The 53,006-nt window shown below is 44.2% G+C and carries 41 protein-coding genes and 1 pseudogene (1 of these 42 only partly in view); 18 read left to right on the top strand and 24 right to left on the bottom strand.

The window, feature by feature from the left end; all coding sequences use genetic code 11:
* A protein-coding gene (gene sstT, locus AB4307_RS09805; RefSeq protein WP_017068938.1) for a serine/threonine transporter SstT crosses the window boundary here: on the bottom strand, positions 1-735 show its 5' portion. It extends 480 nt beyond the left edge of the window; only the first 735 of its 1,215 coding nucleotides appear in the window; the start codon lies at positions 733-735; its stop codon lies beyond the left edge, outside the window.
* Positions 736-1,362: 627 nt separating this feature from the next.
* Between sstT and AB4307_RS09810 the strand changes: the two genes are divergently transcribed.
* From AB4307_RS09810 to AB4307_RS09820, 3 genes are all read left to right on the top strand, one after another.
* Positions 1,363-1,683 carry a hypothetical protein gene (locus AB4307_RS09810; RefSeq protein WP_017072398.1) on the top strand — a complete coding sequence of 107 codons (321 nt, stop codon included), beginning with the start codon at positions 1,363-1,365 and terminating at the stop codon, positions 1,681-1,683.
* On the top strand, positions 1,684-2,907 hold the full coding sequence (locus AB4307_RS09815; protein WP_372131746.1) for an HlyD family secretion protein: 1,224 nt from the start codon (positions 1,684-1,686) through the stop codon (positions 2,905-2,907).
* 188 nt (positions 2,908-3,095) lie between these two features.
* Positions 3,096-3,758 carry a YiaD family glycine zipper/OmpA-like lipoprotein gene (locus AB4307_RS09820; RefSeq protein WP_029224309.1) on the top strand — a complete coding sequence of 221 codons (663 nt, stop codon included), beginning with the start codon at positions 3,096-3,098 and terminating at the stop codon, positions 3,756-3,758.
* A 56-nt stretch (positions 3,759-3,814) separates the two neighbouring features.
* On the opposite strand, the gene AB4307_RS09825 is transcribed toward AB4307_RS09820, so the two are convergent.
* Complete coding sequence (locus AB4307_RS09825) at positions 3,815-4,822, bottom strand: AraC family transcriptional regulator (protein WP_017081817.1); 1,008 nt, start codon at positions 4,820-4,822, stop codon at positions 3,815-3,817.
* 285 nt (positions 4,823-5,107) lie between these two features.
* Here AB4307_RS09825 and AB4307_RS09830 point away from each other — a divergent pair, with 285 nt between their 5' ends.
* Both AB4307_RS09830 and AB4307_RS09835 read left to right on the top strand, forming a co-directional pair.
* Entirely contained in the window at positions 5,108-6,076 is a 969-nt protein-coding gene (locus AB4307_RS09830) for an alpha/beta fold hydrolase (RefSeq protein WP_372131748.1), read from the top strand.
* Between the two features lie 148 nt (positions 6,077-6,224).
* Complete coding sequence (locus AB4307_RS09835) at positions 6,225-6,416, top strand: hypothetical protein (RefSeq protein WP_102394268.1); 192 nt, start codon at positions 6,225-6,227, stop codon at positions 6,414-6,416.
* 310 nt (positions 6,417-6,726) lie between these two features.
* On the opposite strand, the gene AB4307_RS09840 is transcribed toward AB4307_RS09835, so the two are convergent.
* The 7 genes from AB4307_RS09840 to malT form a co-directional block, all read right to left on the bottom strand.
* Positions 6,727-7,260: a DUF4136 domain-containing protein gene (locus tag AB4307_RS09840; protein WP_372131750.1), complete on the bottom strand. Its 534-nt coding sequence runs from the start codon at positions 7,258-7,260 to the stop codon at positions 6,727-6,729.
* A gap of 387 nt (positions 7,261-7,647) precedes the next feature.
* The gene (rsgA, locus tag AB4307_RS09845; protein WP_017072405.1) at positions 7,648-8,712 is read right to left on the bottom strand and encodes a ribosome small subunit-dependent GTPase A; all 1,065 of its coding nucleotides are present in this window, start codon (positions 8,710-8,712) and stop codon (positions 7,648-7,650) included.
* A gap of 507 nt (positions 8,713-9,219) precedes the next feature.
* Positions 9,220-9,678 carry a copper chaperone PCu(A)C gene (locus AB4307_RS09850; RefSeq protein ID WP_017064234.1) on the bottom strand — a complete coding sequence of 153 codons (459 nt, stop codon included), beginning with the start codon at positions 9,676-9,678 and terminating at the stop codon, positions 9,220-9,222.
* Positions 9,679-9,763: 85 nt separating this feature from the next.
* Complete coding sequence (locus AB4307_RS09855) at positions 9,764-10,360, bottom strand: SCO family protein (protein ID WP_004732104.1); 597 nt, start codon at positions 10,358-10,360, stop codon at positions 9,764-9,766.
* Positions 10,357-10,797, bottom strand: coding sequence for a hypothetical protein (locus tag AB4307_RS09860; protein WP_372131752.1), 441 nt, complete (start codon positions 10,795-10,797; stop codon positions 10,357-10,359). Before AB4307_RS09860 ends, AB4307_RS09855 begins: the two co-directional genes overlap by 4 nt.
* 203 nt (positions 10,798-11,000) lie before the next feature.
* Entirely contained in the window at positions 11,001-11,921 is a 921-nt protein-coding gene (locus AB4307_RS09865; RefSeq protein WP_017064236.1) for a polyprenyl-phosphate transporter, read from the bottom strand.
* A 598-nt stretch (positions 11,922-12,519) separates the two neighbouring features.
* Positions 12,520-15,228, bottom strand: a complete 2,709-nt coding sequence (malT, locus tag AB4307_RS09870) for an HTH-type transcriptional regulator MalT (protein WP_017061867.1) — start codon at positions 15,226-15,228, stop codon at positions 12,520-12,522.
* Between the two features lie 567 nt (positions 15,229-15,795).
* On the opposite strand from malT, the gene AB4307_RS09875 reads away from it, so the two are divergent.
* The 3 genes from AB4307_RS09875 to glgB all read left to right on the top strand — a co-directional run bounded on the left by AB4307_RS09875 (position 15,796) and on the right by glgB (position 22,970).
* Entirely contained in the window at positions 15,796-18,249 is a 2,454-nt protein-coding gene (locus AB4307_RS09875; protein WP_069597239.1) for a glycogen/starch/alpha-glucan phosphorylase, read from the top strand.
* A gap of 185 nt (positions 18,250-18,434) precedes the next feature.
* Complete coding sequence (gene malQ / locus AB4307_RS09880; protein WP_372131754.1) at positions 18,435-20,615, top strand: 4-alpha-glucanotransferase; 2,181 nt, start codon at positions 18,435-18,437, stop codon at positions 20,613-20,615.
* A gap of 174 nt (positions 20,616-20,789) precedes the next feature.
* Entirely contained in the window at positions 20,790-22,970 is a 2,181-nt protein-coding gene (gene glgB / locus AB4307_RS09885) for a 1,4-alpha-glucan branching protein GlgB (protein ID WP_017064240.1), read from the top strand.
* A gap of 98 nt (positions 22,971-23,068) precedes the next feature.
* Here glgB and AB4307_RS09890 read toward each other — a convergent pair whose 3' ends face one another.
* From AB4307_RS09890 to AB4307_RS09915, 6 genes are all read right to left on the bottom strand, one after another.
* The gene (locus AB4307_RS09890) at positions 23,069-23,533 is read right to left on the bottom strand and encodes a TetR/AcrR family transcriptional regulator (RefSeq protein WP_017061871.1); all 465 of its coding nucleotides are present in this window, start codon (positions 23,531-23,533) and stop codon (positions 23,069-23,071) included.
* A 223-nt stretch (positions 23,534-23,756) separates the two neighbouring features.
* Positions 23,757-24,596 carry an energy-coupling factor transporter transmembrane component T family protein gene (locus AB4307_RS09895; RefSeq protein WP_017066577.1) on the bottom strand — a complete coding sequence of 280 codons (840 nt, stop codon included), beginning with the start codon at positions 24,594-24,596 and terminating at the stop codon, positions 23,757-23,759.
* Entirely contained in the window at positions 24,593-26,287 is a 1,695-nt protein-coding gene (locus AB4307_RS09900; protein WP_372110166.1) for an ABC transporter ATP-binding protein, read from the bottom strand. Before AB4307_RS09900 ends, AB4307_RS09895 begins: the two co-directional genes overlap by 4 nt.
* 6 nt (positions 26,288-26,293) lie before the next feature.
* On the bottom strand, positions 26,294-26,842 hold the full coding sequence (locus AB4307_RS09905) for an ECF-type riboflavin transporter substrate-binding protein (RefSeq protein ID WP_017072411.1): 549 nt from the start codon (positions 26,840-26,842) through the stop codon (positions 26,294-26,296).
* Positions 26,843-27,144: 302 nt separating this feature from the next.
* On the bottom strand, positions 27,145-28,275 hold the full coding sequence (locus AB4307_RS09910) for an HlyD family secretion protein (RefSeq protein ID WP_017061874.1): 1,131 nt from the start codon (positions 28,273-28,275) through the stop codon (positions 27,145-27,147).
* Positions 28,275-28,670: a DUF3302 domain-containing protein gene (locus AB4307_RS09915; protein ID WP_017061875.1), complete on the bottom strand. Its 396-nt coding sequence runs from the start codon at positions 28,668-28,670 to the stop codon at positions 28,275-28,277. The genes AB4307_RS09910 and AB4307_RS09915 overlap by 1 nt, the downstream gene beginning before the upstream one ends.
* A 250-nt stretch (positions 28,671-28,920) precedes the next feature.
* Between AB4307_RS09915 and AB4307_RS09920 the strand changes: the two genes are divergently transcribed.
* Positions 28,921-29,823, top strand: coding sequence for a DMT family transporter (locus AB4307_RS09920; RefSeq protein WP_372131756.1), 903 nt, complete (start codon positions 28,921-28,923; stop codon positions 29,821-29,823).
* A gap of 32 nt (positions 29,824-29,855) precedes the next feature.
* Here the strand turns inward: AB4307_RS09920 and AB4307_RS09925 are convergent, their stop codons facing one another.
* The 4 genes from AB4307_RS09925 to deoD form a co-directional block, all read right to left on the bottom strand.
* Positions 29,856-31,436 (bottom strand): GGDEF domain-containing protein, encoded by a 1,581-nt coding sequence (locus AB4307_RS09925; protein WP_017061877.1) that lies wholly within the window; start codon positions 31,434-31,436, stop codon positions 29,856-29,858.
* Entirely contained in the window at positions 31,436-32,905 is a 1,470-nt protein-coding gene (locus AB4307_RS09930; RefSeq protein ID WP_017061878.1) for a hypothetical protein, read from the bottom strand. Before AB4307_RS09930 ends, AB4307_RS09925 begins: the two co-directional genes overlap by 1 nt.
* Before the next feature lie 186 nt (positions 32,906-33,091).
* Positions 33,092-34,561, bottom strand: a complete 1,470-nt coding sequence (locus AB4307_RS09935; protein WP_017061879.1) for a lactate dehydrogenase — start codon at positions 34,559-34,561, stop codon at positions 33,092-33,094.
* 82 nt (positions 34,562-34,643) lie between these two features.
* On the bottom strand, positions 34,644-35,354 hold the full coding sequence (deoD, locus tag AB4307_RS09940; RefSeq protein WP_017061880.1) for a purine-nucleoside phosphorylase: 711 nt from the start codon (positions 35,352-35,354) through the stop codon (positions 34,644-34,646).
* Positions 35,355-35,700: 346 nt separating this feature from the next.
* On the opposite strand from deoD, the gene AB4307_RS09945 reads away from it, so the two are divergent.
* A complete protein-coding gene (locus tag AB4307_RS09945; RefSeq protein ID WP_029235199.1) occupies positions 35,701-36,675 on the top strand; it encodes a L,D-transpeptidase family protein in 975 nt (324 codons plus the stop codon).
* A gap of 157 nt (positions 36,676-36,832) precedes the next feature.
* Here the strand turns inward: AB4307_RS09945 and AB4307_RS09950 are convergent, their stop codons facing one another.
* A complete protein-coding gene (locus tag AB4307_RS09950; RefSeq protein ID WP_017061882.1) occupies positions 36,833-37,099 on the bottom strand; it encodes an Lpp/OprI family alanine-zipper lipoprotein in 267 nt (88 codons plus the stop codon).
* A gap of 361 nt (positions 37,100-37,460) precedes the next feature.
* Between AB4307_RS09950 and AB4307_RS09955 the strand changes: the two genes are divergently transcribed.
* Positions 37,461-38,792, top strand: a complete 1,332-nt coding sequence (locus tag AB4307_RS09955; protein ID WP_017061883.1) for a DEAD/DEAH box helicase — start codon at positions 37,461-37,463, stop codon at positions 38,790-38,792.
* A gap of 115 nt (positions 38,793-38,907) precedes the next feature.
* Here the strand turns inward: AB4307_RS09955 and AB4307_RS09960 are convergent, their stop codons facing one another.
* Positions 38,908-40,155: an SGNH/GDSL hydrolase family protein gene (locus tag AB4307_RS09960; RefSeq protein WP_372074510.1), complete on the bottom strand. Its 1,248-nt coding sequence runs from the start codon at positions 40,153-40,155 to the stop codon at positions 38,908-38,910.
* 481 nt (positions 40,156-40,636) lie between these two features.
* On the opposite strand from AB4307_RS09960, the gene AB4307_RS09965 reads away from it, so the two are divergent.
* Together AB4307_RS09965 and AB4307_RS09970 are read left to right on the top strand one after the other, a co-directional pair.
* Positions 40,637-41,578: a lipase family alpha/beta hydrolase gene (locus AB4307_RS09965; RefSeq protein WP_050547032.1), complete on the top strand. Its 942-nt coding sequence runs from the start codon at positions 40,637-40,639 to the stop codon at positions 41,576-41,578.
* Positions 41,579-41,616: 38 nt separating this feature from the next.
* The gene (locus AB4307_RS09970; protein WP_372131758.1) at positions 41,617-42,504 is read left to right on the top strand and encodes a lipase secretion chaperone; all 888 of its coding nucleotides are present in this window, start codon (positions 41,617-41,619) and stop codon (positions 42,502-42,504) included.
* Between the two features lie 107 nt (positions 42,505-42,611).
* Here AB4307_RS09970 and AB4307_RS09975 read toward each other — a convergent pair whose 3' ends face one another.
* Positions 42,612-44,255: a methyl-accepting chemotaxis protein gene (locus tag AB4307_RS09975; protein WP_372131760.1), complete on the bottom strand. Its 1,644-nt coding sequence runs from the start codon at positions 44,253-44,255 to the stop codon at positions 42,612-42,614.
* 473 nt (positions 44,256-44,728) lie between these two features.
* Between AB4307_RS09975 and AB4307_RS09980 the strand changes: the two genes are divergently transcribed.
* The 5 genes from AB4307_RS09980 to AB4307_RS10000 all read left to right on the top strand — a co-directional run bounded on the left by AB4307_RS09980 (position 44,729) and on the right by AB4307_RS10000 (position 50,791).
* Positions 44,729-45,550 (top strand): phosphate ABC transporter substrate-binding protein, encoded by an 822-nt coding sequence (locus tag AB4307_RS09980; RefSeq protein WP_048609800.1) that lies wholly within the window; start codon positions 44,729-44,731, stop codon positions 45,548-45,550.
* A gap of 111 nt (positions 45,551-45,661) precedes the next feature.
* Complete coding sequence (gene pstC, locus AB4307_RS09985; RefSeq protein WP_017064255.1) at positions 45,662-46,591, top strand: phosphate ABC transporter permease subunit PstC; 930 nt, start codon at positions 45,662-45,664, stop codon at positions 46,589-46,591.
* A 15-nt stretch (positions 46,592-46,606) separates the two neighbouring features.
* Positions 46,607-47,470 (top strand): phosphate ABC transporter permease PstA, encoded by an 864-nt coding sequence (gene pstA / locus AB4307_RS09990; RefSeq protein ID WP_017064256.1) that lies wholly within the window; start codon positions 46,607-46,609, stop codon positions 47,468-47,470.
* Between the two features lie 90 nt (positions 47,471-47,560).
* Entirely contained in the window at positions 47,561-48,310 is a 750-nt protein-coding gene (pstB, locus tag AB4307_RS09995) for a phosphate ABC transporter ATP-binding protein PstB (protein ID WP_229648260.1), read from the top strand.
* 336 nt (positions 48,311-48,646) lie between these two features.
* Complete coding sequence (locus AB4307_RS10000) at positions 48,647-50,791, top strand: sensor domain-containing diguanylate cyclase (protein ID WP_017064257.1); 2,145 nt, start codon at positions 48,647-48,649, stop codon at positions 50,789-50,791.
* A gap of 69 nt (positions 50,792-50,860) precedes the next feature.
* On the opposite strand, the gene AB4307_RS10005 is transcribed toward AB4307_RS10000, so the two are convergent.
* Positions 50,861-52,540, bottom strand: coding sequence for a BatD family protein (locus AB4307_RS10005; protein WP_372131762.1), 1,680 nt, complete (start codon positions 52,538-52,540; stop codon positions 50,861-50,863).
* Between the two features lie 2 nt (positions 52,541-52,542).
* Positions 52,543-53,006 (bottom strand): annotated as a pseudogene (locus AB4307_RS10010) (hypothetical protein); the annotation flags it as partial.

Here is a 53,006-nt window from a genome sequence, read left to right on the forward strand (position 1 = left end):
TGGGTATGGGTTCTGTTTTGTCTTTACAAAGACAAGCAGTGGGTTAACGACAAGAGCAATGATCAGCATTGAGCTTAGTAGAACCGCTAGCAGTTGACCGTAGCTTGCTAGTGCATCGAAGCCCGTTGTTGCGAATGTAGCCGAAACAAGGCCGAAGATACCGAATGGCGCAAGACGAATAATGAAGCGAACAATGTGTGAAACACTGTGGCTAAGGTCTTCGAATACCGCTTTGGTTGTTGCAGATGCGTGGTGCAGTGCAAGACCAAGACCGATTGCCCAAGCAAGAATACCGATGTAGTTCGCGTTCATTAGTGCGCTAACTGGGTTATCTACAAGCTTGAATAGAAGCGTATGAAGAACTTCTGCAATACCTTGAGGAGGGTTAGCACCTTCAGCGCCAGCAACCAGTGTCAAAGTGGTTGGGAACATGAAGCTCAGTACTACAGCAGTCAGTGCTGCAGAGAACGTACCAATCAGGTAAAGCACAATGATTGGACGCATATGAGTATGCTGACCTTTCTTTTGGTTTGCGATAGAAGCTGCAACAAGAATGAATACTAAAATTGGGGCAACAGCTTTCAGAGCACCAACAAACAGACTACCTAATAGGCCTGCATCTTGAGCTGCTGAAGGAGAAACCATGGCGAGAACGACACCGAAAACAATACCAGCAAGGATCTGTAGAACGAGATTTCCACGAGCGATGCGGGCGAGCATGTTGTGATTTTGCATAAAATACCTGCAATTGTTAATTTATTATAGTGATGTATTTTTTTATAAAGTTGTACCAAATCCAACTATACACTAGTGGAATGGGCGGTCATATTAGCGGGATCTAAGAGGGTGTCTAGGAATAGTTTACTTTTAGGGTGATTGTTTGCGCCATGTGGTGCTTTTGGAGCTAAATGTTAAATCTTTGTGCTTTTGTTGAGGTATAAGCCTGCTGAATAATGTTCCATTGGCTTAATGTTCTAGTATTTATGGTGTGTAAACCATTACTGATAAAAACATTGTGTTCGGAAATAGCTGCCTAAACTTGTATAGGTAAAAAAGCCACTTCAACAGACATCACCTGCTTTGCTTAATCTACGTTGGTGCATGACTTGCCATGTTTTGTCGTCATCTAATCTTTCTATCGGCATTCCCACCTACTTAAGCAGCGTTAGCTGTGAATCTCATCAGCTCTCCTTAATAGCGTCAGGCTACTGAACTTAATACCTTGCTACTTTGATATACCGCACACATTATCTGATGATTTATATCAACATGTTATTTTATATGACGTAATTTATCTAAAATTGCCGTTGTAAGTGGGTGGCATATATCCTGTGTTGGTCTTAATTTACAAGAGTATGAGCAATGAGTTTAATCAGTATCCCTTATGTAGAGACCTCTGCAGATACCGTTTTACATATAGCAGCCGCTATCGTGCTGATCAGCACCATAGCGGCTGGCCTGTTCGGTTTTTGGAAGCTTCACGAGATCCCTATTCAAAAGGCTCATAAGACTGACCACCATCAGATAGGGTTGATTACCGCGCTCACTTGGATTGGCTTCATTTGGCACTGGGTGTGGGTGCTCGCCATTATCATTGCTTTTGTAGATTTTGAAAAAGCCATTATCCGACTGCGTGATTTATGGAATTCTCCGGCTCAAGTTAATCAATCAGAGGATGTCTAAATGTTAGAAGGTTTAGCGGTTTGGTGTTTGTTCATCTATTTATTAAGACTTGTTGGCATGCCTTGGAACACAGGGACTAAAGCATTCGCTTATCTAGGAGGCAGTGGTTGGTTGTTATTTGTGTGGGTAGGATTAATTAACTATACACCAATGGATTTGTCGGGAGGCTCTGTGGTGCAGTCTCCTCACATTCAGCTTCGCCCAACCTCAACCAATGTCTCGGGCAAGGTCGACCAGATTTATATCACCCCGAACCAACGCATTGAGAAAGGGCAGTTAATCTATGAGATTGAAAACGAGCCTTATCAAATTGCTTATGAACAAGCGAAGATTTCGCGCGACTCGGCAAACGTAGCGGTTAGCACTGCGGCTGAAGAAGTAAAAATCGCTGAATCCAGCTATCAGGCAGCGTTACATGATTTTGAAATGACACAAAGTGAGCTTTCAGCTGCTCAGTCAAATAGAGACTTACAGAAAAGAACGTTGAAGCGTTATCTTGAACAAAACCGAGTCGTGCGTAATACGATCACTGAAAGCATGATTGATAACCAGCAAACGGTCGCCGATTCTGCTGTGTACACTGTGGCCAAGCATGAGTCACAGCTGAGCAAAAAGAAATCTGATGTAGAGAAAGCCAAGCTACAAATAACCAAAGCGGAACTCTCGGTTGAATCCCGTCAGTCAGACTTTAACGAAACAATTCAGAAGGTGAATAAAGCGAAATGGGATCTTGATAGCACCAAGATTTATGCACCCGCTGATGGCTTTGTGACTAACTTTATTCTTCGTGAAGGTCAGCTTGTTTCTAGAGTTCCACGATTGCAGATGTACACCAACGAGAAATACGTATTGATGAGAGTGAATCATCAAGCGATTAGAAATGTTAAACCGGGTCAATTGGCTGAATTTACAACGCCAGTTTATCCAGGGAAAGTATTCACGGCAGAGGTTGAAGGTATTATTGAAGCAACCGGCGAAGCGCAAAGTAACTTGCTTGGCTTTGACCAGAATGTTCGCTCTACGACAGGCAAGAACCTACAAAACAAACATCACTTTGTTAGGTTGAAAGTCTTTGAACCTGAAGGCTATAGCGTACCAGTCGGCTCGGTTGGTTTAGCTTGGATTAGCGGAGAAAAGCCAACAGAGCTTATGGCGTTTCTTGATGTAATACGTGGAATCATTTTACGTATGAAGTCGCAGCTTTACTACTTCTACTCTTTCTAGATCTAGAACCAGAGTTAATTCGGTTATTTAATTCCGAATTATTAAAAATAAGATTATTAATGAAATTACGGGCCACAGTCGTGGTCTGTAATTTTAATATGTTTGCTATTCAGTGAATATTTAATCGAAAGTCTAAATTTAACTGGAATATATTTATGCTATTCATATCTTCTGAAATAAAAAGAGGCATTAAACCTATTATCTCTCTGTTGCTATTAACGAGCTTGGTGGGCTGTCAGGCGACTCAACGTCAGGACGCAACGACTGGTGAGATGGAAACGAATTCCACAACAAAAGGGGCTGCGATTGGTTCTTTGTCTGGTGCTGCGATTGGTCTCCTGTCTGGAGATAATTCAAAAGAACGGAAAAAGAGAGCGTTAATTGGGGCAACGGCTGGCGGTCTCATCGGTGGAGGAGTCGGCTACTCACTGGATAAACAAGAGGAAGCTTTGCGTCAGGAGTTGCTAGATTCAGGCGTTCAAGTAAAGCGTGTTGGTGAAAATGAGTTAGTGTTGGTGATGGAAAACGGCATCGGTTTTCGCTCTGGTGAATACCTACTTGAAGCGACGGTATACAATTCATTGAATGGTGTTGCGAGAATATTGGTCGAGTACCCAGATTCGTATTTGCAGATCAAAGGCTATACCGACAGTACTGGCAATGATGCTTCTAATCAGCAGTTGTCTGAGAAACGTGCTGATTCAGTAAAAGCTTACTTAGTGAATCAAAAAGTGAAAGGTGGACGAATCAGTACCAGCGGCCTTGGTGAACGTTACCCTATTTGTGACAATGCAACCGAAGACGGAAGAGCCTGCAATCGCCGTGTCGAGATCAGTATCCAAGCCATCTAGCGAGGTGATGCAATCTTTCTCATCCGCAAGTAGAGACATTTTGCGGATGTTCTATTTTATTCTAATGACTTGAGGTATTGCTTTGGTGTCATGCCTCGATGTTTCTTAAACATATGTGTAAAACTGTCTAGGTGGCTATATCCCAATTTGTGGGCAACTTCGTCGACAGGCATTGATTGGCTTAGCATCTTGACGGCTTTATTACTCAAGACAAAACCACACATTTCGGTGAAGTTATGGCCATACTTGTGGAATCTGCGTTGAAATGTTTGTGTAGATAGACCAAATAATTTCGATACTCTTTCGAGCGTCGGTAATCCAAAGTGACATGAGTAATTGATGGCCTCATAAACCAATTTAGTATCATCGCTTGGATCGGGCATATCTAAGCATCGATCCAAGTCCTCAAAATTTAAAGAAAAGGTTTGTTTGGTATCTTGATTTTCAGCCAGATTTGCCAAGCGTAAGTTGGAATGAAACCAGATCTCTGTTTGATGATGATTCCATGTTACGTCACAGCCAAAATAGTCTCGATATAGGTTCTCATCCGCACGCTCCCCAGAAAGTAATACGCGCATCGGAGCGAAATCTACCCCAAGGTATTTCTTCAATATCTTTAACATCAAAACAGCGACTCTAATACTGTCATGAACGTCTAAGTGTTCTGCGTCATACTGATTGTTGTAAGTCCACTTGATGATAGACCCCGCAGGTGCAGCAACCCAAAAAGCACCGGATTGAATACACCCCATGCCGTAATTTACCTTTCTTATCGTCGACATTAAGTCATGACCAGAGAACATCCATTGGCCTAATCCGCCCAAGTCTTCGACCCGGAAATGGCGTACAGCCTCGAGCATAAAGTTTGGATTTTTTGTATAGCATTCGAGTTCTTCATAAAGCTGAAATACCTCAGAAATGGGCAACAGGTTCATTGTGTGATTAAACGCGGATTGGGGAATTGTCTGTGGGGAGATTGGATCTGAATAATATTGATTACATACGTTGTAATACAAATTCATCAGGCTATTTACCCTTATAAAGTAAGTTGTGTTGATAGTCATTGATCCATCCAAACCTCTGTGAATTAGGTCATAAACATAGCATAAATGACGTAATTTAACGAGTTTTAACAGACCCCAACGATGTTAGTTAACATCAAATATATCGGTAAAGTAGTGGCGATAATATTAGTAACAATGGTGTTAACTACAATTGTTGATAGCTGTAAATACTGAGTTGAGTAAACCCCAATACTATTTTTTGAGAACCATAAATAAATTGGATGGAAATTTTTAATCATGGTTTCAGCGTCTTTTAACTTCAGAGAATTAAATAGAGATTAATTAATGACACATACTCCTAAGATAGAAAAAATTAGCGTGTTTGATCGTATTAACGCATCGGCACTGATGTTATTGACTTCTGAATATAAAAGCTTGGAGCAGTTGCGAAGAAAAAACGACTATCCAATGTTCCCAACATTTGAAACGACACCATCCATGCCAATAAAGCGAACCAAGATAAATGGTGCCGATATTCGATACGCACATTCTGAAGCGATTGGTAAACCGACTCTTGTGATGCTTTCCCCTTTTCCTCAAAGCATTCTTGCGTATGCCCCTATTTGGACAGGGTTGGCTGAACACTACAACCTATATGCTTACGATATGCCTGGGTTCGGCGGCAGTGCGGGCGGGATTGAATACATGTCTTTCAAGGCTCAAGGCGACTTTTTAAAAGAATTCTTAAATCATTTGGATATTCAAGAACCACATTTATTGGGGCCTGACGTTGGTATGCCCGCGATCGTTTACTACGTGGGCACATATGACAATGATGTCAAAAGTTTATTGATAGGCGATGGTCCAGCAATTAATCCTTCGTCAAATGCAAGCGCCATCCGAAAAATGGTCGACTCATCGTTTTGGCGCACTGTTTTTAAAGTGACAGGGGCTGGCTCTTTAGTTCAAGGCTGTATCAAGGTTTGCTATACGAACTATCGCCCCAATCAAGAAGAGATTTCCGACTATATTGCTTCTTATCGCAATCGAATTCCTGCCGTCATGCAATGGTTTAAAGACTACCCAAAAAGTCTAGCAACGGTTGATCCATTGCTCGATAAAATAGAGTTACCCACTCAGATATTTTGGGGAGAAAACGATGCAATTCTTTACGTCGATAATGGAGAACGTTTAGCTAAACGTATGTCGAATGCTGAGTTAACAGTATTCAAAGGCAGTGGTCATTTTTGTTATCAAGATAGGTATCAAGAGTTTTCGGTAATGGTGAAATATTGGATTGATAAGACGCAATAACAGTTAAATGACTGAGTAAATATGATTGAAATGGAACTACGAGAAGGTTCATGCTCAATAAAAGTGAATGTCGATTTATTGAGCGCCTTTCGAGCTTTTTACCACTTCTATCCTCATCCCTTATCTAAAACTAATCAAGGCATGGTAAATGCAGAAGCTAACCCTTTTAGCGCTAAGTTGTATTCTATTATTAGGTTGTTCTATCAATAAGGTAGCCGAAGAAAAAGACCACTTCGTTGATGATTATATCGAAATTAATAAACACAATATTAAAGACTTACCTCAGTTGTTAAATGCTATCGCGTTTGAATATTCTAGGTTTGCCAATCAAGCTGAATAGCCGCTTTTTGCCCTCGCTAACAATTATGTTTCACGATCCTGTTTTAGAGTCGAGCCTGGTACATAAAGAGCATTTGAGTACGTTAGGCATGCCCTTAAACGTCTCGCTATATATAGACGAAAATGGAGATCCTAACGTGATTGGAGTGAAACTCGTCACTCGGACGTGAGTTACAGCGTTAGCTTTAAGGTTGAGGGTATATAACAATATGATGCAGCTTTGGTGCCTTCTTCCTTGAATGCCTAGGCTTCCTCTATCTGTACACTCAATGGCCAATATTTGAAGAAGTTATCACCTAGAAGTTTTAAAATCATTTGTACGAAGGGTACTGTTGAAACATTTCAGCGATCTCCTCGTAAATCAGCTCTTCACGTTCCTTAGAACTCATTGAGCGAGTCAATTTCCGGCTTGAATTCGCGGTCCATACAACGATGTTGGTTTTATCATCGATCAGTTCTACAACCAATTGTCCGTACGTCTGTTGGTGATAATTTTGTGGAGTGGACATTCCCCCACGGAAATTGTTCCAACCATAGCCAATACCAAATGACGAGCCGGAAGACACAAGTTCAGATGCTTGCTGAAGTTGGTAGCGGACGTATAGGTCGCCTCCGTCCTCTACAAATGAAACCCCTGTGCGCCTCATTTCTTTAATGATCGCACTTTCAATCCTGATTGAGTCGATACTAATCGGTATTTTGTTCTTCTCTTCTTTCGCAGTCCCGGGCGAGCTGAAATCATAGGTTTTATACATTGAGAAGTCGGTTTGCTTTTCGAAGTCAGTATTTATTGTAGAGCAGGCAGCTAGAGGAAGCGTTAATAATATGGTGGTTAGACGAAGCATTTTCTATCTCCTTGGAAGGTGGTTTGAAATGAAATTTTCTTCTGAAGGTGATTATACTTGTCCGGTAATCGATACTTTATGTTCGTTATATTCAGTCAATCTGGTAGTAAAAGTGACGCGATTAATCGTATTTTAACTTTATTGTTCAAGGGGGAATTATATTGAACTTGATAAAGAGAAACATTAACGTGATGATTAACTCGCTAAGAAAAATTCCAACTATTATAAATGGTGAATTTTTACTTTCGGAAGCAGACGATATCTTAATATCCCTTGTTGATGAGGAAGGGAATTTGTAGATAAAGCCCCACGCGATTGACACGTGGGGCTCGGTGTTTCAGCTCAGCGTTGAGCGATTAACTCAGATTACCGTCAATATCCAACTGCTTAAGCTGAGCCTTTCTTAATATTGCGGCTTTCTGACTGTACGTTTCGGTACATTTTGGAAAGCTGCTTATTGTTAGCGCGTTGCTCTGCAAGAGAAGCGCCGTTTCTTGCTTGCTCTCTCAGTAGCTTTTGATAGTTAGTAAATCGTCTTTCAGACAGTTCACCACTCTCAATGGCAGCCCTTATCTTGCATCCCGGCTCTGATTCATGATGACAATCAGAGAAGCGGCAGTGCATTGCTAACTCTTCGACGTCTGAAAAAGTTTCACTCACGCCTTCAGCGCAGTCTGCAAGTTGTAGCTCTCGCATTCCTGGAGTGTCGAGAAGCAAGCCACCTGATGCGAGCAAGTGGAGTGATCGTGATGTGGTTGTATGACGACCTTTACTGTCGTCTTCACGAATACCACCAGTTGCCTGCGATGCTTCACCTAGCAATGAGTTAACCAAAGTCGACTTACCCACACCAGAAGAGCCCATTAGCGCGACGGTCTTGCCGATTTTACACCAAGGTGAAAGTACTTGGGTTGAGTCTTGATCTAGGCTGTTGACCGCTTCGATCATCAGCATCGGGTCTAAGCTTTGTACCTGTTGTACTTTGTCTTCGTAGTCGTCACACAAGTCTTTCTTCGTCAGGACGATAACCGCTTCAACTTGTGCTTCATTTGCGAGTGCCAGGTAGCGTTCAATGCGACTCAGATTAAAGTCGTTGTTCAATGAAACCACGATAAACACTGTGTCGATATTGGCTGAAATATATTGTTCAGCCACACGACTGCCCGCAGCTTTTCGGCTAAAGAGCGATTGGCGTTCTAGTAAGCGATCGAATTGCAGTTCAGAGTTCAATATTACCCAGTCGCCAACGGTCATTGCCGGTTGGTTTTGGTGGATGGGTAGAACAATTTCACCTTGCTCTGACGCTAATGTATAGCCATTGCGGTGATGTGCGACGATACGAGCAATGACGGAGTGATCATAGTCTTCGAGTGTCAGTTGTTGTTGGAATACAGGTTGCCATCCAAGTTGTTGAAGTGACATTGGATGAGAAAATGCGTTTTGTGAATTCATGTCTATTTACCCAGACGTGCGAGCTTTCTTTTCTTGTGAGAGCATTAAAGTCTTATCAGTGCATTAAAGTCTTATGAGAGCATTAACGTCTTGTAAGATCTCAGGTTGTCGATGAGATCGAAAAGCGTTGGTCAGTTCAAAAAGCGTCGAGACGTCAAAAATGTTTGAGCTTGGGTCGAATTCAAAATCGATAGGACCCCGGATTTGAGTCATGCTTTACAGGCATGCAGATATTGATCACTTACGATCAACAGTAAACCGGGTAAAAGTGTGCGGTAGCCAGCTGATGGCTTAATGTTGGTAGTTCGAGATTAAAGTTTGATTAACCAAACAAATTAACGCGTTACTTTTACTGCCAGTTTTAGTGTTTTCATTACAATCATCTTCTATTCTCCTTGGTTTATTAATGTGTTCAGGCTTTGAATAAAAAGCGCGCTCAGTTTAACAAAAAGCCACGATGGCGAGAAGTCATTGTGGCTTAAATTATTTTATCAATTGTGAATACGATTAATGATGGTCGTGGTTCATCTTTTTCATGCCGCTCATCACTTTCTTCACTGGTGCGTCGAAGGTCTGTGTTTCACCATTGGCAAAGGTCAGTATCATCTCGATTTGCTCACCTTCTTTTAGGCTACTTTTTAGGTCGAACAACATGATGTGTAGGCTACCAGGTTTAAGTACCGCTTCACCGTTTGCAGGGATGGTGATTTCTTGAACTTGGCGCATTTTCATAACATCGCCATCAATGATTACATCATGAAGTTCTACTTTACCTGCTGCAGGTGTTGTTGCAGAAACAATAGCGCGATCTTTATCGCTGTGGTTTATCAGAGTCGTGAACACCGCGCTGTTCACTGCTGAAGGCGGGGTTGCACGAGCGTACGCGTCATGAACCATAATATCGCTACTAGCCTGAGCAAAAGGGGTTAGCAATAAGCCCGCTAGAGCAAGTGCTTTTAACTTCATGTTGTTGTCCTTAATTTTTATGTTTTTGGTCTGGGACCTGACTTTTTGTTCGAACTTTATTAGTTAAGTTCTTTGTTTTTACGTTTTACTGCGTCAGCTTGTTGATAGCCTCAACAATTGGTGCTGGCGTTAACGTATGCGGCACTTTGGTAATCAAGGTACCGTCGGGCTTTAAAAAATAAAAATATGAGCTGTGGTCAAGGGTGTATTCCAACTCTGAACCTTCCAGCTTGGTCTTTCTGAAAATAACACCGTAGTTGTGTGCAAGCGTGGTTGTCACATCCAAAGGACCACTTAATCCTTCCATCATTGGGTGGAAGTATTGTGCGTATTCGTATGAGGCTTCTGCTGCATCACGCTCAGGGTCGAGAGAGACAAACATCGGGCGAATCTTGGCTTTTGCTTCATCAGAGACTTGGTTAAGTGCTCCGGCCAACATAGCCAAAGAAGTGGGGCACACATCTGGGCAGCGTGTGAAACCGAAGTAAACGATACGAATTCTGTCATCGGTTTGGTCAAAGATTTCCGTTGGTTGGTTGTCTTTGCCGAAAAGAGTCGTTGCGGAGAACTCTTGTTTTGCAGCGTGTTGTTCTTGAACTTCGTTTTGCCCATCAAGATAGCTTTTGACACCAAAGCCAAGTACAAAAGCGACAACCAATGCTAACGACCAATTTCTACTCATCTTGCCATCCTTATTGCAGGTTTTACGGTTTCAACACCATCGGTGAGCTCACCAAGCCAAGTCATGTGATCCATGGTACACACGGGTAAAATGACATCACCTTCATAGATGTTGTTACCAGTATTTTTTAATTGGAAACGTGCTGAGCCCATTTCCATCTCTAAACCGGTCAGCGATAGCATCAAGGTTTCAGAGGCCGCGCCTTCCCACACCACTTTGATTTTTGTTGGGACTAGAGGTTGAGCTGTTTCATGCTCAAGGGTCATAGCAACGCTGTCTTGCTCACACCATGTTGTTGAAAGCATGCAGTAGTCATCTAAGTTGACGTCAGGAGAGTGGCTCTCTACTACCGATTTAAATTGCTCGACTGCCTGTGGTCCATAAAAGCCAGCGACCAGCGCAATACCGAGCGCAGCAACCTTTAATGCAGAGTGCATGTCGTGTTCTCATTTAATTTTATAAGAGCGGCGATGTTATCACACCCCTCAATACGTGCTTGTATCAAAAAGCAATTTTGTGCGTATGGTAGAACTAAAAAAGCGAAGCCATTGGCTTCGCTTTTGTCTGTTTAATAGATATGTGAGCTTAGTATTTCTAAGTTCTATCCATTTTGAACATGTTCCAGAAATACGTTGAATGATTAGTCAGCGTTACGCTCTGCGAACTTCTCCAGGCCTAAAACCAATGCAATCGCAGCAAACATCATCACAATCGCCATGACCAACTGAGAAGGCTGAGAGGTTACCGCTTCAAAATCAAACGGTGATAGGTTTTCTTGAATCAGAGGAACTTGTTCACCTTTTGAGTTTGTGCGCCAGCTGATGGTCTCTTTCCAAGGCCAGATCTTAGGCAGCGTACCGATCATCAAACCGGTTAAGAATACCAATGTGAAGTCGCGGAATGAACGCAATAGCCAAGACAGTACATGTGAGAAAGTCAGCAGTCCGATCACACAGCCCGCAAGGAATAGCGCAAGTACATCGACTTGAAATGATTTAACGGCGCCAAGCACGGGGCCATACATGCCAATCAGGAGCAGAATAAAGCTGCCTGAAATACCGGGTAAAATCATCGCGCAGATAGCAATCGCACCCGCAATCAATACGTTGATGCTGGTTGGTTCCATTTGCAGCGGTTTAAGCACGGTAATGCTATAAGCGAAAGCAACGCCAAGCAGCAAAAACACGAAGCGAATCATATCGCGTTTCTCTACTTGCTTAAGAATATGGAAAACCGAGACCAAGATCAGGCCGAAGAAGAAAGACCACAGTGGAACAGGGTGGGTGACTAATAACCAAGAAATCAATTTTGCGAATGTCGCAATGCTCGTGAATACGCCCGCGAACAGTGAAATTAGGAAGAAACCATTGATGTGATTAAACGCGGCTTTGAAGCCTTCGCGTTTCCATAAGCCAAGTACGCTAGGGTTAATTCTGCGAATGCTTTCTAGCAGCGTATCGTAGATACCAGTGATGAATGCGATGGTTCCGCCCGACACGCCAGGAACAACGTCTGCTGCGCCCATAGCCATGCCTTTGAAAAAAGTACTTAAGTAGTTCATTGCTTCATAGAGTTGAGGATGATTTTGTGCAGTATACAAACTTTAGTGTAAAAAAAGTATGAATATGCTTTTGGGGAAGGGCTTTTATTACTCTATTAATTGTAAGGCAATAAGTTGAAGTGAATATTTGCCTAACATTTAGATAACAACCACTTAGTGATTTGTCATTAAGAGCAGAGATGAAACTGATCCCTTATCGATATTGCATCTTGGTTGCAATATGCAAATGCACTTTGCAATTCGCATGACAAATTCATGGTTTTTATGCGGTGCAGGGCTTATAAAACGTCGAATAAAAGTTGGCACGCTAACTGCATTATATACATTGACCCTTCTTAAGCCGAGGGTCACCTAGCCAACTGACGTTGTTAGTGAACTTATGATTTGTTCACAAATATATAGAGCCAATCGCGATTATTGCGGTTGGCTATTTTTTTTGATTGTCGTTTGGTGATCGTCTTTTTACTTTTCCCATTCCTACATTTTTAGGTTCTAAACTTCAGATGAAAAAAAAGCCAGCCACCATCGGTGACTAGCTTATGTTTTCTCGAATCAATCTCGAATCAATCTCGAATCAATCTCGAATCTCGAATCCGTTTTAGTACCCCATCAACTGCAGCAAGTTCTCCGCTGTGCTGATTGCTTCTTTACGGTTAGCAATGTTGAGCTTTTGGTAAAGGTTACGGATGTGAGTCTTGATTGTGGTACCCGCTACATCGAGTTCTTGAGCGATCTGCTCATTACTGAATCCTGAGTAGATCAGACCAAGTACTTGCCATTCACGCTGGGTGAGTGGGCTAGTACGCACAAGCTCAGGAATGTTCGGGTGATTAACCAAGTTCTCAACAAAGTCTTCATCGAAGTGAACCGAGCGGCTGCGTTGGGTCGCGGAAATATCTTTCATGATTTGTTGTGCGCGGTGACGTTCTAAATCACCTAAGCCTGGCTTGTTGCTCAACTTATCCAAGATATGCCCGATAGTCCCACCGTCTACCAAGAAGTTACCGACCATACCGGTTTGGTTAGTCATATGAAGCGCTTCTTCGAGTAGTATTCGTGCGCTGTCTTCATCGTTAATTTGTGTACGTAACACGGCTTCAACGATCAAGTTGCGGTTGGTGTCTGTAATCAGGTGCGAACGCTGGGCTTCACTCTTAAGGAAAGTCAGCGCTTCTTCTGCGTCTTCATACTGCTCAAGGATGATGTGAGCACGAACGATGTTTCGCCACTGAAGTTGGCAGAAGTGGTTACTTGCCGATTCAGGTCGAACAGCCACACTCAGCCAATCACGTATCGCTTCTTTATCGCCTTTTACTTGCCAGAACAGAATCAAAGAAAGAGAAGCATTTGCCGTCCAATCTACGTGGTAAGTCGATTGACGCAATAGGTGCTGAATCTGGTCGATAAATTTCGACGCTTTATCAATCTCACCACGGCTCAATGAAATACGAGCCAACATAGAATAGCTGTGCAGGTGTTTACTCGGAGAGTGGTGACCAAGGATATCTAAGCCTTTGTAGCAACACTCTTCCGCTTCATCTAGTCGGTTCCAACACCAGAAGATCTGAGCGCGAACACGCAGCAAGAATTCGTGCAGAGGTACGTATTGCAGCTGATGTTCTTCAATCAATTTGAATGCACTGTCTTGTAGCTCAAATGCAGCTTGAACATAACCTTGAGCAATCAAGATTTCGCTTTGTTGCAGAATCGCCCACAGGGCCTGATGGTAAACCTGATACTGACGTGCCAGTTTTTCTGTTTGTTGCATCATCGGTAGCGCACGGCTTAGGTTACCCATTACGTGATTCACTTCGCCTACAACCGAGGTTGCGACAATGCGGCTACGATAAACGGTGGTGTTCAACTGACTCAACGAAAGCTCAGCCAATTCCAATGCTTTCTCAGGCTCATTGCTGTTGATGGCAACTTGTGCGCGTAAGGCGTTGTATTGGCCTTGCTGCTGAGTATCGAGTTCAATGTTTCGAGCTTGATATTGAGTCTCAGCCTCTTCCAACAAAGTACCCACTTGGTCATAACGGTGCTGACTTTGTGCAAGCCAAGCACGCAACATCGAAAGCTTTGGCTCACTGTAAAGTTGGTCGGTAGTCAGTTGCTTGATCGCCATCTCTAGTGACGACAGCTCACCTTGGTTGAACATCGGCCAACCGTGTTCAGTCAGGATTTGAATGATCAGTTCTGGATCTTCAGCGCGCTGTGCGTGACGTAGTGCTTGGTGCGGTGTGTTTTGCTTGATCCACGCTTTTGCAGCACTTCGATGCAGTTCAGCTTCTTGCTGAGGAATTCGAGCTTGGCGCTCATGTGCGAGGAATTCACCAAACAAGTTATGGAAGCGATACCAGTTCTTTTCACCTTCAAGCGGGTAGATGAACAAACCAAAACGGTTGAGTGATTCGATCATACCTAACGCATCTTCACGCTGTGTAAGTGCACACACAAGCTCATCGTTGAAGTGATCAAGCACAGAACATTGCATTAAGAACTGTCGGGTTTCTTTGTCTAGCAGGTCGAATACTTCTTCAACCAAGTAGTCCCAAAGATGGGCGTGGTTAAAGTGAGAGAATGACTCTGCGGACTGTGCAAGAGTGCGTTTTTGGTGTTGTGCTTGTAGCGCGATAAGTTGTAGTGCAGAAGGCCAACCTTCTACATAACTACAAATGCTATCTGCCGTGGTGTCATCAATGCCGTCGGCTACGCGTTGGTTGAAAAAGCGTGTGGTTTCTTCGGTATCAAACGCCAACGAGTCATTACCTAATTCGATCATTAAGTCACGAACGCGCAGGTTTGCTGTACCAAGTGGTGGCGTACCACGACTGGTGACAACCAACGTTAGGTTATCGGGCATGTGTTTGAGGAAGAAGCGCATGGCTTCGTGGATGTCGTCATTGTTGACCAAGTGATAGTCATCCAACACCAGAAAGCACTCGTGATGGAATTCCGACATCTCGGCAAATACTTCACTTAATAAAGAATGCAGCGATGAAAACTGTCGCTTTTCTGCCAGTTTTTGGGCATTCGGACAGGCATTTTGAGTCGCTTTATTAAGTGATTGAAGTAGGTAGTTGATAAAGCGGAAGGCATCATTGTCGCTATCATCAATGCTGTACCAACCCACATTAGGTTTATCTACCAACCATTGTGCAGCCATGGTGGTTTTGCCGTAGCCCGCTGGAGAGCGGAACAACACAAGCTTATAGCAATCTGCATTGTGAAGCAGATCGAGAACCCTAGGTCGTAGGATTGCATTATGTAAGCGGCCGGGACGAGTCAGTTTCGAAGGGATCCACATATCGAAGTTTTACACCTATTCCGTGGCTATGTTCTGGAATATCCCAATCTATCGTTGAGTGCACTCCAATGACATGAGCCTAATTACTTAAGTCTTTACTCATATTACGTGAAGCCAAACGTTACCGACTACGATCCTCCTTAGAAACCTTGCACTCCTGCATGTTTTTGGGTGTCTACGCCCTTTATTTGAGACTTTGCTCACGTTGCGGGTTGGTTTGTGAATGTGACTTCGTTCATCCCTACACGGGAATCAATGCAAAAGATGAGAGTTGGAAATTATTTTCGTGATCTGAAACTCAGATTTGGCAATGACTTTAAATGGGTTAAATAAAAGTCACATCAATTGAAGTTAAGTTATCGAACGGGAGCTTGTGATCTTAGTCACTCCAAGTTTTTGTTCGCAGTCAGAACATGAGAGTCAGATCACTAACCCTAAGTCGGTACGCCCCCTACGCCCTCCCATCTACTCCTAGTCAGTTGCATTAGCGGGAGGATGTTTAGTTTATGGTGACCATGCACGATATGTCACAGATGAATTAGAACTATTAAAAGCGAGATTTCTGAAATGAAACCAACTCAGCAAAAAACTTTCGATAAAGTGTCATTCCAAGAGAGTGTTAAGAAACATTTATCTGCAACCTACGCAACAACGATTGAAAACGCAGATAGCCGCGCATGGTACCTAGCAATGGGGCGTGCGCTAGCAGAACTCACAACATTTGATCTGTTAGAAACTGAAAATGACGAAAAAATTAAGAACGCGAAGAGCGTTAACTACCTATCACTTGAGTTTTTGATTGGCCGTCTAACAGGTAACAACCTGATCAGCATGGGTCTATACGAACAGATCACTCATGCAATGGAAGAGCTAGGTCAAAACCTAACTGACCTTCTAGAAGAAGAACGTGACCCATCACTAGGTAATGGTGGTCTTGGTCGTCTAGCTGCTTGTTTCATGGATTCTTGTGCCGCTCAAGAATACCCAACAGTAGGCTACGGTCTTCACTACGAATACGGTTTATTCAAGCAGTCTTTCCAAGACGGTCGCCAACAAGAAGCACCTGACGCATGGCGCGGTGTTGAAGGTTACCCATGGGAAGTGGCTCGTCCAGAACTAGCACAACACATTGGTTTTTACGGTCATGTAGAAGTTGAATTCATCGACGGTAAAGAAGTACGTACTTGGGTTCCAGGTATGGAAGTGAAAGCAATGCCTTGGGATCTACCTATCGTAGGTTACGAGTCAAACACGGTTTACCCGCTGCGTCTTTGGGAATGTCAGGCAATTGCACCATTCTCACTAGCAAGCTTTAACAACGGTGACTACTTCGAAGCGCAACACTCGCTAATCGATGCAGGTAACATCACTAAAGTACTTTATCCGAACGACAACCACGAGAAAGGCAAGACTCTGCGCCTAATGCAGCAGTACTTCCACTCAGCAGCGTCTGTTCGCGATATTCTACGTCGTCACGAAGCAGCAGGTTTCTCTCTAGAAGATCTGCCTAAGCAAGAAACGATTCAGCTTAACGATACACACCCAACGATCGCGATTCCTGAGCTAATGCGCATCCTGATTGACGAGAAAGGTCTATCTTGGGATCAAGCATGGGAAATCAGTGCTCACACGTTCGCTTACACGAACCACACACTACTTCCAGAAGCGCTAGAGACTTGGTCTGAATCACTGATCAACCGTCTTCTTCCACGTCACATGGAAATCATTTTTGAAATCAACCACCGCTTCATGCAAGAAGTTCGCAAGATGTGGCCTGGTGACGGTGAGAAGCAAGCGAAGCTTTCTATCATCCAAGAAGGTTTCCACCGCATGGTTCGTATGGCAAACCTATGTGTGATTGGCTCTTACAAAGTAAACGGTGTAGCTGCGCTTCACTCTCAACTGGTTAAGAAAGACTTGTTCCCAGAGTTCAACGAAATCTTCCCAGGCAAACTGACTAACGTAACGAACGGCATCACGCCACGTCGTTGGTTGAAGTTCTGTAACCCAGGCCTATCTACGCTAATTACTGGCAAGATCGGCACTGAGTGGCCAGCAAAACTTGAGCAGCTAGAAGGCATCGCTAAGTTTGCAACAGACGCGAAATTCCAAAAAGAATTCATGGCTGTTAAGAAAGAAAACAAACAGCGCCTTGCTGATTGGGTTCAAGAGAACATGGGTATCGAGCTAGATACTAACGCTATCTTTGACGTTCAAATCAAACGTCTTCACGAATACAAGCGTCAGCACCTAGATTTGCTACACATTCTATCTCTGTACCACCGTATTCTTAACGAACCTGGTTTCGAGTGTGAGCCACGCGTATGTTTCTTCGCAGCGAAAGCAGCACCGGGTTACCACCTAGCGAAAGAGATCATCTTCGCGGTTAACAAGATTGCAGAGAAGATCAACAACGACCCTCGCATCGGTAACAAACTGAAAGTGGTATTCATTCCTGACTACCGTGTAAGCATGGCTGAAATCATCATCCCTGCAGCAGACGTTTCTCAGCAAATCTCACTAGCGGGTAAAGAAGCATCTGGTACGGGCAACATGAAGATGGCTCTAAACGGCGCGCTAACTATCGGTACGATGGATGGTGCAAACGTTGAGATTCGTGAAGAAGTGGGTGATGAAAACATCTACATCTTCGGCCTAGACGTTGATGGTGTTCAAGCTCTGAAAGCTCAAGGCTACAACCCATACGACTACTACAATGCAGACCCACTACTGAAAGCATCTCTAGACCTACTGACTGGCGATGAGTTCACTCCAGGTCAACCAGGCCTTCTACGTGCAACGTTTGATAGCCTGCTAGACGGTGGTGACCCTTACCTATGTCTTGCTGACTTCGCATCTTACGTGAAAGCGCACGAAGACATGGGCACGCAATACAAAGACCAAGCAGGTTGGGCTAAGAAAGCAATTCTTAACACAGCATTGGTTGGTAAGTTCACATCAGACCGCTCTATCCGCGACTACGTGAACAACATCTGGAAACTTGAAGCGGTTAACCGTTAATACTTCCAAAGTAGCCAAGGCAGTTTCTGCCTTGGCTCAATTAGCTTGTGAGCAAACGAAAGGCTTAAAGGTTTCGTTTATAAACAAGCTGCTTACAAACCGATTGTCACAAGCTAATTGATTAGTAAAAATTAAATTAACAACCCTACAAAATAGAAAGCGTCAGAACGTTTTCGGAGAGAGCGATGAAAGAACAGACCGTATTAAAACAAGTCGCAGAAATGGCAAACATTGCCGACAGTTACGTTAGTGCGTGGGGCGATGAAGCACAAGTATCAGACGAGACGATCACGTCTCTATTGGCTTCGTTGGGCTACGATACAAGCAGCGATGATGCACTGCTTAAGTCAGCAGAAAAAAAACACAAAAAAGATGTACTAGACCCAGTTCTTGTCTTGCGTGACGGAGAGCCAGTAGAAGTGGCGCTTAATCTAGGTGTAACTGCTCGTGAAAGTGAGTTCAGCTGGCGCTTAGAAACCGAGCAAGGAGAGGTACTTGAAGGCTATCTTCAATCTCAAGTCATTCGTGATGAGCGTGCCGAGGGTGGCCCTTTAGTGTTTGCATTGCCAAGTGATTTGGCATGGGGTTATCACAAGCTCATTGTGAGCCGTAAGCGCCGTAAGAAGCCTTACGAGATGACACTGATTATTACGCCAAAAGCGTGTTTCAAGCAGTCACCAATCGAGCAAGGCAAAAAGCTTTGGGGACCCAGTGTTCAACTTTATACCCTAAGAACTCAGCATAACTGGGGTATTGGTGATTTCGGTGACCTAAAACAGCTTGTTGCGGATATCGCTTCTCGTGGTGGTGACTTCGTTGGTCTAAACCCCATTCACTCATTGTTCCCTGCGAACCCTGAAGGTGCGAGCCCATATAGCCCATCTTCTCGTCGCTGGTTGAACATCTTATACATTGATGTGAGTTCAGTTCCTGAATTCGCATTAAGTGCTGAAGCACAACAAACAGTCGGCAGCGCAGAGTTCCAACAGCGTCTACAAAAAGCGCGTGAAGCACACTGGGTAAACTACACCGAAGTGTCTGAGCTTAAGATGAGCATCTTGCCTCTGCTATTCGCAGAATTTAAGACTCGTCATCTAGACAAAAACAGCGACCGTGCACAAGCGTTCTTAGCCTTCGTAGAAGAGGGTGGCGATAGCCTGATGCATCAAGCGGCGTTTGATGCTCTACATGGTGAACTGCATGCAGAAGATTCTGGCATGTGGGGATGGCCGGTATTCCCTGAGAAGTACCGTACATTCGACAGCCCAGCGACACAGAAATACATCAAAGAGAACTTAGAAAACGTTCATCTGTACATGTACCTGCAATGGCTAGCAGATTGCCAGATCAACGATGCACAGTCTCTTGCAGAAGAGAAGGGCATGGCTGTTGGCCTGTACCGTGACTTAGCGGTAGGTGTTGCAGATTCAGGCAGCGAGACTTGGGCTGACGAAGGCAACCTAGTGATGGATGCGAGCATTGGTGCTCCACCTGATATTCTTGGTCCTTTGGGTCAGAACTGGGGTCTACCTCCGTTAAACCCAGAAGTGCTTCAAGAAACAAGCTACGACGCTTACATCAAGCTACTTCGTGCGAACATGAAGCACTGTGGTGCACTGCGTATCGACCACGTTTTAGGTCTACTGCGCTTGTGGTGGATTCCAAAGGGTGAGAACGCAACTAAGGGCGCGTACATCTACTACCCAGTACAAGATATGCTGTCTATTCTGGCGCTTGAATCTCACCGTTACCAATGTAGCGTTATCGGTGAAGATTTAGGAACGGTACCGGATGAGATTGTCGACATCCTTGCAGATGCTGGCGTGCACTCTTACAAAGTGTTCTTCTTCGAAACATCAGAAGATGACGGTGGTTTCATCTCACCAAAACACTACGCATCACAATCGATGGCGGCACTGTGTACTCACGATATGCCAACGCTTCGTGGCTTCTGGCACTGTGATGACCTGAAAATGGGCCAAGAGATTGGCTTATACCCAGATGCAGAACAATTAGAAACCTTGTTCGATGACCGCCTAGAGTGCAAGCAAGGTATCTTAGATTCAGTAGCATGGCATGGTTTCCTACCAGAAGGTGTGGGCCGCGATGCGAGCCAAGTACCGATGGACTCTTACCTTGCTGAGGCACTTCAACTGCACGTAGCGGCTGGTGGTTCAACACTACTGAGCGTTCAGCTAGAAGATTGGCTAGAGATGGACAAGCCAGTAAACATTCCTGGCACGGTTGATGAATACCCTAACTGGCGTCGTAAACTATCAATGAACTTGGACGAAATATTTGCTCACGAAGGCGTTAATCGTATCGCTTCTAAGCTGACTGACGTTCGAGAAAAAGCCGGTAAGTAATGACGTGAGTGACTTGAAATTAGGTGGTTTTTTGCTTACGCCGTACGAAACTACAACCTCGGTCACTCAATAATGAATGCTCATCTGGTAGAATAAACCGTCGTTATATTGCCCGCACTAATAGCGGGCATTTTTGCATTATGTTTTTTGGATGTTTGGTTAGGGAGAAACGTTTTGGAACTAAGTTCGATTTCAAAGCAAAAACAAATATATACCCAACTATCACAGGCTTGTTTCACAGACCCATTCGCGTTTTTAGGGCCATACCTACCTTCTGAGCAAGGTGCATTACGTGTGTGGATTCCTGGGGCAGATAAAGTCGAGTTGATTGTTGGAAAGGAACCTCGTATTGAGTTAGCGCGAGAGGGTGAAAGTGGTTTCATTCTTAAGCAAGAGAGAGACTTACGTTTTACTCACTATAAGCTTGCGGTTGATTGGGCTGGCGTAGAACAGATCATCGATGATCCTTACCAGTACCACGATCTGTACGCGAGTTATGAAGATCTTCATACACCGAAAGATATGTATCATCACATGGGGGCTCAGTTTATTACGCTAGAGCGTGATGGACAGACGATTTCAGGTACGCGTTTCTTGGTGTACGCACCGCATGCAACTGCGGTAAGCTTGGTGGGTAACTTCAACGCTTGGGATGGTCGCCGCCACCCAATGCAACGCCTAGATTACGGTATGTGGGGCTTATTCATTCCTGAACTGGAAGAAGGCGCTCAATACAAGTTTGAATTAAAAGGACCAAATGGCGAAGGCTTACCACACAAAGCTGACCCATGGGGTTTCTACTCTGAGCAATACCCATCGTTCTCATCTGTAACTTACGATCACGCTCGTTACCAGTGGCAAGATACTCAATGGCAAAATCGCCCGGTAACGCAAAAGCGCAAAGAAGCGCTTTCGTTCTATGAATTGCATGCAGGTTCTTGGAAGCGTAACGCTGAAGGTGAATTCTTAAATTATCGCGAGCTTGCGGCAGAGCTAATCCCATACCTAACGGATCTTGGCTACACGCACGTTGAACTAATGCCAGTTTCAGAACATCCATTCTACGGTTCTTGGGGCTATCAGCCTGTTGGTCTTTTTGCACCGACTAGCCGTTTTGGCTCTCCAGATGATTTCAAATACTTCGTCGATCAATGTCACCAAGCGGGTCTTGGCGTTGTTCTGGACTGGGTTCCTGCTCACTTCCCAAGTGATGATCACGGCCTAGCAAACTTCGATGGTACGCCATTATTCCATGATCCAGATCCACGTCGTGGTTGGCATCAAGATTGGAACTCGTACATTTACGATTTAGGCAAAGAGCATGTTCGTCGTTTCTTAGTTTCTAATGCACTGTACTGGTTCGAGCAATTCCACATTGATGGCATCCGTGTTGATGCGGTTGCTTCGATGTTGTACCTCGACTATTCGCGTAGCCATGACCAATGGATCCCGAATGCGGATGGCGGCAACGAAAACTACGACGCTATCGCAACCCTTAAGTGGATGAACGAAGAAGTGTATAAACACTTTCCGAATGCGATGACGATTGCTGAAGAATCAACGGCTTTCCCTGGTGTTTCAGCACCGACTTTTATGGGCGGCTTAGGCTTTGGCTTTAAGTGGAACATGGGTTGGATGCACGACAGCTTGTCTTACATTCAAGAAGACCCAATCAACCGTAAATATCACCACGATACGATTACCTTCCCACTGGTTTACGCACACAGTGAGAATTATGTATTGTCTCTGTCTCACGATGAGGTGGTTTACGGTAAAGGTTCTATCCACAACAAGATGCCTGGTGATGAATGGCAGCAAACGGCAAACCTACGTGCTTATATGGGTTACATGTATGCGCAACCAGGTAAGAAGCTGAACTTCATGGGTGCAGAATTTGGTCAGACGGCTGAATGGAACCATGACGACCAGCTGCAATGGTTTTTGCTGGATTACGAGCGTCATCAAGGTGTTCAGCGTTTAACGAAAGACCTGAACAATCTGTACCGCTCTGAAGCTGCAATGCACGATCTTGATTTTGATCCGAAAGGCTTTGAATGGCGTCTACAGGACTCTGCTGAAGCGAGCATTCTTGCGCACGAGCGCATCAGTGAATCTGGTGAGCGAGTATTGATAGTGTCTAACTTTACGCCAGTGCCTCACGAGCATTTCCGCTTAGGTGTTCCTGCAAAAGGTGAATACGCATTGTTGTTGAATACAGACTCTGTCGACTATGCAGGCAGCGGTTTTGAAGTGAAGCAGACTGCTGAGATTGAATCTGTAGAAAGCGAAGGGCTAGACACATCGATTGAGCTGCGTTTGCCGCCGTTATCGACCGTTTTTTACAAGCTAAATTAGGTCTATAAGTTGAGCAGGTCATCGCTGCTCACTTTTCTGAAAGTCTAAAAAAGGGAACCCTAGGGTTCCCTTTTTCTATTTCAGTAAGCTGGTTAGCGTTACTTGAAGTTGGTGAGATAGAACATTGAGCGTCCGACTACCATTTCAAGGATTCGAACTGAGTTGTTGCCGAAACTGTCCAACATCTTTTCACGAAATTCGCCGTTCGAGCTGAGGTTAAATTGCTCAGGATTCTTGATTTGCGAAGCATGGAAAAACATCAATTTAATCACGTATCGAAACTGCTCATTATCTAGAGCGGCTTGCCAAGATTGGATAAAAAGCGCTTCCGATGAAAAGTCTAGACTGTCTATAACGATCGATAGCATGTGTTCGTGAAGTACTGAGCGAATAGCGCGGGTCGACGGATAATAGCCCTGAAGCGTCGTTAAACTAATGCCAATCTCTTGAGCAATCCTTGCATAAGTTAGTGCTTCATGTCCTTCAGCCAGAAAAAGGTTTAGTACGATCTCATCGTAGTTTTTTTGATTTTCTAGTTTCTGTACTTGAGTAATTCGAGCCATTACAAATCTCTATTGAGTGTAACATTCTGTAAACGAGTATATTAAGAGCTTATGAATTAAATCTCAAACTCCAAGGGTAAATAATTGGTCAATTTATCGTTAAATATAGTCAGTATTGTGTCATTGGTTCAATTATCAATCAGATTTTGGCATAAACAAAAACACCGCCCTATTGAGCGGTGTGTTATTTAAAGTCTTTGTTTATCTATGCTAATTCAGATGACTAGAACGGATACCAAAATAACTGCGGCTCTAGAATGCGTTTCGCAATGGCTAACACCACGATAAAAGCGATGACACCTAAACAAACAAAGTCGATACGTTTCAAAGGTGCATAGCTATACCAAGTGCGAGCTTTGTGTCGGCCAAAACCTCGTAACGTCATTGCGTTAGAGATCTCGTCTGCTCGGTCCAAGCTAGAGAAAATGAGCGGGCCTAGAACCTTAGCCACATTTTTGATTCGAGTAATTAGAGGCGCTTTCTTTGAGAGCTCTACACCACGAGCCTGTTGAGCATGCATGATATTGATGAAGTCTTTCTTAACTTCTGGCAAGTAACGCAGTGTTAAGCTGACCGCATAGGCGATCTTGTAGGGAACACCGATACGGTTGAGGCTCGCAGCAAACTCTGTTGGATGCGTTGTGAAGACAAAAATCAACGCTATCGGGAACATGCTCATGTATTTGAGCGTAACAGTGACTAAGTAAAACAGAGTCTCTTGGCTCAACGAGTAGTTACCCGGCAATGTCAGCAATAAGGTCTCGCTGCCGATGAGCTCAGTACCTTGCTGTGGAGCCAGTAGGTACATGAACAGAGCATTTAGGCTTAATACACTCGCCGTTCCTAATAACAAAGGCTTGTACACGCGTACAGGCACATTGGTCAGCTTTAGCAGGTATAAACCAGTCACAATAAGCAGTGCAATCAATCTTAGGTCGAACGTAGTTAAGACCACGGTTACCCAAGCTAAGAAGAGCGCAAATTTGGTGATGCCGTTAAGTGCATGAAGCGGTGATTTTGTATCAATGTAATTGATGCCGAATTTTACTTTTGATGCGTTCATTGAGCGCTTCTCTCGTAGTCGATGAAGTACTGCATAAACGCATTGGTGTCGTCGATTTTCATCATAGTCGCGAGTTCATAAATGCTGGTGGTACAAAGATTTGCACGTTCTAGAAGTGATGGTTGGCTAAATACTTCCGTCATCGCGGCATTGGCAATCAACTTGCTGTCTGCGATTACGATTGAACGTGTGGTGTACTCGAGAACGAGGTGCATGTCGTGTGAGATGATCACAACGGTAATACCCAAATCACGATTAAGCTTTTGGATGAATGCCAGCATGGATGTGTAGTTACGGTAGTCTTGACCTGCTGTCGGCTCATCCAAGATAAGAAGCTCAGGCTCCAGCACCAAAATAGAAGCGATGGTTACTCGTTTTTTCTGACCGTAGCTCAGTGCTTCGATTGGCCAGTGGCGGAACTTGCTCAAGCCACACAGCTCAAGAACGTTTTCCACCTTCTCTTTGATTTCCTGCTCTGCAACCCCACGATTACGCAGACCGAATGCAACTTCATCAAAAATCATATGATGAGAGATCATATGATTTGGGTTCTGCATCACGACACCGACTTTCTGGCTTCTTTCAAAGATAGAAAGCTCAGATAGGTCTTCACCATTTAGATAGGAAGAGCCTGAATCGGCATCGATCACACCCATGATGAGTTTAGTGATGGTAGATTTGCCTGAACCGTTTTTGCCTAAGATTGAAACGAACTCACCCTTACCAATCTTAAAGCTGACATCTTCGAGAGCGTTCTTTTCACCATCGTAAGAGTAAGTCAGGCCGTGGACCTCAAGCAAAGGTTGGTACTGCTTCTCGGCAACTGGAGTCGGGCGCTCTGCAAACCAAGCCTGAACCGCAGGGCGGAATCTTTTGTAATCGAGAGCTTTGAGGTTTGATAGCTTATCTTCACTGGTCAAAGGTGCTTTCGCTGCCTTCAGAGCAGATAAATAAAGTGGTTCACGAATACCGTGTGTTTCAAGCAGTTCAGAAGCTAAGATTTCATCGGGTGTCATGTCCGCGACAATTTCACCGCGCTCCATCAAGATCACTCGATCGATATCGCGATGTAGTACATCTTCAAGGCGATGCTCGATGATGACTATAGTCTTGTTGGTTTCTTTATGAAGTTGGTCGATGATTTCGATAGTCGCTTTACCCGTTTTCGGGTCAAGGCTAGCCAAAGGTTCATCAAACAACAGGATGTCAACGTCATCAACTAAGATGCCCGCTAATGACACGCGTTGTTTCTGGCCGCCGGATAAATCATGTGGCGAGCGATCAAGCATATCTGCTAAGTCGACCATTTTTGCTGTCGACTTAACCAGAGGGTACATATCAATGTTCGACACTAACTGATTTTCCAGTGCGAATGCGATGTCTTCGCCAATACTCAAACCGACAAATTGGCTATCAGTATCTTGTAATACTGTGCCAACCTGCTCGGTATAGTCGTGCATAGAAAAATCAGAAATGTTCTTACCGTTGATCTCTAGAGAGCCAGTCACCTCACCTTTGATAGCATGAGGAATCAGACCGTTAAGGCATTGACCTAGGGTAGATTTACCACTACCGCTTGGTCCAATAATGACGATTTTCTCTCCTTTCTCTATCCTTAGATTGATATTTTTTAGCGTCGGTTTATCCAGCGACTCATATCTAAAAGAGAAGTTCGAAAATGCTATAGTCATTATCGCTTATGCCTCAGTCAGGTTACGGCTTTGTTTGTTGCGTTTAGCGACTGATTTTAGGATCAGTAAGCCAACAACAGCGATCAGAACGGTGTTACCCGCAGCAATGATAGAGAGTTGAGTGAAGACTTTAGTAAACGGTTCTGCATAAAGGATGGTATCTAGGAATGCAGAGCAGCCGTAACCAACCACATTACCGGCAAGGGCAAGTATCACAAACAGCGCGAAGTCCTTCATAGGCAACTCACCTTGCTGAAGGCGGTTCTTGGTCAACATCGGGAATAAGCCGATAACCATGCCTACGATACCTGAGCCTAAAACCCAAGTTAACCACACCCCCCAGCCTGCGAACAGATCCGTTACCCAGTGACCGATAAAGCCAACTAAGAAGCCAACAATAGGGCCGAACAAAACAGAAAACAGTGCTAGAACTGCCATTGCTGGTTTCAATGTCGTGTTAGCAAACACTGGGACACCAAACATAGGTAAACCACCAATGCCGTACAGTGCCGCGCCAATGGCGATAACGACCACTGTTTTAGCTGAAAAGTTCATAGATAACCTCGAATTCTGAAAAATAAAGCAAAATAAAGAATAAATATTCGCCATTATTAATATGCGTCTCAATGAGAACGTTTTTTGGGCAAATATAAAAAATAAGGCGCGCATTATACAGTAGAACCCTTCCATAAGGGAAGGTAAGTGTCTAGATGTCTAAAATTCCATCTGAACACCTAAATATCGTGTAAAAAGCGTAATTTTACGGTTAATCCAGCAACAAAAAAGCCAGAGCGAGTCTGACTTTTTCATTCGTCTTAACAATGTGTTAAGCGGGTTCGTCACGTACCTTTGACCGTTTAGTGGTCTAGGTATAGATAGTTTTGCCAACTCTTCATGCGAATAAGGACCTTGCGCATGATTGAAACGTGGGTGAAGCTGTCAGAATAAACGGCAACTTCAACCGCGGTACCCATAGGTAAATGGTAGTCAGACAGGTCATCAGTGATGGTCATTTTAGCAAATACGCGTCCATTAGTACGAAGTGCATTGGTACCAATAAGTGTCCCGCGCGCTTGAATTTGACTCTCACCAATAGCTGGGATTATTTCATCAATGCGTCCTTTGAAAATCTTGCCTGGTAGTGCTCTGAATAAAAATTCAGCTTCGAAACCAGGATGCAGTCGTTGCAATGAGTTTTGTCTGAATGCTGCGATGTAGTATTTTTCTTCCGTATGGACAAATGTCATGACAGGAGCAAGAGGTAGCGGTACAGCCATTACGCCTGGACGCAGTGCTAGTTGTGTAACATATCCATCCGTTGGTGCTCTCACGACCGTTTGGTCAAGGTTGAATTGAGCCTTACGTAAGTCTGCAAGTAATCCTGCCACTGCGGTGTTCTCGCCACCAATTTCAGAATTTAGAGCGATCTGAGCTTGTTGTTGACTTGCTTCTGCTACTTTTACTGCTGCTTCCGATGCCTTATAAGCTTGTCTACGAGTATCCAATTGTTGTTCGGTAAACGCACCACTTTCAAAGCCACGCTTATAACGAGAAAATTCGCGTTGCGCTTTGTCTCTTTCTGCAATCGCTTTGATTTTAGCAGCTTCAGCTTCAGCAACTTGAGATTCAAGCCCAAGTGCTCCTTGGCTTGCTTCTTTTACTTTCGCTTCGAGCTTAGCGACTTCTGCTTCAAAAGGGATAGGGTCAATTTTAAAGAGGATGTCTCCTTTCTTTAAAGGAGAATTCGCCTCAACAGGAACCTCAATGACTTTACCTCTAACGCCTGAAACAATTGGAGTCGTTGAGTAAACTTGGTTGCCAAGTTGTGTGAAAGGATGGTTGTAGTTCATTAATAGGATCAATGTTCCTACGATGACCACACCACCGAGCACTGCGGTAGGCACTGTCCATTTGTTTAGTGGGATATTAAATACTTTGAAAATAGTGATACAAAGTGCCGCGTAGGTCATTATCAGTAGTAAATCCATTACTTAGCCTCCTGATCTTGAACGTTGTTTGACTCTTTTTTTGTGCTGCTTTGTTTAGTATTTGCTTGTTTGAGCTGTGCGATCTCTTCTTGAAGGGTGCTAACTTGATCGATTAAAACATCCACTCGGTGATGAATATCGTGCTGCTCTTCTTCGAGTTTTTCGAAGCCCCAGCCTCGGTCTTTCCGCCATAATGTTGCCCAAATCCATAGAAAGGGCCAAATTGTGTGCAAAGTGAATAGGCTAACCCAGCCTGAGACGTGAATTGCGTCTTGGTGAGGATGATTACGTTCTTTGGCTATTTCATAAGGGATATCGTGAATAACGATGATGCCGTAAAAGATGACTAGAGCAACGAAAATGAGTAAGCCGAGTGCAAAGTAGTCTAAAAACATAACAGATCCTTGTAATGTTAGATGTTAGTTATAAATATAGTACGTTATCATCCAAGTAATTGTTATAAAAATGATTTGCTGAGTTATAAATAATGAGTGTTCGCTTCTAATGTGAGCAAAACTATTGACGAATCTTATAAAATCTCATCGCGTTTGAAGAGGCTATTTCGGCTTTCTGGTTGGTATTTTAGCTGAAATGATGACAGCTACGATTCTAAATGACGTGCACAACCACAAAGGATAAACACGGATGTATATAGGTGAATTGGCGGCTATTGGTGCTGCGATTGTGTGGGCGTGTGCGACATGGATTTATGGACAGTTTGGTCATCGCTTCTCTGCGATGCAATTGAACATTGTTAAGGGTATAGTGGCGTCAGGGATGATGTTGCTGGTGATGCCTCTTATTCCGATGCCGGAGTTTGAACTGAGTACCAACCATTTTCTGATATTGGCAATTTCAGGTGTGATTGGCATTGCGATTGGAGATAGCGCCTATTTTGCGGCGTTGAAAAGAATCGGTGCCAATAAGACGCTGTTACTGGAATCTTTAGCCCCGCCTCTTTCTGGTGTGCTGGCATTAATGTTCCTGGGCGCTGTATTGACAGTGCAAAGTTGGCTCGGTGTCGTGATTACAACACTAGCGGTGACCTTCGTTGTCTTCCAGCCATCAAAATCGGCGAGCGGTGAATCGAATAACAAAGCGCAGTGGGGTGGCATTGGTTATGGGCTTGTGGCGAGTGTCTGTCAGGCATCTGGTGTGGTTATTTCTCATTACGCGTTAGTGGCGGGTGATATCCCACCATTGTTAGGTGCTTTGATTCGCCTGACGATTGGCGTGTTTGCTGTGATGCTGATTATCCCTTTCGTTGAAAAGAAGCCGTATTCATCGATAAAAAGAGATTTATGGGAAATGACCAAGCTCGATAAACTGTGGTTACTAGGAGCAATCTTTGTCGGGACGTTTCTCGCTCTATGGCTTCAACAAGTGGCGTTGAAGAATGCTAACCCTGCGATTGCACAAACGTTGATAGCGACCAGCCCGGTCTTTATTTTGGTGATTTATGCGCTGAAAGGGGAGAAGGTGTCAAAGCAAAGTATCATAGGCACACTTGCCGCCCTTGCTGGTATTTCTCTGTTCTTTTATCAATAAGCAGTTGGCCTAAGCTACAGAGCTATATGCCACTACTCTGTACACACTTGATTACGGCCGTTGGCTTTAGCTCGGTATAGCGCTTTATCCGCACGGTAGAAGGTGCGTTGAGTATTCTCTCCGTCACGATGCAAAGTGATACCAATACTCACGGTCAAACCACGCTCCCCAAGTATTTCATGCCATCCAAATTGGAAGATGCGCTCTCGATAATTTTCAGAGTGCATTTCTGCCTTCGGAAGATCAGTGTTCTCTAGAATGACGAGGAACTCTTCTCCACCAAATCTGACACATGACGCGCCTCTAAACTTAAAGTATGAACGTAGCTCTTGAGACACACTAACAATCGCTTTATCGCCCACTAAGTGACTCAGTTCATCATTGATAGACTTGAAGTGGTCAATATCAATAACCATCAGTGCGAAAGAGGTATCGTGCAACAGCATGTCTTTCAATTTCACATCTAACCAGCGACGGTTGTGTAACCCTGTTAATGGATCTGTGAATACGTCTTGTTGAAGCTGAGCAACCGCATTCTTGTGTTGTTCCGTTGTCTCTTTCAGCTCTTTGTTTTCTTGTTCAGAGAGAATGAGTTTGAGTTGTAATTCAAAACGGGACAGGCGGCGTAGTTGGCTTGCACCGAGTTCACTGATCGGGATCTGCTTCATCAGATCGGTTTCAATTCGGTAGCCTTTTTTCTCATAGCTTAGCGCTTCTTGAAAACGCCCTTGATTCATACACACATCACTCAGCGAATCGTAGAATCGTTTTGCAAGTACTGGCGACGAGTAGGCTTTCACGCGTTTGTCTGTGCTCGACAAAATCATGCTCGCGTAGTCTTGCTTGCCGGTTGCACTTAGGCAATGTGAGAGCTCTAGACGAGTCATGGTTGCAAGCCAGCTTGCTTGAGTGCTGTTGGCTGGGTATTGAACCTTAGACAGACAGCGTAGCGCTTCATGGTGTTTTTTCTTAGCGCGCAGCACCTTTGCTTGGTAAAGCAGTATTTGAGCTGTGAGCAACTTGTCACTGACCAAAATACTCAGTTCTTCGCACTCATTCAGTAAATCGCTGGCTGCTGTAATGCGATTGAGTAGAAGTAGGCTTGCTACCATATGCAGCTTGAATTTGAGGCGAAGTGAGCGACTGCTTATCGCATGGTCTATGCTGCTGATTTTTTGGTAGTAACGAAGTGCTCTGTTGTGATCGCCATAGGAATCACACAGGTTGCCCATGCCTAAAATAGCTAATACATACTCATCGATATGACCGTGTTCAACCGCGATAGTCGATGAACTGACGAATTCATTGAGTGCTGAGGTGTAATCACCAGTTTCAACTAAGCGGTCACTTAAACTGGTTTTGACTGTCAGAATATCTTCGATATCGGCAGGAAGGTGGAGCAGATCGAGTGCTCGTCTCAACTCTTCGATACTGGTTTGATTTTGTTGTAACTCGGCACGGTATTCAGAGCTAATGATATAGCAGTGCGCTTGCTCTGTTTGCGTTGTCGAAACGTGCTGACGAATGTGGTTCCAGAAGATGATCGCTTCTTCACCTGATACTGATGAAGGGTCTAAACCGGCGTCTGTGATCTTGCTTAATAGAGTTTCCATTATTCTATTACCTCAGCATCGTCTTCTTCTAATTGTTCAAGCGTGAACGGGAACGTCAAAATATCATTGAGGCTGACGGTCGGTTTCGAACCCTTTAGTCCTTTTCTATGCCATGGATAGATATCAAGCATGGTGCTGAGAGTTTGGAAGGTTTGCTCTGCGGCTTCGCCTTTTTCGGAAAGCATAAGGGCCACACGTTCAGAACTTAGCCTTGCGATGAAGTCATTCTGGTTACATAAAGCATGAGCAATCTCGGTACAGACATCTAAGTAATCAGTATCGACATGATGGAACATAATGATGCTGTGGTTTGAACGTTTAAGCTCTGTCTTGAACAGCACCAACTTTTCCCACCAAAAGGTTTCAGAGACAACGTAAGAGAGGTGCTTTTCAGGATCGTACTCGTGCTGACCGCGAATACGATTAATCAGTTTTCGTGCTCTCTGTTCAAGTTGGCGTTTTGAACTGCGTGCTTTGTCCAAACCGACACGTGTCGTTTGCTCTTTGAGCATGCCGATAGAATATTGACGGTACTTTTTAAAGGCGACGAGCGCGGCTTGGAAGTCTTGGTTTTCTTCCGCCACCAAGGATTGTTGGTAACAGATTTGGCTCAGCAACTCGCCATTATCGAACTCGTTTGCGGATTGTTCTGCGAGCCTCAGTAATTCCGCCGCTTGTTCTGGTCTTTTTCTCAGGAGCTCCAATCTAGCTCGGCTGATGTATGAGTGCGCCTTCATCCAAACTAGGTTGTGTTCAACTGCCAGATTGTGCGCTTTGGCCGTGGCGCGCTCCGCGTCATCTAAGCGTTCAAGACCAAGTAGGGCAAGGCCTCGAAAGTCCCATACCTCTGCATGCCAAGTGTTATCTTTATGGTCTTTTAATGCTTCTTCTGCACCGTCCAATACCGACAGCATTTCAACATAGTTGTTGAGCAGGTAGTAATCCCACGCAAGCAGTATTCTGGCTTTACCCTCTAACCAACCAATGCGGCTGTTGTTAGCAACTTTAACGGCAAGCTGGTGGGTAGAACGTGCAAGTTTATATTCGTGGGTCATCCGCCAAATATTGCCAAGGCCAATGAGGCATTCAATTTGAATTTCGACTTCATCAACCAACGCGGACTGCTCTAAAGCATTGATCCAGAACTGTTGGGCGGAATAGTACTTGGCTTGTCCCCAGAACTGGAGCGCGTGTAAATGGAGGATTTCAGGGAGAAAAAGGTCGGTATCTAATCGGCTTTGGCGCTTGTAGGCTTCCTTGATGTATTTTAAACCTTTTTGGTAATCCATCAGGTTCCAGCTACATCTTGCCATTAACATTAATGACTGGATGGCACCCTCTTCAAACAGAACTTGCTCTGATCGGACTAGGCACTGTTGGGCAATCTCTAGGATCACCGATGGCTCAGAGTCGACACGAGTTTTGAGTTTTTCTAATTCTGTTTCAAGAAGGTACTGATTTTTGTCCAAGACTTACATCCATGATTATCGAACATATTGATAACACAATCATTATAAGAGTGTAATTTGAGATAAGCACCAATTATCTTTCGTAGAGCGTCAAAGGAACATCGATCTTTTCTAATTATGGGTGTTACCTCATGTTGTCGCTTTAAAATCAATGAGTTCCCGAATAATTACCTAGAGGCTTTGTTGCTATGAAAGTAGTTGCTTTAGAGTTAATGGCAGCTCCCCTACGCCTAAGCGTTGTGCTGCCGTGAGCCCTTGCTTATCTTGGTAGCACAGATTGTGCCAAGCTCTAAATATGTCGAGCAATGGAAGAATGCCCCCAGGACGAAGCTTACGTCTGGGCTCATTAATAAAGCTATCAAATAACAACTGAAAGCGCTGTTGATAGAACTTAGTTTGTTGAATTGAGGCTGTGTTAAACCACTGTTTTGGTTCTGGATTGTTACCGGTTAGGTAGCAGATACCTTTCTGGTTATCACCCTGATTGGCAATAGCCCAGCGATCTCGCCACCAACTCATGTGAACGATGTCGATCTTTTCAAAACTTTGGTCGTCTTGCCAGCCTGAATCTTCTTCGACATACATGAGGTCAATATTTTGACTCTGAATGCGCGGCAAACATACACTTAAAGCGGCAGATCTTAGTAATGGATCTTGTGGCATATAGATGGCGACATGCTTGTCTTCGTTACACATATCCAACACATGTAAGAAGTGAGCATAAGAGGTATAAGGCGGTCGAATGAGAGCGCCTTTTGAAGGGTAACTAAATGTGGTGAGGTTACCCATAGGGTCCTCAACGTTACCTCTCGCAAGAATCACTTGGTACTGCTGTTCAATGCGCTCTTTTAGTTTGTCAGAGGGCTGAGGCAGTTCGAGATTTGCTTCTGAAGAGTGCTCTTTGGATACAAATCGTGCCACATCATCATAAGGGTTATGGTCGACGTTTCCTGATGGTTCTTCATTTTGAGAGTAGTTAACGTGTTGGCAAAGTATATAGCCAGAATGCGCCTCGCCCGTCGCTATCCACACCACACCGTTGTTACTTTGTGGTTGCAGACGCTGGTAGTGAGATGCGAACTCGTAATCTTTCGCATGGTTAACCCATCGTGCATCGATCATCGCTAATTTACGACGACAACGGCTCGCGATATGGTCAACATGATCATAGAAAGTCTTTGGGTTGATCTCTAATTTTCGGCAGATTTCACGTACGGAATAGCCCATGAACAGTAAGCCCATGAGGTTCTCTTGAAATTGGAGTTTTTTATTGGATCCAGACCATTTATCAACGAAGGTTGTTTGGCAGTCTTTGCATCGATAACGCTGCCTGTCGCCACTGTAGCCGAAGGCATGATAAAGATGTTTATGGGTATGAACCGATAAGCCGAAGTTATCGCAATCATCATTACGACAAGCAGGGAGCCCGTCGCTGTGAAGTTGTCTTAGGCGATGAAGTTCGCTTAACACTTCACGATTGTTAAGTAAGGGGGGGAAAGCTCCACATTCACGACAAACCATCGCTGGACGCTTAGGGTTCGCGTGTTGCAAAACATACCGTTTTGCATCGCTCAAGCCAAAGTTGTCACACGCCAATGTTTTACAAAAGTTGAGTTGCAAACCATCCGCATCTTTTGGCAGCTTGTCGTTAGACACGATCTCCCCCTCGGGATTATTTGAGCAGCCAAGCGAGCCTGGCTGCGGGGTAACGCTTTTCAATGTATCTTTTATCAAATCGTTAGATGTTGATTGCTGTCTCTAGAGCAACTTTCATCATGTCGTTGAAAGACTTTTGACGCTCTTCAGAACTTAGTTTTTCACCACGGATGATGTGGTCAGATACTGTTAGGATAGTTAGTGCTTTAGCACCAAGGTCTGCAGCAACGCCGTAGATACCAGCCGCTTCCATATCAACACCTAGGATGCCTAGCTTTTCCATTTTTTCGAAAAGGTCAGCTTCTGGAGTGTAGAAAAGGTCTGCAGAGAATACGTTACCAACTTTAACTGGAACTTCTTGTGCACGAGCTTGGTTTACTGCTTCTTCTAGAAGACCGAAATCAGCGATAGCAGCGAAGTCGTGGTTGTTGAAACGAATGCGGTTTACTTTTGAGTCAGTAGATGCACCCATGCCGATAACAACGTCCATTAGTTTAACGTCGTCACGTACCGCGCCACAGCTACCTACACGAATAACGTTTTTCACGCCGAACTCAGCGATTAGCTCGTGTACGTAGATGCAGCATGATGGGATACCCATACCGTGGCCCATTACAGAAACTTTCTTACCTTTGTAAGTGCCTGTGTAGCCAAACATGTTGCGAACGTCACAAACTTGCTTCACGTCATCAAGGAATGTTTCTGCAATGTATTTTGCGCGAAGCGGGTCGCCCGGCATAAGTACTGTTTCTGCGAAATCACCAGCTTGAGCATTAATATGAGGTGTAGCCATGGTCGTTCTCCAAAGTTTAAACGGTAATTATAGGAACAGGATTTAATCAATTACCGATTCTGTTGAATTGAATTCGTTTTGTTGAGGCAATATTAGCGAGTTAGAACGTGGCTCCATGAGACTTTAGTCACAAAATAGGTCTGCCATTATAGTTTTATTAATATTGATAACCAAATATGTTGAAAGCGTAAAGGCAATCGATTTTGTATGGGTAAATTGCAAGTGAATGAGAAGAAAAGGCTTACATATAAACTTGTTGCCTATTAGTTTCGAGACAACAATACGTTGTAGAGACGTTTGATCAGAGATAATCTAAACTTTGATAAAAGACAAACCAAGGATTTGTATGTCGTATTGCGTTAACTCGACGCCTTTGCAGTCAATGAAAACACGACTCCACAGGGCGGCGTCGCTTGTTGTAAGAACTACTTTGCTTGCCAGCGGGATAGCTTCATCGTGGGTGTCTGCTGCAACCTTTGAATTGCCACCAACGGAAAGCCGCATTGTGGGCAGAATCCAGCAGCATGAAGTGGCGGCGGGCGAAACCTTGGCCATCATTGCCAAGCAATACGATATTGGTTTTCTCTCTTTAATGGCAGCCAACAAAGGGGTGGATCCTTTTCTTCCCGCGGAAGGCTATGTGTTAAGCATTCCAAGCCGCTTGATTTTGCCTGACACCCCAAGAAAGGGGATTGTCATCAATCTTGCTGAGTTAAGGTTGTATTACTTTGAGCCTGAGAAAAATCAGGTGCATGTTTTCCCTGTCGGCATCGGTCGAGTGGGGCGTGATACTCCCGAGATGATCACCAAGATAAGCCAAAAAAGACCGAATCCAACATGGACGCCACCAAATTCAATCCGCAACGAGTATCTTGAAAAGGGCATTGAATTACCGAGAGTGGTTCCTGCCGGGCCGGAAAATCCATTGGGAGAGTACGCTTTGAGGCTTGCTTATGGCGCTGGCGACTATTTGATCCATGGTACAAACAAGGATTTCGGGATAGGTTTACGAGTTAGCTCTGGTTGTATCCGAATGGAACCTAAAGACATTGAGTGGCTGTTTGAGCAAGTGAACCGTGGTGAACAGGTCACCATTATCAATGAGCCGATTAAGGTGTCATTAGAGCCTGATAGAAGTGTGTTTGTAGAAGCGCACGAGCCATTAACTCGAAGTGATGGTTCAAAGAAATCATTACAGATCCCTGTGGAACTAAAATGGTGGCTTGAAGACGCAGAACTGCCAAATTCAAAGGCGAAAGCGGTTATCTTTGCTCAAAACGGCGTACCTGTAGAGATAGCACCACCTGTGATTGAGTTTTAATTCGATTGCCTCTTCTGCAACAAGGGGCGGTTTTATCTTGTTTACTCGCATTAGTGTCACCCAAAAAAAGCACCACATCCGATAAGAAGTGGTGCTGTCTATATACTGCTTTTTGCGACTTATTTAATCTACAGCTTAATCGCGATTAGATCTCAAACTACTTAGTGTAAGACTCAGCGATGTTGTCGATGCGTTCGTTAGCACGATCCGCTTCTTCTTTCGCTGCCATAGCGGCTGCTTCTGCTTCTTGAGCCTTCATTTCTGCGGCTGCTTTGTCACTCTTAAGTGCTTCAACTTCGCTTGTAAGTTGAGCCACTTGGTTAGTTAGTTGATCCATTTCTGACACTGCAGCTTCTTCTGGTTCTGAAGAACAACCGGCTAAAATGAAAACTGATGCTGCAGCTGCGATTAACGTCTTATTCATAAGAACTCCTTGCTTATTTATCATCAAAAGATGCGCTATACATTCTTTATCATATAGTCGCTTCATTAATGATTGTAGCGACTAATTTTTTAACTGCAAAAACAATAACTAAAGAAATTGCTAAATTTTTGAGTTAATTAGCTAAGTATCACGTTGTGTCTCATTTATGAGATGAAGGATTTAGAGACGACTTGAAGGTGTTTTTGGAGAGCTATCCCTTTGCTAGCAATGCATACGTTGTTCTAGCTAAAGATAGATAAAGGGATAAATTTACTGTGATCTCTATCCTTATAAAGTACTTTCGCGGTATCATGTCACGTTAAATTAATTTTATTCAATACCATCATGACTGGAGAGTCCTTTGCACTTTAAAGATTTAGGCTTAGATAACCGCTTACTGAAGAACTTAAAACATTACGACTTCAAGAAGGCGACAGAGATCCAATCAAAAGCGATCCCTGTTGCTATTGCTGGTAAGGATCTATTGGCTTCATCAAAAACGGGATCAGGAAAAACATTGGCGTTTGTGTTGCCAATGATACATAAAGCATTAAAAACAAAAGCGTTTTCTGCTAAAGATCCTCGTGGTGTAATTTTGGCTCCTACTCGTGAGCTAGCGAAGCAAGTTTACGGCGAACTGCGTAGCATGCTTGGTGGTCTGTCTTATGAAGCGGCGCTTATCTTAGGTGGTGAGAACTTTAACGACCAAGTTAAAGCACTGCGTAAGTACCCTCGTTTTATCGTTGCGACTCCAGGCCGTCTTGCTGACCACCTAGAACATCGTTCATTGTTCCTAGATGGTGTTGAAACGCTAATCCTTGATGAAGCGGACCGTATGCTTGATCTGGGTTTCGCTCCAGAACTTCGTCGCATTGCCAATGCAGCTAAACACCGTCGTCGTCAAACGTTGATGTTCTCTGCAACGTTAGATCACGCTGAAGTAAATGGCATTGCAAATGAAATGCTAGACGCACCTAAGCGTATCTCTGTTGGTGTTTCTAACGAGCAACACTTAGATATCACACAGAAATTCTACTTATGTGATCACCTAGATCACAAAGAAGCGATTTTAGACCGTGTACTGGAAGAAGCTGAATACCGTCAGGTAATGATCTTCACAGCAACACGCGCTGATACTGACCGTTTAACAGATAAGTTGAACGAGAAGAAGCTTAAAGCGGTAGCACTGAGTGGTAACCTAAACCAAACGCAACGTAATGCTATTATGAGCCAGTTCGAGCGTGCGGTTTACAAGATCTTGGTAACTACCGATGTTGCTTCACGTGGTATTGATATTCCAAACGTGAGCCACGTTATCAACTTTGATATGCCTAAGCATACGGAAGAGTACGTGCACCGTGTAGGTCGTACTGGCCGTGCGGGTAACAAAGGCGATGCGATTTCTTTGGTTGGTCCAAAAGACTGGGACAGCTTCAAGCGTGTTGAACTTTACCTTCAACAAGATTTGACCTTCTCTGTACTTGAAGGCCTAAAAGGTAAATTCAAAGGCATTAAGCCACGTAAACCTGCGTTTGCTAAAGGCGGTCCTGCTAAGAAGAAGACCAACACTCAAGCGAAGAAAACGCCGAAGAAACCAGTTAAGCGCGATAAGAGCTTCCACCAAAATGTGGCCGTGGGTGATACCGTGTTTATCCCTAAGAAGAAAGTCGCACCAAAAGTGGACGACGAGTAATCACCAGCCAGTTTTAAAGCGTTTGCTAGTAAAACTGACATAAATAAAAACCGCCAATATTAGGCGGTTTTTTTGTATCTCGACCTTGGCTCAGCCATTACTTTTCGATATTTAGTTAGAAATTGAACGTCGAGAACGAATACGCCAAGATGTGGTCGGCAATGTATTTATGAGTAGCTGTAGTTGGGTGTGTCACGCCCCAAAATACATAACTGTCTGAACCATAGGTGGCACAGTCATTGGTTAAGCTGTGGCTTCGCAAGTAGTCCGCGGCTGAGCTTCGATTGATATTAAGACAAGCATCACTCGCGTTTCGAAAGCCATGTTGTTCTGGGTTATCGGTAATGCTGGCGAACAACGCACTTGCATCGAACAACACCACGTTTTTCCCCATACCTTGGTAATACTCGGCTTGAGCTTTGATGAACTGGTTGAATTCTAAGATCTTGCCACGAACTTTTATTATCTCTTGTTCGGTAGAGTATTTGAATTGAGGGGCTTTGGTTGCATCGGGTAAGGTGAACAGCAGGATATTGTTCGCACCAGATTCTGTTAAGCGGATCAGCGCGCTGCTAAAGTCAGCCTTTACATCGGCGACTTCTCGGTTGTAATTCATGAAGTCATTGAGGCCAAACTCTAAAGTAAACAGTGAGTTTTCCGGACGATAGTTTTTGGCGACTTTCATGTAGGTCAGATAAGAGGTGACTTGATCATAAACACCAGTCAATGCCACGTATTGGTTGGTACCTGCGGCGCCACCCACAGCCCAGTTATACAGAGGGACATCTTTCGCTTTTGCTAAATACTCCGTCCAGACTAAACCATTCGAAAAGTGCCCTAAAAACCACGAATCTGCGTTCGGAAAAACCCATTGTGAGCCATTAAATAGATTACCAGTGTCGGACAGGCTATCACCAAAGGTGACAATACGATTGATGCTACTGGCTTGAAAAGCGTTGTCGTTGGTCCAGATTGAGTGGTTGTAAGAGAAGCGATTATCTGCGGCAAAGTAGGTGATGTCAGCGGCGTCATGTTGGATGTCGAGCGTCTGTTCGCAACGTTGTTTAATTTCCGATTGCGGGGCATCGCTGTAGAACATGTTTTTGAATGAAACGGAAGACCACCAATATCCGTTGATCGTGTAGTAATCACCATTCTCTTTCTTTGCCCACTTCCAGTCGGTGGCTGGGGAGTCATGAGAGGCATCGGTTCGATACCAACATCTAACATATGAATAGGTCTCTGAGCCTTGTGCACTGAGTACTTGTGCAGATGTAATCGATTCAGGTGTTGGTATTGAGTCTTCAGCGGCATAAGCGCCAAAAGGCAGGGCTAACGTGAGTATTAAAGCCGTATTTTTCATCACTGTATTCTCTTTTATATTTAGATGAGCCAAACAGAAACGCTGTTGCTTGATAAGTGGATAAGTGGATAAGTGGATAAGTAAATAACTGGTACGACCTATATCTAAAATCAATAATTAGCGTCAATATATTCAGGGTTGTGGTGTGTCGTTAATGGAATAAGCATCAAGTTATCAACGAGTTTTGGTTGAAAAATACCTGTTTCCAAACGGTTATTTGTCGAATAATTTTGGTTTATTGAGAATGTTGAATTGATATTTGAGTCGGGATATTGAAAGAACAATCTCATCAACCTTAGTTAAATGTTAATTTAATCAATTGCTTATGTTTTTTCTCCTGATTCTGTTTGCCTGATGTTCATCGCACCTGTTTAATTCAAGTTCGCCATCACAAATATGAAGTCGTTACTTTCTGTTTTATAAAATCATCATCTACGGTTCTTTTACTCATCAGAGGTCTAATCTGTTTAAGGAAAGAGCATTGAAAAAGATATTAATTTGGACGATAGCCTGCCTATCCAGTTTTGGCGTATATGCCGGAACGAGCGCATCAGCATTAGAAGCCAGCGGATACACTGAAACGAAATACCCCATTATGTTGGTACATGGTCTGTTTGGTTTCGATACATTAGCGGGCGTTGACTATTTCTATGGCGTACCTGAATCCCTAACCAAAGATGGCGCGAACGTATATGTCGCTCAGGTCTCTGCAACCAACAGTTCAGAGGTCCGTGGTGAACAGTTACTCAGCCAAGTTGAAACGCTGTTAGCTGCAACAGGAGCAAGTAAGGTGAATCTGGTTGGTCATAGCCACGGTGGGCCTACGGCTCGTTATGTTGCGTCAGTTCGACCTGATCTTGTTGCTTCAGTGACCAGTATTGGCGGTGTGCATAAAGGTTCTAAGGTCGCTGATCTCGTTCGAGGGAACGTATCTGAAGGCTCTGTTACAGAAGGTATCGCGGTTAAATTAGCAGGTGGATTAACGACACTGATTAACCTTTTATCTGGTGGAACGGATCTCGACCAAGACGGCCTCGCTTCTCTTGAAGCATTGACCACAGAAGGCTCGCTAGCCTTCAACCAGTTTTACCCTGAGGGCGTTCCGACGTCTGAGTGTGGCGATGGTGAGTGGCAAGCAAGTAACGGCGTTTATTACTATTCATGGACAGGGTCTTCCACTTTTACCAACCTTCTTGATCCTACCGACGGAGCGATGACAATCCTAGGCTTAGCCTTCAACGAACCTAATGATGGCTTAGTAGGAGCATGCAGCGCGCATTTGGGCAAAGTGATTGGTGATGATTACAAAATGAACCACCTAGATGAGATTAATGGGTTATTGGGAATTCACCACTTGTTTGAGACAGATCCTGTAACTCTATATCGTCAGCATGCCAATCGATTGAAGTTGGCTGGCTTGTAGTCTGCAAAGCCGTTTAATAAGAAAACAAGGGAAGTATGATGAAAAAGACCGCCATTTTGTCGATAACCACGATAGCCCTGATGAGCACAGCGGCGGTCTTTTTATATCTAAATAATCAAGATACACATACTGACGACGAACAACGCGTCTCCTCATTGAAAGTCACCTCTCAGCAAGATACCGACATCGATAACGCATCAGCAAAAGACATGATGGAATATTTCGTGTCAGGTAATACAGAATTAACCCTTGAAGATATTCGAGACAACGTGGCGAAACACCACGAACAATCATCAACAACCGTGGTTGATGAAGCACTGTTTGCCAAATATCTTGAGTATAAGTCGGCACTGACATCGTTGGACGTGCAGTTCGATACCACATCCATTTCCGCTGATGATCTACGTGCACTCAATCAAGCGCTCCTTGACCTCCAAGCTCAGTTTTTCAGTGAGAGCGAGATAAGTATTCTGTTTACGCACGACAACAGAATGAGAGAAATCGCCTTAGAAAAGTTACTTCTGAAACAGGAGGGATTAGAGGATGAAGAATACCAACAAAGACTCGAATCCTATCTATCTGAGCAACCTGATTATGTTCAGTCGAGTCACCAGAATCAGGTGTTACTCCAACAGCTCTCTAGCTCTGAAGGTCTCGATGAACAGGGTAAATACTTAAAGAGAAGCGAACTTGTCGGTGAAGAAGCAACCCAGAGACTTGAAGCACTTGATAAACAAAGAGCGGCCTTTGAAGACTCGTTAGAGGTCTACTTCGCAGAACGAAATGATGTCTTGAAAGATTCATTCCTATCAAAAACCGAACAACAAGAGAAGATTGCGCAACTTAGGACTGAACATTTCCTACCAGAACAGCTTAGAAGGGTAGAAGCGATTGAAAGAATTCGAGCGGCTGAATCTCGTCAGTAGTGTCTAAAAGCGAAAAACCAGCCATGATGGCTGGCTTTTTGTTTATCGGCGAGTTCTAAATAGCATACAGCCTGAATCTGTTTGCCTTGAACTTCGTACCTTGAAGCCTATACCTTAAAGTAATCCAACTGCTGCTTCTGTTGTTCTGCTAGGTTAGATAGCTCGTGGCTTGCTGCAGCGGCTTGAGTAATGCCGGTTACGTTTTGGCTTACTAAGCTGTAGATATTTGAGATATTACGGTTGATGTCTGAGGTTACTTGGCTTTGCTCTTCAGCGGCAGAGGCAACCTGAGTATTAATCTCAGTCATGTCCGTTACCGAGTTAGCAATGCCTGAAAGCGCCGCGCTTACTTCACCTGCAAGAGTTTGGTTGTGTTCCAGCATAGCCAGTGAGCTGCTCATGCTTTCATTCGCGTTACCGGATTGAACCTGCAAACCTTCTATGATGGTTTGGATCTCTTTGGTTGAATCTTGTGTACGTGCCGCTAGCATTCGAACTTCATCAGCAACCACTGCGAAACCACGACCGCTTTCACCCGCGCGAGCGGCTTCAATTGCTGCGTTAAGCGCCAACAGGTTAGTTTGTTCAGAGATACTTTGAATCACCTCAATCACTTTACCAATCTGTTCAGAGTGCTCTTTTAGCGTACCCACAACATTTGCAGCTTCGCTTAGCTGAATCGCCATCTGTTCGTTTGCTTTGTTGCTTTCATTAAACAAGCTCATGCTGTGTGTTGCCATTTCGTCAGCTTGCTTAGACGCTGAGTCAGCTTGTACTGCATTCTCATTAACGTGCGATGCAGTACTTTCAAGTTGGTTCACAGCAGAAGCGACTTGCTCCACCTCTTGCTTCTCTTGGTCTGAGTTAACGCTCGATTGTGTCATTACAGCCGCTAATTCTGTCGACGCAGAAGCCACTTCGATACTGATTCGAGACAGCGAGCTTACCGTGTCACGCAATTGTTCAACAGACTGGTTTACGTCTTGCGCTAGGCGTGAGATTTCGTTGTCGCCATACTCTTCTGCTTTAACCAACAAATTACCTTTTGCTACTTCTCGCATGGTTTCTTGAATGTTGCTGATCGGCTTAACAATGATGCCAGCCAGCGTCCAACTGATAATTAGTGCTACAGACAGGATCACCAACAGTGCAATGGTCGCAGTAGTCAGTGTGCTAGCGTGTTGCTGGCCGTTGATGTCGACTTCTTGAGTGGCAAGCAAGTTCAGCTTCTTAGACAGAGTGTTGATCGCTTGCACCATTTCGTTACCCGCGTGACGATATTGGTCGATTGCGATCTGATAGCGGTTATCAAAGTCAGAAGGTAGCGCTGCGCTGCCATGTTTTGCTCTTAATAGAGGAAGCATAGTGGTGCGAGAAAAGTCGACGTAGTGATTCATCGCTTTGCTCATTGCGGCCACTTCATCTTGCATGCCTGGCACTGTGTCTAATGAGTTCAGTAGGCGAGTATTTTGGTCGCGTTTTTGGTTTAGTGTTTCAACCAGTGTTTTTACGTCATCAGCATTGAATAGGCTGTAGATCGCTTTGATGCGCATGCCATAGCTGTTGTCGACGATTTCACTGAGTTCTTCTTTATGTAGGATGAGTTGATCGGTTGCTGTTGATACATCTTTAAAAGCGTTTTCCAGTTTGTCACCACCGATGATGACACCCGTCAAAAGTAATACGACAGAAAAGAGTACTGGAATGAGAATTTGTATTTTGATTGATAAGCCACTGAGAAGTTGGCGCATGTAATGTCCCTCTTTGAATAAATAAATGAGCAGAAGCAATTGTTATTATTGTAATTAGCAGGTGATTCTAACTTCTGAGAATGACAATTCAATCAGTAATGAATTCGATTTTGATATATGAGATAGATATTTGATAAATTTTGAATATTTATTGTACAAACAAGGCTTTAGCCATTTTTAATGTAGGGTTATTTGGCACAGAACCTTGTGTGGTATTAGGTAATAAAATAAAAGGGATGGCGAGATATTGAGCGGTTTAGCTTAAATAGGTTGGAATGAATTTTCGGTGCCTATGAGTGGGGCTAATTTATTACTTTAAGGCTATTTGGTAGGGGAGAAACAAGAAAATAAGTTGTAGTTGTCATATAGGCTTCAATTAAGTGAAACACAACTGTCATATTCAGATTCTAAAGTAGGCCTCGTTCAAGCAAAACACAACATTACGGCAATAACGCCACTAAAGGAAATTTGTGATGAAAAAGACAGTTATCGGTGCAATCGCACTACTAGGCGCTCTAACAGTGAATACAGCTTCAGCTAAAGAAACTATCTCTGTAGTTGGCTCTAACAGTGCTTCTCCACTGGTTGAAGTTTTTGCAGAAACCTACATGAATAAAGGCGAACCAGTGTTCATCGAAATTCAAGCACCAGGTTCTTCTGCAGGCATCAAAGCAGCAAAAAATGGAAGTGCTGACCTTGGTATCTCTTCTCGTGACCTAAAAGAAGAAGAGAAAACAGCTGACCTGAAAGAGCTCGTTATCGCTCGTGACGGTATCGCAGTTGTTGTTAACCCGAACAACGAAGTATCTGCTCTTACTGCTGAGCAAATCACTTCAATCTACAAAGGCGACATCACTAACTGGAAAGATGTTGGCGGTGCTGACAAGCCAATCGTAGCAATCACTCGTGATACTGCATCTGGTACACGTGGTGCATTCGAAGACATCATGAAACTTAAGAAGAAGATTGGCGATAAGAAAGTATCGGCTATCTCTCAACGTGCACAAGTTGCAAACGGTAACGGCGCACTTAAAGTTTCTGTAGCAAGCAACCCATACGCTATCGGCTTTATCTCTCTAGGTACAGTTGACGAATCTGTTCAAGCTCTAACTATCGACGGCGCTGCTGCGACTGTAGACAACGTTAAGAACGGTTCTTACAAAGTTGCTCGTCCTTTCCTAGTTCTTTACAAAGATGGCGCTCCATCAGCTGAAACTCAACAATTCCTAGACTGGATGGTTGCAGACGAAGCTCAAGCTATCTCAGCTAAAAAAGGCTACATCACAGTTAACTAATCTTAACTGACTCAATCTTAATTATTGCTCAGCCTGCTTTAGGCTGAGCCTTTTCTTTCAACTTTGTTTATTTCGAGCTCTTATTGAGCCACAAAGTTTGAGATTTTATATATGACCATCGCAAATAGTGAAAAGCTTATGAATACTGAAGCGACTCAAATCAACAAGCCAAGTCTACGTGCTAAGAAGCGCATCGACTGGAGAGAAAGAATCTTCCACGGCTTGTTCTTATCGAGTGCTGTAATCGGCATCGTATCACTAGCCGTTATCGCTTACTTTATCGTTGCAGAGAGTATCCCTGCATTCCAAGAGGCTGGTGTTTCTGGCATCGTTCTGGGTGTTGACTGGTTACCTCCAGCTCTATTCGGTGTTGCAACCATGATTGTTGCATCGATTGTTTCGACACTTGGAGCTGTAGTTGTTGGTGTGCCAGTTGGTGTATTAACCGCTATTTTTATTGCTGAGATTGCTCCAAAGCGTCTTGCAGATATTATTCGACCAGCAGTTGAGCTTCTAGCGGGTATCCCGTCGGTAGTTTACGGCTTCTTCGGTCTAGTAATTATCGTTCCAATGATTCAGAACGTTTTCCAAGTACCAGCGGGTAACACTATCCTAGCGGGTATCATTGTTCTGGGTATCATGATTCTTCCTACCGTTATCACGGTTTCTGAAACTTCGATTCGTGCTGTACCTCGCACATACAAAGAAGGTTCACTTGCACTGGGTGCTTCGAAAATCTACACGATTTTTAAGCTACTCGTTCCTGCTGCACGTTCAGGCATTATGACTGGTGTGATTTTGGGTATTGGTCGCGCACTTGGCGAAACCATGGCAATCATCATGGTTATGGGTAACGCGCCAGCAATGCCAGAAGGCATTTTGGACTCTGCTCGTACGCTAACAGCAAACATTGCAATTGAAATGTCTTACGCAAGTGGCGTTCACGCTAACGCACTGTACGCAACAGGTGTTGTACTTCTAGTGTTCATCATGATGTTAAATGGTGCTCTACTTTATCTTAACCGTGAAAAAGCGAAGTAGGCGAGGATAAGTAATATGGATCGCGTAAAACTAAAACAAGCACGTCAAACCAAAGATAACATCCTAAAAGGTTTTATCTGGGCAGCTGCAGCTGTAACCGTTGGTTTCTTATTCTGGATTATTTGGTACATCCTATCGAACGGTCTGCAATACGTAGATTGGAACTTCATCACTGACGATTACACTCGTACTGGTGAAGAACGTGGTATTTTCCCAATGATCATTGCCACGATCTACATGGTAATTGCATCGATTGCGGTAGCCGCGCCACTAGGCATCATGACGGCGATATACCTAACTGAATATGCGAAAGTAGGTAGCCGATTGGTGAAAGTGATTCGATTCTGTACTGAGTCGTTAGCTGGTATCCCATCGATCATCTTTGGTCTGTTCGGTATGACCTTCTTTGTTTCGATTCTTGGTCTTGGCTTCTCGATTCTGTCGGGTGCACTAACGCTAAGTATCCTGATTCTTCCTGTAATCATTCGTACTACAGAAGAAGCATTGATGGCAGTGCCACAAACTTACCGCGAAGGCTCATACGGCCTTGGCGCTTCAAAAATCTACACTATCTGGCGTTTGATCTTACCAAGCGCAATGCCAGGTATCTTAACTTCGGTCATTCTTAGTATTGGTCGTGTAATTGGCGAATCAGCACCTGTATTTTTAACAGCAGGTATGGTGGCACGTGTTCCTGAGTCGGTATTCGATTCTGGCCGTACACTAACGGTTCACCTATATAAGCTGACAACAGAGCTATTTACTATCGATGAGTGGAACCAAGCCTACGGCACGGCGACAGTCCTAATCGTACTGGTTCTCTTGATCAACATGGTTACAAAACTGATTGCGAGACGCTTCAACACGGCAACTTACTAAGCTCATTAGCTGGCTCATAAATAAAGCGAGCCCCCGTGATAAAGAAAGCATCAAGTTAGACACGAATTTAAGAATTTAGAGATTACGAACATGAATAAATTTGATATTGAGAACCTAGATCTGTTTTACGGCGACAACCAAGCGCTTAAATCTATCAACCTGCCAATTCCAACTCGCCAGGTTACTGCTCTGATTGGCCCGTCTGGCTGTGGTAAATCAACACTATTGCGTTGTTTGAACCGCATGAATGACCTAATTGAAGGCGTTACGATTAAGGGTAAGCTGGATATGGATGGCACTGACATCTACGGTAATATCGATGTCGCTGACCTACGTATCCGCGTAGGCATGGTATTCCAAAAGCCAAACCCGTTCCCAATGAGCATCTACGAGAACGTAGCTTACGGCTTACGCGCTCAAGGTATCAAAGACAAAAAGCACATTGATGAAGTAGTAGAAAGCTCACTGCGCAGTGCCGCACTTTGGGACGAAGTAAAAGATCGTCTTAAAGCACACGCATTTGGCTTGTCTGGTGGTCAACAGCAACGTCTATGTATCGCTCGTACCATTGCAATGGAACCGGATGTAATCCTGATGGATGAACCTACATCGGCTCTTGACCCAATCGCGACACACAAGATTGAAGAATTGATGGAAGACCTGAAGAAAGACTTCACTATCGTTATCGTAACGCACTCAATGCAGCAAGCGCGTCGTATCTCAGACCGCACGGCTTTCTTCCTAATGGGAGAGCTTGTAGAGCATAACGAAACCAGCGTTATCTTCAGTGAACCAAAAGATGATCGTACTAAAGGTTACGTAAACGGTGACTTCGGTTAATCGACGATTTACGTGTGGTATTTAAGCGATTAGATACCTTTACACACTAACTGAAACGCAGGTTAGATAATCGAATAGAACAACAGAATTATCACTATAACTATAAGCGATGGAAGTTTTGCCCCACTATAGGTGGGGCTTTTTTATGTGTCTAAAAAATCCCCAATGTCGATGTGATTTTGGGCAGAGAATCCCATTTTTGTCGTCCTTCTCATGCTTGTGATAATGTTAAAGGTGAAACTGCGACCCGCTTAACATCTCATTTTCACTTACATTGATTGCATATCAAGCCTTCTGTATTTTTGCTTTATTCTTAATCGCCAATGGAAGGAAGCTGTGCCTGTTAAAGCCTTTGCAAAACAAATATCTGCGACACGCGACCATCGTCTGTTGGCTGAGTCTCTTTTTGACTATCTGGTTAAGGTACTTACTCCAAAAGGGATAGGAATATTTGCTGAACCGACGCCGGAGAGCGACGCATTACCGCTTTTTTCTTATGGCGACCTAACCTCATTGGCGAGCTACCCCTCTACATTTTGGCCGTGGGTCTCACAGTTTGATACCGCAGACGGGGTTTTGCCAATGGCTATCAACACCTGCAAGTGGGAACACATGAAAGTGCTTGGTGGGGAGTCGTTTATCATGATGCTCGACAACGCACCTGCCTCCAGAACTTATTTAATTGTTCAAAATTGCAATGCTGAGAAGGTTAATCAAACCTTTGACCAAGATCTTGATGTGTTACAGCTCGCGGCTGCCCGTTGGCAATGTATTCGTGCCGAAAAGAACGCGGCGCTAGAAATCAAACACAGAGACACACGTGAAGCTCAATACTTAGATGAGATAAAGTTACGTGAGCTGTTTGTAGAGAACATGAAGCTGGTTCATCAGGTCGCGCTTGAGCTTTCTAACCCTGAGTCACTCGATGCTTTGTATAAAGCATCGGTTGAGGCTGTGCGAGACAGGTTAGGGTTTGATCGTGCGATCTTCATGTTGCTTGATATGAAAAAGCGTTGTTTCAGCGGAACTTATGGCACTGACGAAGCGGGTAAAACCAACAGTGAACACCACACTCAATACGATTTGCACCAACTTGAAGCGGAATACATTGAAGCGCTGTCTGATAACCATACTAATCTAGTCATCATCGATAATGCGCCCCTGTATACAGAAGGTAAGGTGGTCGGGCAGGGGTGGAATGGCATGCTTATCTTGCGTGAAGGCGACAAACCTGTCGGCTGGATCGCCATGGATAACTACATTCATCGCTCACCGATTACTAACTATCAAAAGCAGATGCTTGAGTCTTTTGGCTCTTTGCTTTCTCAAATCTATATTCGCAAGCGCCAAGAGCAGAACATACGTATGTTGCACTCGAGTATGGTTGAGCTGTCTCGATGCGATAGCGTCAGTGAAGTCTGTAAGTCCGCGGTTAGTTTTGCGATTCAACATCTAGGTATCGATCGACTGGCTGTTTTCCTAACAGACAAAAAGTGCAGTTACATGCAAGGTACTTGGGGCACTGACATCAAAGGCGATATTGTCGATGAGTCCTATTATCGCTCTGAGCTGGTGGAACGTGACATTGTAGCCGCAGCTCGTGCTTGCCCTAATCAAGTTGCCTTTGAAGAATCAGTTCCTATCTATCACGATTTCAATATTGTGGGAGTCGGTTGGACGGCAATGACCATGCTCACCACCAATACGGGTGAGCCGATTGCGTTTATCGCTGCTGATAACCTATTAACTCGCAGTCCTTTAACCTCACAGCTTCGTGAGGTAATACGTATCTTTGCTTCGAGCCTTGCTGAGGTGCTGCAAAGAACCATGGCTCAAGAAGAACTGAAAAAGCTCAATGAAACATTGGAGCAAGAAGTCAGTAAGCGTACCCAAGAGCTAGAGTTGGCGAATGAGCAATTGGATATCATTTCTAAGCTAGATCCTCTTACGCGCCTTGGAAACCGCCGTATGTTGTCGCAGGTTCTAGAAGACTTGAACGGTGACGATCAAGGTGCCTTTGCCTTACAGAACGAAATTACATTTGGCTTGATTCTTGTCGACCTCGACCACTTTGGTTTGTACAACAGTGTCTATGGTCATACTGAAGGGGATGCGGCTCTGAGGACGGTAGGTGAGATACTGAATGCCCATGTTCACAATGATAAAGAAACCTTCTGCCGGATTGGCGGAGAGGAGTTTATGTTGTTGATGATTGGCACGAATCACTCAGAGACAAAGCAACGTGCAGAGTCGATTAGAAAATGCATTGAAGAGGCAAAAATCCTGCATTGTGAAAGTAGCACCAGCCCATATTTAACGGCATCCGTTGGCTATGCCTCGATAACTTCTGATCAGCACCAGTTTGACTTCGACCTACTGTATGGCAAGGCAGATAAAGCCTTGTATCAAGCCAAAGACTCTGGGAGAAATCGAATCGTTTCTGCCTTAAAACGTAAAAAAGTCACAGCCTCTCTTTCTTAAAATAAAGGCCGTTGATCTCAAGATGATCAACGGCCTTTGTGTTTTACTGTTCTTGATGAACAGCGTCGACTAAAGATTTTCTAGCGAACTATTATGCTTTTTACTCGCAACTCTCTTGGGCTTCTTCACCGTTTTGATTGCCAGCTCAGGGCTCCATGTTTGGGCTGGTGAACCGGCTTCACCATAAAGGCTTTGGTTTAGCTTGGTGAGTTCGGCTTCAACGGTTTGTAACGTCTCATCACTTAGATCTGTATTTTCAGATTTCCATTGCTCAAATAAGGTTCTGGTCATCACGCCATCTTTCGTTCTTAGAGCTTCAATAAGCGCTTCTGCGGTATCTGATTGACGTTCAACAGTGTGTGTTGGTTTTGTCGTTACACCGCGGCGTGACCAGAAGTAGAATGCCAATGCTGAGCTGATTAGCCACAAAGCTGCAAATAGGGCGGTGAGATAAGGCCAGAACCCTGGGCTATCGACGTTAATCACTGTTGGTGCTGTTTGTTGGAGCGGCGCGCTAGCAACAGGAGGTGTGCTTGATACAACACGATCACTTGCTGTTACTGATAGCTCTAGGCCCTGAGCTTTACTGGTTTGTTCTGATTGGGCATCAGTATTGAACCAAGCTTGGGAAACATCCGGAAGTGAGATGTTTCCTGCCTCTTTTGGGATTAGAACCTGTTTATGCACCACCACCGCATCGCCGGACTGTGTTGTGCCAAATTGCGGTTTTTCTTCATAAACACGAACCGATTTAGGGTAGGTGATATTCAGTTTTGGTAGTTGGTGCTGCGTTAAGTTACTCGCCGTCATGGTGATGGTACGAGTTAAAGAATCCCCCGCTTCTATTTCGATGGCTTGCTTGTCGCCTTCTAATCCATTGGTACTGGTTAATTCGTTACCTTGGCTATCCGACCATTGCTGTATCAATTTGAAGTTTGATGTTGGTAACCACTCACCCTTGTAGCCTTTTGGCACATCCTTTACGGTGACATCTAAGGTTTCAACGGGTGTGTCGAGTTGGAACAAACGTGTTGTACTAGAGTTATTGGTTGAGTAGACAACAGCTCCTGTTAGCTTCGGCCCGTTAAGCTTAAACTGTCCGGCCTTTTGTGAAGAGATACGGAAAGACTGTTGAACTACCGTCACCTCCTTTCCATTGAGAACGTCTTGAAATTGCTTCGATTCCCCAATAGGTTCCACATCTAAGCCTGAAGAGCTCGGTGGCGCGATTTTCGGATCTTGAAGCCTTCTTGGATCCGCTTTAATGATCAGCTTTACATCAAGCTCTGCGGTCTCTTGTGGGTATAGTGAGTTCTTGCTGAGATTAAGTTGAAACTCAGCCATGTCATGTTGAGTTGGCGCCGCTTTATTAACGGCGACATTGATGGTGATAGGCTTGGTTTTAGCCCCTTCAATGTCAAAGCTAGGGATCTGTATCCGGCCTAAGCGCAGTGGAGCAAGGGTGATGTTCCACTCGCTTGACACCGAACGGCTGCCATTGACGATTCGCATCGACGAGCCAAAGCTTGGTGTACCGACATAGAAGTCCTGCTGGAGCGCTGTTAGATCTAGAGCATCAGAGGAGACCTTTTCATCGGTTGCAACTCTAAGAAGGAACACTTCATCTTTGGTGACACTGTTATGTGAAACGCTCGCCACGGCGTTTGCAGCCAATACTGAGAAGGACGAGAAAGCTCCCAACAACAATGTTAGGAGTACGGATAAAAATGGCTTGTTTAAAAATCGCATGGTTACCACTTTTTGTTCTGGTTGTTAGGAGCACTTTTTTGTCGTGCTTGTAAAATCATTTGCGCTTTAAGCAGTTGGCTCGGGTCACGGGCGCTTTCTACTTGCTCAAGTTTTCGCATGTCAGGGTCGCTCGACAGAGGTTGATCTGAGGTTTGTGCTACAGCTTGCTGACTACTTTGCTCACCATCTTCTTTTGAAGCTTGTTGTGCGCTAGCACTTTGAGGTGTAGCGCCTTCTTGGTCACTCTGTTTCGGCTGATCACTGTTACTTTGTTGCGTGGCTTGCTTGTCGTCTTGTTTAGACTTTTCAGAGTCAGAGTGATTTTCAGGTTGGCCTTGAGATGAGTTTTGGTCTTGGCTACCGCGTTGATCTTGGTTACTGCTTTGATCTTGCGACTTGCCACTGGAGCTTTGTTGTTGATCCTGAGAGCTTTGCGAAGAATCATTTTGCTGACCTTGCTGACCTT

This window comes from Vibrio sp. 10N.261.52.C2, from assembly GCF_041471425.1.
GTDB lineage: Bacteria > Pseudomonadota > Gammaproteobacteria > Enterobacterales > Vibrionaceae > Vibrio > Vibrio crassostreae_C.

Excerpts from the sequence above, each read along its gene's own strand:
- AB4307_RS09810 (WP_017072398.1), top strand. The coding sequence starts at position 1,363 with ATGAGTTTAATCAGTATCCCTTATGTAGAGACCTCTGCAGATACCGTT.
- AB4307_RS09815 (WP_372131746.1), top strand. The coding sequence starts at position 1,684 with ATGTTAGAAGGTTTAGCGGTTTGGTGTTTGTTCATCTATTTATTAAGA.
- AB4307_RS09825 (WP_017081817.1), bottom strand. The coding sequence starts at position 4,822 with ATGACTATCAACACAACTTACTTTATAAGGGTAAATAGCCTGATGAAT.
- AB4307_RS09830 (WP_372131748.1), top strand. The coding sequence starts at position 5,108 with ATGACACATACTCCTAAGATAGAAAAAATTAGCGTGTTTGATCGTATT.
- AB4307_RS09835 (WP_102394268.1), top strand. The coding sequence starts at position 6,225 with ATGCAGAAGCTAACCCTTTTAGCGCTAAGTTGTATTCTATTATTAGGT.
- AB4307_RS09840 (WP_372131750.1), bottom strand. The coding sequence starts at position 7,260 with ATGCTTCGTCTAACCACCATATTATTAACGCTTCCTCTAGCTGCCTGC.
- rsgA (WP_017072405.1), bottom strand. The coding sequence starts at position 8,712 with ATGAATTCACAAAACGCATTTTCTCATCCAATGTCACTTCAACAACTT.
- AB4307_RS09850 (WP_017064234.1), bottom strand. The coding sequence starts at position 9,678 with ATGAAGTTAAAAGCACTTGCTCTAGCGGGCTTATTGCTAACCCCTTTT.
- AB4307_RS09855 (WP_004732104.1), bottom strand. The coding sequence starts at position 10,360 with ATGAGTAGAAATTGGTCGTTAGCATTGGTTGTCGCTTTTGTACTTGGC.
- AB4307_RS09860 (WP_372131752.1), bottom strand. The coding sequence starts at position 10,797 with ATGCACTCTGCATTAAAGGTTGCTGCGCTCGGTATTGCGCTGGTCGCT.
- AB4307_RS09865 (WP_017064236.1), bottom strand. The coding sequence starts at position 11,921 with ATGAACTACTTAAGTACTTTTTTCAAAGGCATGGCTATGGGCGCAGCA.
- malT (WP_017061867.1), bottom strand. The coding sequence starts at position 15,228 with ATGTGGATCCCTTCGAAACTGACTCGTCCCGGCCGCTTACATAATGCA.
- AB4307_RS09875 (WP_069597239.1), top strand. The coding sequence starts at position 15,796 with ATGAAACCAACTCAGCAAAAAACTTTCGATAAAGTGTCATTCCAAGAG.
- malQ (WP_372131754.1), top strand. The coding sequence starts at position 18,435 with ATGAAAGAACAGACCGTATTAAAACAAGTCGCAGAAATGGCAAACATT.
- AB4307_RS09890 (WP_017061871.1), bottom strand. The coding sequence starts at position 23,533 with ATGGCTCGAATTACTCAAGTACAGAAACTAGAAAATCAAAAAAACTAC.
- AB4307_RS09895 (WP_017066577.1), bottom strand. The coding sequence starts at position 24,596 with ATGAACGCATCAAAAGTAAAATTCGGCATCAATTACATTGATACAAAA.
- AB4307_RS09900 (WP_372110166.1), bottom strand. The coding sequence starts at position 26,287 with ATGACTATAGCATTTTCGAACTTCTCTTTTAGATATGAGTCGCTGGAT.
- AB4307_RS09905 (WP_017072411.1), bottom strand. The coding sequence starts at position 26,842 with ATGAACTTTTCAGCTAAAACAGTGGTCGTTATCGCCATTGGCGCGGCA.
- AB4307_RS09910 (WP_017061874.1), bottom strand. The coding sequence starts at position 28,275 with ATGGATTTACTACTGATAATGACCTACGCGGCACTTTGTATCACTATT.
- AB4307_RS09915 (WP_017061875.1), bottom strand. The coding sequence starts at position 28,670 with ATGTTTTTAGACTACTTTGCACTCGGCTTACTCATTTTCGTTGCTCTA.
- AB4307_RS09920 (WP_372131756.1), top strand. The coding sequence starts at position 28,921 with ATGTATATAGGTGAATTGGCGGCTATTGGTGCTGCGATTGTGTGGGCG.
- AB4307_RS09925 (WP_017061877.1), bottom strand. The coding sequence starts at position 31,436 with ATGGAAACTCTATTAAGCAAGATCACAGACGCCGGTTTAGACCCTTCA.
- deoD (WP_017061880.1), bottom strand. The coding sequence starts at position 35,354 with ATGGCTACACCTCATATTAATGCTCAAGCTGGTGATTTCGCAGAAACA.
- AB4307_RS09945 (WP_029235199.1), top strand. The coding sequence starts at position 35,701 with ATGTCGTATTGCGTTAACTCGACGCCTTTGCAGTCAATGAAAACACGA.
- AB4307_RS09950 (WP_017061882.1), bottom strand. The coding sequence starts at position 37,099 with ATGAATAAGACGTTAATCGCAGCTGCAGCATCAGTTTTCATTTTAGCC.
- AB4307_RS09960 (WP_372074510.1), bottom strand. The coding sequence starts at position 40,155 with ATGAAAAATACGGCTTTAATACTCACGTTAGCCCTGCCTTTTGGCGCT.
- AB4307_RS09970 (WP_372131758.1), top strand. The coding sequence starts at position 41,617 with ATGAAAAAGACCGCCATTTTGTCGATAACCACGATAGCCCTGATGAGC.
- AB4307_RS09975 (WP_372131760.1), bottom strand. The coding sequence starts at position 44,255 with ATGCGCCAACTTCTCAGTGGCTTATCAATCAAAATACAAATTCTCATT.
- AB4307_RS09980 (WP_048609800.1), top strand. The coding sequence starts at position 44,729 with ATGAAAAAGACAGTTATCGGTGCAATCGCACTACTAGGCGCTCTAACA.
- pstC (WP_017064255.1), top strand. The coding sequence starts at position 45,662 with ATGACCATCGCAAATAGTGAAAAGCTTATGAATACTGAAGCGACTCAA.
- pstA (WP_017064256.1), top strand. The coding sequence starts at position 46,607 with ATGGATCGCGTAAAACTAAAACAAGCACGTCAAACCAAAGATAACATC.
- pstB (WP_229648260.1), top strand. The coding sequence starts at position 47,561 with ATGAATAAATTTGATATTGAGAACCTAGATCTGTTTTACGGCGACAAC.
- AB4307_RS10005 (WP_372131762.1), bottom strand. The coding sequence starts at position 52,540 with ATGCGATTTTTAAACAAGCCATTTTTATCCGTACTCCTAACATTGTTG.